This is a genomic window from Bacillus sp. RO2, from assembly GCF_012911845.1.
GTDB lineage: Bacteria > Bacillota > Bacilli > Bacillales > Bacillaceae_I > Sutcliffiella_A.
In genome coordinates, this window is the sequence record NZ_JAAXCU010000038.1 from 1 (window position 1) to 57,671 (window position 57,671).

The window sequence follows — 57,671 nt, forward strand, 5'->3', positions numbered from 1 at the left end:
AGGCAGGTAGGCTTACTACCCCAAAAACAAACAAACACTGTCCTCATGGTCCCCGTATGACGACCTTCTACCCCAAAAACAAACAAACACTATCCTCATAGCCCTCGTATGACGACCTTCTACCCCAAAAAAACACAAACACTGTCCTCATAGCCCTCGTATGCCGCCCTTCTACCACAAACAGACTCCAACACTGTCCTCATATCCCCCGTATGTCGACCTTCTACCCCAAAAACACACAAACACTGTCCTCATAGCCCCCGCATGCCGACCTTCTACCCCAAAAACACACAAACACTGTCCTCATAGCCCTCGTATGCCGACCTTCTACCACAAAAAGACTCAAACACTGTCCTCATAGCCCCCGTATGACGACCTTGTACCCCAAAAACACACAAACACAGTCCTCATAGTCCCCGCATCCCGACCTTCTACCCCAAAAACAAACAAATACTGTCCTCATAGCCCTCGTATGCCGACCTTCTACCCCAAAAACACACAAACACAGTCCTCATACATTCCCCTCATAAAAATACAAAAACACATCATCAAAAAAGCGACCCCACAAAAGGATTGCTTTTTCACATAAATTTATTCTTATACTTAATCCTCTCATTCTTCTTAAGCTATTGCCATTGCAATTTATTCTTTAGGTAAGTCTTAACCTGAATATTTTATGGTATCCTTCCTAATAACTAGCTCCTTCTGTAATGTAGCTGGCTACGCCTTAGGGGTCTCACCTGTTCCTTCCTCCCGCAGGCATCTGCGCGCCTTTTACTTTAAACAACAGCTAAGGGACTCAATAAATCCACAAATCTTGTAACCTATGAAAATAAAATATTGGCAATTTTAATAAATATTTATTGAATTTACTGAAAAAAGAAAGTATTATTTTAAATAGGAGTAATGAAAACGCTACCATTTAACTTTTTTGCTTGTGTTAGAGGGGTTACTTTGTTTTTAAAGGTAGTAACGTAAGTAAGTTAAGGTAGTAACGTTATAATAAAAGGGGGAAATGTTATGAAAAAGTTTAAATTGCTTTCGATCATTTTGGCATTAATGACGTCACTTGTTTTAGCAGGATGTTCTTCAGAAGGATCATCGGGTGAGAAGGATGGAAAAACAACTATAAGTTTTATTCATTGGCGTGGAGAAGATGTTGAGGTGTTCAATGAATTGATAGCTAAGTTTGAAGACGAAAATCCAGATATAAATGTTGATATGACGGCATACCCGTCAGAACAATATCAATCCACTGCACAAACGTTACTTCGTGATGGAACAACGGGAGATGTATTTGTCTCCATGCCCGGATCTCAATTTGAAATCATCCAAAAAGCTGGGTTCTTTGAGGATCTAACCGGAGAAGAATTTGTATCGAATTTTAATGAGAGTCTCTTAGAAGTTGGACAAAGCGAAGGAAAACAATATGCATTACCATATCAGCTTGTGTTCAACCAACCTATCTATAATGCTGGAATTTTTGAAGAGTTAGGATTAGAACCACCGACTGATTGGGAAGGTTTCTTGGCTCTATGTGAAACCCTTAAAGAAAATGGGTACACACCTATTGCATTCCCGGGTGCTGATATCGGTCCTGGTCAATTGATGAACGCTATGATGATGAACAATGCGACGGATGAGGAAGTATTTACCAAACTCGTGAACGGAGAAGTTAAGTTAACGGACGAGTGGTGGGTAAAAACGTTATCTCAATTCAAGGAATTAAATGACAAAGAATATTTCCAAGCGAATGCTTTAGGAACGAAGCATGATGGAGCGATTGCTCTAGTTGGACAGGAAAAAGCTGCGATGCTTGCTACAGGCTCCTATGCGATGGCAAATATTAAGAGCCATAAAGAAGATGTCAAATTGAACTTATTGGCACCAATTACAGTTTCGGAGTCTGAAGCAAAATATGAAGGTATTCATACTACCACTTTCATGTTGGCAGTTAACAGTAAATCAGAGAAACAAGAGCAAGCGAAAGCATTCATTGAATTCTTGAGTAAACCGGAGAATGCTTCTGTATATGCAAATAAGACTGGACAGCATTTAACGGTTAACGATGTAAACTATGAATCTGACGTTTTAAAAAATACCGTACATTGGATGGATAAAAACACTAGATTCCAACCGCGTTATCTTATTCCAAACGCTGATGTAGAAAAAGCGGTTGTTGGTTCTATCCAAGATGTATTAAGCGGAACCGATCCGGCAGAAGCTGCGAAAAAAGCGCAACAAATTGTTGACCAAAACCTAAATTAATTTTTAAGGGGAGGAGGAGCTTGTTCTCCTCTTCCTTTCATATGAAAGGGGGATACGATGAAACAGAGCAAATGGCTTTACTTATTTTTTGTACCAGGGCTTATTTTTTATAGTATTTTCTTTATCCTCCCAACGATTAGTGCAGTTTTTTACTCGTTCACAGATTGGGATGGACTTACTGCAGATTTTAACTTTGTAGGATTCGAGAATTATACAAATCTAGTTACCAATGATTCTATTTTTATTAAATCCATGACAAATAACCTGAAATTCATGCTTTTTGTGGTGGTTTTTCAGACTTTGTTCTCGTTGGTATTTGCGATATTACTTGTTAAGAATACAAAGACGAATATTTTCTTACGAGCATTATATTTCTTTCCGACCATCCTATCCTCTGTATCGGTAGCATTTATTTGGTCTTATATGTATGATCCTAACTTAGGTATCATCAATAACCTATTTTCAAGTGTAGGACTTGAAATGCTTGCAAATAATTGGCTTGGTGATCAAAACATTGCGATATATTCCATCGCCTTTGTACAAGTTTGGTTCCATACTGGGCAAATGCTCATTATTTTTGTTGCTGGTCTGCAAGCAATACCTGAGGATTTATATGAAGTGGCTAAAATTGAAGGGGCAAGCCGCTGGCAAACATTCAGCAAGGTAACATGGCCGCTGATTGCTCCGGCTGCAACCATCGTCGTTGCTTATACAACCATTCAGTCTTTTAAAGCATTTGACCTGATATATGCCATGACAAGGGGGGGCCCGAACTATGCCACAGAGATTTTGGCAACCCACATTTACACAACAGCATTTAGAAGCTTTAAGTTTGGATATGCATCAGCGGAGTCTGTAATCTTTATGTTGGTCATTGCACTTATTACATTCCTGCAATTCCGTGTACTGCGGGCTAATAGAGTAGAAAATTAGAAGGGGGGAACGACGATGAAATGGACAAAAAAACTATTACTGTTTATTTATGCAACGCTTATTCTAGTACCAGTAATCTCCATTGTACTGGCAACTTTTAAAACAACATCTGAAATATATGAGAATATATTAAGTTTGCCGTCTAGCTTTAATTTTAGTAATTACTTTGGAATCTTCCAAGAGCAAGCGATGGGCACATATTTTTTAAACAGCGCATTGGTGACACTAGTATCGGTTGTTTTTACTTTATTTTTTGCAAGTCTTGTGGCATTCGGCATTACACGGCTCGGAGGGTGGATCGGTGGCGGGATATTCGTGTTCTTTACCATTGGTATGATGGTGCCTGCACAAGTAAACATGATCCCTTTGTATCAATTAGTCTATAGTTTAGGTTTAACCAATTCATTAGTGGGTTTAATGATTGTAAATCTATCCGTTACCCTGCCTGTAGCGGTTTTCATTCTTTCTGGTTTCATGAGGTCACTTCCGAAATCACTGTTTGAAGCATGTACCATTGACGGTGGGAACAACTGGCAGATGTACTATCGTATTGCATTGCCTCTATCCTTGCCATCATTGTCTGCAACCGCTATTTTTCTATTTGTGATGCATTGGAACGATTTACTCTATCCACTTTTATTTATAACAAAAGCGGAATACAAAACTCTTCCGCTAGCACTATTAGAGTTTCAGGGAGAGTATATGACGAATTATCCAATGTTATTTACAGGGGTTATTATCGCTTCTGCACCTATGGTTCTTGCTTATCTTTTCCTACAACGTTACTTTGTTGCCGGGATGACAGCGGGTTCTGTTAAGGGCTAAGATGTTTTGCAATAAATGGTAGTGACGATACTATCTTTTAAAGGCTAAACATATTAGAATAGAAGTAGATAGGTAAAAGGAGTGTCGGCAACAGTGAAAATAAATCATAGCAGTCCTATTCCACTTTATCATCAAATTAAGGATATTTTGGTAAAAAGGATTGTGGATAAAGTGTGGGGTCCAGGTGACTTGATTCCTACAGAACAAGAACTGATGAAAGAATTCGATGTAAGCAGAACAACCATAAGACAAGCGATTACATCAATGGTTCATGATGGACTTTTAGAGAAAAAGCAAGGAAAAGGAACAACAGTCAAGTATCAGAAGTTAGTGGGATCTCTTGGCCGCCTCACAGGCTTTGCAGAAGAAGTAATGGAGAAAGGCTTAATGCCCCATTCCAAATTGTTGAGAACCGAATTCAGGGACGACCTTTTTATTGAAAAAGCTAAACTCAATTTAAATGATGAAGACAAGATATTAGTGATCGACCGAATTCGATTCGTAAACGATTTACCGATTGCTCTTGAACGTACGTGTTGGCCGGAGGAAATTGGTGAAATTTTATTAAAACATGATCTCAATAACGCTAAGTTTTATCAGATATTAGAAGAAAACGGCGTGATGTTAAAAAAGGCAAAAGAGAAAATTTCAGCAGTCAATGCCACTCTTCATGACGCGGACCTTCTAGGCATAAGCGGTGGCCAAGCATTACTGGAAATGACTCGTTTGAGCTATGGCATCAATGACAAGCCAATTGAATATGCCAAAACCAAATACCGCTCCGATCAATATCAATATCAAGTAGAACTAACAAGATAACCACTAAACTGCCACAGCGTAAACTAAAGCCTGTGGCATTTTTTTAATAGGATAATATCTAAAACGGTTGATTTCCGTTCCAGGCGCTTCGCTTGCCTGCGGGCGGTCCGTGAGCCTCCTCACTTCGTTGCGGGGTCTCACCTGCCCCTTCCTCCCGCGGGCGTCTGCGCGCCTTTCACTACAATCAACAAGGTAATTCCACTCACTGATATTTGTATAGAAAGCTATCCCAGAGTTAACTGTCTTCAGAGGTGCAAACAAGTAAATATCCATGCAAAACGCACTGTATTTCACATAGAAATTCACAGTGCGTTTTGTAATGTTGTACCAACTATCATATGAGTTTTTACTTCTAAAAACTACAATCAAATCACCTACCATTTCTAAAGATAAAAATAATTATTGGATGGAGTGTAAATTTGAAGGTGTTAAACGAAAGTCAATTATAAATATGTTAAAATATAGTTATTATTCATAATTTTAACTATTCAACAAACGGGCAGTTTTAATGAAGATGAGGTTGAGTTGAATAAAATATATGAGAGATATTATGAATAGGAAATTCTTTTGGTTGTAACTATAATTTATAGGTGTTGATTCATATGCATACTTGGAAATATAAAACCACAAACGATTTTTTTGAATACTTGGATTTTCACGATTGCGTTGTCGAAAAGACAATAGTTGAAAAAGGCACAGTCATTATTGATTTTGAATTTGTTTATGTTTCCCCAGATCATCATCTTAATCCCTATGGTGTAGCAAAATCAACGGATAGATGTAGGCTTACATTCAATGAAGTAACAGATAGTCATTGCATTATTCACTTTGGTGATGGGACGGAAAAGCAAGTTTTAATAACAGACTTAGAAGAAATGGAATTCTTGCAGTTCAATCAAAAACCATTAGATAGTTATATCATTTTTGAAATGTTTGGTACTGATTGGAGAACACATCAATTTTGTAGTATTCAAATTAAAGCAATCAGTTTTACTTTAGAATGGAATGATTTTACTGAAGATGCTTGGTATGTGAAAAAACAAAAATAGGATATCTGTGTGGAAATCCTTATTCCCTTATTCTATTAAATGCGATTGTTGTGAAATAAAACAAAGTAAAAAAGGCTTAGGAAAGAAAATTTCTTTAAGCCTTTTTTATGTCAAAAATGTCGTGATTTTCATTGTGATTTACTGTTTGCCCCCCACAAGTAAACTCGTTAACATAAACATTAAGATTTTTTAATTTTCTAGCTGGTGATTGGAGCACGGGGCGGAGACTCCTGAGGGAGGTAGCGGTAGGTTGAGACCCCGCAACGAAGTGAGGAGGCTCAAGCACCGCCCCTAGGAAAGCGAAGCCCAGTGCGGAAATCACCAGCGGTGTTCAACGTGCTTCTTAATTATTTCGCGCAAAAAGGTTGTAACCTTAATACAAAACGTATTAAAATGTAGGTATAAAAAATGTAAGCGTTATACCTAAACTCGATTACCATATGAATTGAGGTTAATAATATGACATTCCAAAATCAAACCATACTACCAGCTATAAAAAACGGAAAAACACTAGAAAGATTTTTACAGAGCAACTATGAGTATGGTGTAATACTAGACAGTCAACTCTCACAAATACCAAATTATATAAAAGCAGCAAAAAAAGAAAAGAAAAAGCTGTTTGTCCATGTGGACCTTATCCAAGGAATTAAAAATGATGAACATGCGGCAGAATTTCTATGTAAAACCTTAAAACCGGCAGGACTGGTCTCCACGAGAGCGGCAGTGATTGCAAAGGCCAAACAAAGGGGTATCTACGCTATACAGCGACTCTTCTTACTTGATTCCAATGCAGTGGAAAAAAGTTATCAGGTCATTGAAAAGGTCCAGCCCGACTTTATAGAAGTATTACCCGGGGTTGTCCCTCATATGATTAGGGAAGTAAAAGAAAAAACAGGCATTCCTGTATTTGCAGGAGGTTTGATACGTTCCGTGGAAGATGTGGATCGTGCCATTGAAGCAGGAGCGACAGCAGTTACCACTTCCAAACAGGATCTTTGGGAGCATTATTCAAAATAGATGTTAAGGAGAGTGCTAGAAATGGAAACATATATTTTATCATTAGACCAGGGAACAACAAGTTCACGAGCGATTCTTTTTAATAAAAATGGAGAGCCGGTATATACGGCCCAAAAAGAATTTCATCAGTATTTTCCAAAGTCAGGCTGGGTGGAACATAATGCGAACGAAATATGGAGTTCCATCTTGTCTGTAATTGCATCTTGCTTGTCTGAGTCAGGGGTAAAACCAAACCAGATAGCTGGTATTGGTATCACCAATCAACGCGAAACGACTGTTGTGTGGGATAAAGAGACGGGGCAACCGATACATAATGCGATTGTTTGGCAGTCCAGACAGACATCGGCTATTTGTGACACATTAAAAGAAGCGGGCCATGAACAGACCTTTCGAGACAAAACTGGGTTGTTAATCGATGCTTATTTCTCCGGGACAAAAGTGAAGTGGCTGCTCGATCATGTAGACGGAGCACGAGAGCGTGCGGAAAAAGGCGAATTGCTTTTTGGAACCATTGATACGTGGTTGATCTGGAAGCTTTCAGGGGGAAAGGCGCATGTGACGGATTACTCCAATGCTTCTAGGACTCTCCTTTACAATATCCATGAGTTAAAATGGGATCAAGAATTACTGGATATTTTAGACGTTCCTGCAAGTATGCTTCCGGAAGTAAAGCCATCATCGGAAATATACGCACATACTGTGGACTATCATTTCTTTGGTCAGGAAATTCCGATTGCAGGTGCTGCTGGCGATCAGCAAGCGGCGCTATTCGGACAGGCATGTTATGAAGAAGGGATGGCAAAGAACACTTACGGTACAGGATGTTTTATGCTCATGAATACAGGGGAAAATCCGATTAAATCAGAGAGTGGACTTCTTACAACGATCGCGTGGGGCATTGATGGGAAAGTAACTTACGCATTGGAAGGCAGTATTTTTGTAGCAGGTTCCGCTATTCAGTGGCTTCGTGATGGACTCCGCATGTTCAAGGATGCCAGTCAAAGTGAAGAATATGCCACCAAAGTAGACTCTACAGAAGGTGTGTATGTAGTTCCGGCATTTGTCGGACTAGGCACTCCTTATTGGGATAGCGATGTTCGCGGAGCGGCATTCGGTTTGACGCGAGGTACATCTAAAGAGCATTTTATCCGCGCAACGTTGGAATCGTTGGCCTATCAAACAAAAGATGTGTTGACGGCGATGGAACATGATTCAGGTATCTCTTTAAAAACGCTCCGTGTTGATGGAGGAGCAGTGAAAAATAATTTTTTAATGCAATTTCAAAGCGATATGCTTCGAGTTGGAGTGGAACGACCGTCTGTCAATGAAACGACGGCACTTGGAGCGGCTTATTTGGCTGGTCTGGCTGTTGGGTATTGGAATACTAAAGAAGAGATCGCTTCACAGTGGCAGGTTGAATCAACCTTTGACGTAGAAATGGACACGCAAGTACAAGAAGAATTGTACAGTGGTTGGAAAAAAGCTGTAAATGCAACTATTGCTTTCAAGTAAGCGTTGCATATGATATACTAATGATAAGTTAATATTTCGGTTGGAGATTAGGAGAGACCACAGAACGTATTCAGAGCAAAAGCTTTGTCTATGTTTTCTGTGGTCTCTTTTTGTATATATACCTACTAAGAGGATGGAGGCAAATAAAATGAAAAAATTAAATTTTGCGAGCTTTAACAGAAGCCTTATTTTAGAAAAAATGACAGAAGAGACTTATGACGTATTAGTAATTGGCGGAGGTATAACAGGCAGTGGTATCGCCCTGGATGCTGCAACACGTGGACTAAAAACGGCTGTTGTTGAAATGCAGGACTTTGCTGCCGGTACATCCAGCCGCTCCACTAAGCTTGTTCATGGCGGACTTCGATACTTAAAACAATTAGAAGTGAAGATGGTGGCAGAAGTAGGGAAGGAACGTGCCGTCGTTTACGAAAATGGCCCGCATGTAACGACCCCTGAATGGATGTTGTTGCCGATCCAACAAGGAGGAACATTTGGAAAGTTCTCTACTTCCTTAGGCTTAAGGGTGTATGACTTTTTGGCAAATGTAAAAAAATCAGAACGCCGCAAAATGTTGAATGCAAAAGAAACGTTAACTCGTGAGCCCCTTTTAAACAGCAATGGCTTAAAAGGTGGAGGTGTTTATGTGGAATACCGTACTGATGACGCACGCCTTACCATTGAAGTAATGAAAGAAGCGGTTAAAAGAGGTGCTGAAGCAGTTAACTATGCAAAAGTGGAAGAACTCCTTTATGAAAATGGCAAAGTAGTAGGAGCAAAAGTGGTCGATCAATTATCAAACAAGGCTTATACTATTCGCGCTAAAAAAATTGTAAATGCTGCAGGTCCATGGGTAGATACACTGCGTGAGATGGACGGTTCGAAAAAAGGAAAGCATCTGCAACTGACAAAAGGGATTCATTTAGTATTTGACCAAAAGAAGTTCCCGTTAAAACAGGCGATCTATTTCGACACACAAGACAAAAGAATGATTTTTGCCATTCCTCGTGATGGAAAAACATATGTTGGAACAACGGATACGGTTTACAAAGAAGATATGGTCCATCCACGAATGACCAAAGAGGATAAAACGTATGTACTGGAAGCGATTGCTTACATGTTTCCTTCCTTAAAGTTGAAGGAGTCTGACATTGAATCCAGTTGGACTGGATTACGCCCGTTAATTCATGAAGAAGGGAAATCCGCTTCTGAAATTTCCAGAAAAGACGAAGTGTGGATCTCAGACTCCGGATTAATTACCATTGCAGGAGGCAAGCTGACAGGTTATCGAAAAATGGCTGAAATGGTTGTGGATCTAATTAATAAACAGTTTGTAAAAGAAACGGGTAAAAACTACGGCAAATCTAAAACAAAGAATATGCCAATTTCAGGTGGAGATGTCGGAGGTTCTCATAATTTCCCTACCTATATGAAAAATAAAGTGAAAGAAGGAATGAAGTTAGGGTTCACAGAAGAAACAGCAACGAAGCTTTCTTCCATGTATGGTTCTAATGTGGATAAACTTTATGCCATTGCTGCAACAGATGCTGGCCAAGCAAAAAAAGCAGGTTTGCCAATAGATGTGTATGCACAGGTTGTATATGCATTAAAAGAAGAAATGACGGCAACTCCTGCTGACTTTTTCATCCGCAGAACGGGCGCATTGTTTTTCGACATTGCTTGGGTAGAGAATTGGAAAACAAAAGTATTGGATTTAATGGCCAAGGAATTAGTTTGGAGCAAAGAGCAAAAAGAGCAGAATCGAATCTTGTTAGAGCGTCATTTACATGATGCAGTAAGAGCGGTGGACGAAGAACAGGGTTTTGATAAAATGGTTTCCAACAGAATCAGTTAAGATTCTTTTTATTAAGGAATTGCATAGGGCAATTCCTTTTCTTTTTTAGTATAATAATGAGTGAAAACGTTCACGAACGCGTAATTTGTCATAATTCGACGTATTTTTTTTGCAGGAAGCATTAGTAGGTAAGTAGAAGTTATACTATATCCTGATAAACGCAAGGAGGAAAAGACAGATGAAATGGATGGAGAAATTTGACCTTTGGGAGTCACACACGAACCTTGATGAAGAAATGGTTAAGCTGATTCAAGAAATGAAGCAAGATGACAAGGCCAAAGAAGAAAGCTTTTATAAAGAATTAGAATTTGGAACAGGTGGAATGCGCGGGGAAATCGGCGCAGGTACAAACCGAATGAATATATATACTGTTCGTAAAGCGTCTGAAGGATTGGCACGATACATAGAATCATTCGGTGAGGAAGCGAAAAAAGGCGGAGTGGCGATCGCTTATGATTGCCGTCATAAATCTCCAGAGTTTGCAATGGAAGCAGCCAAAACATTGGCAAGCCATGGCATTCAAACGTATGTATTTGAAAGCCTGCGCCCGACGCCGGTACTTTCTTTTGCTGTTCGATACTTAGGAGCTTTCTCCGGAATCGTCGTTACAGCAAGTCATAATCCCCCAGAATATAACGGATATAAAGTGTATGGTCCCGACGGAGGACAATTACCGTTGTTTGAAGCGGATCAAGTTATCTCTAAAGTAAAAGAAGTGGAGAATGAGTTGGAGATACAGGTTGCTTCAGAAGAAGAGCTGAAGAAAAAAGGCCTGATTAAAATCATTGGCGAAGAGTTAGACAAGGAGTACTTAAAGCAGCTTACTACCATTAGTGTACACCCTGAGTTAGGGAAAGAGATGGGCGAGAATGTAAAGGTTGTATTTACACCTTTACATGGGACAGCTAACCTACCAGTTCGCGAAGGTCTAGATGCGCTTGGATATAAAAATGTGAAAGTAGTGGCAGAGCAGGAACAACCAGACCCTAACTTCTCTACTGTATCCTCTCCAAACCCGGAGGAGCATGCTGCATTTGAATTGGCGATTCGTGACGGCAAGGCAATGGATGCCGATATCTTAATAGCAACAGATCCGGATGCCGACCGTCTTGGAGTTGCAGTTAAAGATGCCGACGGAGAGTATATAGTGTTGACTGGTAACCAAACAGGTGCGCTGTTCTTGCACTATTTGTTGTCTGAAAAGAAGGCAACAGGTACGCTTCCTTCTAACGGAGTGATGTTGAAAACGATTGTTACGTCAGAGTTTGGCCGCGTCATCGCCGATAGTTATGGTGTGGAAACTGTAGACACATTAACAGGGTTTAAGTTCATCGGGGAGAAAATCAAGCAGTATGAAGAGAGCGGGGAATACACCTTCTTATTCGGTTACGAAGAGAGCTATGGTTCCTTGATTGCTGATTTCGCCCGCGATAAAGATGCGGTTCAAGCATGCATTATGGCAGTGGAAATCTGCGCCTTCTACAAGAGACTTGGCAAGACGATGTATGAAGGGTTAATGGAGTTGTATAAAGAGTACGGTTACTACTTAGAAGGCATGAAGTCCCTAACTTTAAAAGGAAAAGAAGGAGCAGAGCAGATTGCAAACCTTCTGACGGCTTTCCGGAACACGCCTCCAGTTAAAGTGGGAGGATACGCAATTACAGCAATTGAAGATTACTCCACACAAGAAAGATTGGTTGTAAAAACAAAAGCTGTGGAGAAAATGGAACTTCCAAAATCAAACGTACTCAAGTATTTCCTAGAAGACGGTACATGGGTATGTGTAAGACCATCTGGCACAGAGCCGAAGATTAAGTTTTACTTTGGAACGCAGTCTGAGACAATGGAAGACAGCAAGAAGAAATTAGAAACTATCTCTACTTCCTTGATGGAGAAAGTGGATCAGTTTTTAAATAGCATGAATTCTGTAGGAAAAGCTTAAAGATTGTAGCGGAGATGGGAAGGCGAGGTTGGTCGCCTTTCCATTTTTTTATTGGAGACAATTTTAAGGTGGAATTTTAGGGGAATAAGGTAGTTTGGCACGAACTCGTGTGGTTTTGGCACGAACTCGTCTACTTTTGGCATCAACTCACCTCATTTTGGCACTAACTCTAACTGAGAAGGGAAAATTACATACTAAAAGGTTTCATCATTAGGTGCTTTTGCAAGTAGAAATCTCATGCTTGAAATGGTTTTATGTTGAGATTCAACACATCTACGACCAAAGTCGTAAAAAACTCCAGACTTTATGCGAAAGCCAAAAGGGATTCCCACTGTTACAGTAGAAAGATAAAAGGTGTCGTCAACCATCATATGACAGGGGGACATGAAACATGGTCCAGGAAAATCAAAGAATTCAAGAACTGCGAGCGTTAAAAATCATCGCGGAATCGCTTAATCAAGCGAATGATTTACCGACAATGCTAGACAGTGTGTTAAAAGAACTTCTTCAAGTTACAAGCCTCCAAACAGGCTGGATATATCTAATAGATGAAAAAGGTAATTACGAATTGGCGGCAGAACACGAGCTTCCGGATGCACTAAAAAGCCACAGCAAAAAGCCCATGTGTGAAGGCGGGTGTTGGTGCCTTGATCGCTATCAGGACGGTCGTCTGAAGCGCGCATCTAATATCATTGCCTGTAAAAGGTTAGAGGATGCAATAAAGTTTAAATGGGGGGATACAAATGATATTACCCACCATGCAACAGTCCCATTACGTGCAGGCGAGGAAAAGTTTGGCCTTCTGAATGTAGCGGCTCCTACTAAAACACATTTTTCCGATACGGAACTGGCGCTTCTAGAGTCTGTTGCTTATCAAATTGGAACAGCAATCAAGCGTATTCGACTTTCTGAAAACGAGCAGCATCTTTCCATTTTGGCAGAAAGAAACCGCTTAGCCAGGGATTTGCATGATTCGGTCAACCAACTTCTTTTCTCGCTTATGCTAACGGCAAGAGGGACAAAAGAGCTGACAAAAGACGCGCAAATCCTAGAAATGCTAACGTATATGCAAGAACTTTCCCAGGAGGCTTTAAGTGAAATGAGAGCGCTCATTTGGCAACTGAGGCCAGAAGGATTGGAAAATGGGGTAGTGAGTGCATTGCTCAATTATGGCAAAGTGCTTGGTTTAAGCATTCATTCCGAGTTGAAAGGTGTCATTGATTTGCCAAATCATATGGAAGAATGCTTATGGAGGATAGGACAAGAAGCGCTTAACAATTGCAAAAAGCATGCAGGAAAAAAAGAGGCGTGCTTGTTAATTGAAGTGAATAATAAAAAAGTTTCCATGGAGATAAAAGATACTGGGACAGGCTTTTCTTTTACCAAAAGTGAAGAGATTCCTTCTTTAGGATTAAGAAGTATGAAAGAGAGAACCGAAGCGCTTGGGGGGAAGTTTATTCTTTTTAGTCAATTAGGAAAAGGCACGATGGTACGTGTGGAAATGCCAGTCACAAAGGGGGAGAGAAAATGATCAGGATTGTAATCGCAGATGATCATCATGTGGTTAGAAGAGGCTTGCTTTTTTTCTTGAAAACACAAAAGGATATAGAAATTGTCGGGGAGGCAAAAAACGGGGAAGAAGCAGTGGAGCTTGCTGAGGCCTTGAAACCTGATGTTATTCTAATGGATTTAGTAATGCCGGAAATGGATGGAATTGAAGCAACCAAGCAGATCATGGAAAGAAAGATACCGTCCAAGGTGTTAATATTGACCAGTTTCGCTGACCAAGATCATGTCATTCCTGCTATTCGTGCTGGTGCGACTGGCTATCAACTAAAGGATGTAGAGCCTGACCAATTAATTGAATCCATTCGAGCGGTTCATCGAGGGGAAAGTCAACTGCACCCTAAAGTCACATCACATGTCATGTCCCATTTTGCAAAAGGATTTGAAAGCAGAAACTTACATGAAGAACTGACCAAACGAGAGCTGGAAGTATTAGCTGAGATAGCAAAAGGAAAGAGCAATAAAGAAATTGCTTCATCATTGTTTATTACCGAAAAGACGGTGAAAACCCATGTTTCCAACATATTGGCGAAGCTTGAAGTGGCAGATCGGACGCAGGCAGCATTATATGCAGTGAAACATGGCATTGCTTGATCTACGACTTTAGTTGTAGAAAAGATGATTCGTTTTTCGTAGGGAAAGTTAGCTATTTCTTCCGATTTTCCCATATGGAATATCGAATATACTAAATGTATAAAGACAGCTGGAGGGAGTAATTAATTATGAAAATTTTAGCGATAAACGGTAGTCCAAGAATAATTGGTCGTACTGGAATAGCCGCACGATTTCTTCAAAATAAATATGGTGTAGAGGTGATTGATTTAAGTGATGGAGACATTCCGTTATATAATGGAGAGTCTTATCAGGGGGAACTCGAAAATGTGATTTCGTTAAGAGAAAAAGTTAAAGAGGCAGATGCGGTTCTGCTTTTGTCTCCTGAGTACCATAGCGGAATGAGCGGTGCACTGAAAAACGCGTTGGATTTCCTTGGCAGCGAGCAGTTCCATAGCAAGCCTGTTGGGTTGTTGGCAGTAGCAGGTGGTGGAAAAGGCGGTATCAATGCCTTGAACAATATGCGTGTAGTTGGACGTGGCGTCTATGCGAATGTGATTCCAAGACAATTGGTACTAGACCCGCATTGTTTTGATTATGAAAATGATTCTGTGAATGAAGAGAGTGCAGAATTGGTTGATGCACTTTATAAAGAGTTAGTGATGTATGTGAAAATGCGTGAATATATGAAGCAGAGTAAAGAGGCCTGATAGGTCTTTTTTTTTGTATATTAAAACAGCAACCCAAGGTTTGTTTCACCTCAGATCACTGTTTGTTTAAGAAATGATTTACACCATATATCCGTGACTGATTTCATCCAATTGATCTTCTGTGCTCCTTGTTACAGCGTGATCAATATATCGAAGCAACTGATAGAGATTGTTCTCGATCTCCTTATAATCCTTAGAGAAATTGTAGGAATGAAGGAAGTGCTCGATATTTTTGGAGAGGAAGTCATCTTTAGTCCGCACCATCAGGATAAGCAGGTTATCCCATTCAGATCGGTGCGTGTAATATAAGGCGCGGTCATAATCAACGGTGTTCATCTGGAATCCTCGCCTCCTCTTGTTAAGGAGTACTTTTATTTTGTGTTAAAAAACGTTGTTTCCTCCGTTGAAAATGTTGGTCGTATCTCCATTCGAAAACTGACACAAAATAATTAAAATGTGATTTTGAGGTGTATAAATGAAACAATGGAAACTGATTGTTTTACTGTTTATATTTGTGCAAATTACCCCAGCCATATCAGATGCAGAACAAATCGTGAATGCTCAAGAATGGTATACCTATGACAGAATGCGGGAAGATTTAAGGCTTTTAAATAGAAAGTATAACGAAGAGATGCAAATTAAGCTAATTGGAAAATCAGAGTTTGGTCAAAATATCTGGGCTGCGAAAATAGGAAAAGGCAAAGAAAACATCCTTATTCTAGGTGGGCATCATGGACGAGAATGGCTTACGACAAGTCTTGTCATGACAAAGCTGGAATATTACTTAGGAGCGTATAAGAAAGGTGATGATATATTTGGTTACAATTCGCATATTTTGAATGAGGTTTCCATTTGGTTTGTCCCGATGGTAAATCCGGATGGGATACGAATTCAACAAGAAGGTATAGGTGTTTTGCCTAAACATCATCAAACTCGATTAATTCACATGAATGAGAATAGCATGGACTTTGATCGATGGAAAGCAAATGGGATGGGAGTAGATTTGAACAGGCAGTACCCAGCAGGCTGGAAAAACATTAAAGAAAAAACGTCAGTTCCTTCCTATCAATATTATAAGGGGAAATATCCGCTGCAAGCTAAAGAAGTGCGGGCAGTTGTACAATTTACAAAGGAATTAGAGCCGTTGATGGCGGTTACCTACCACTCCTCTGGGAGAGTTCTGTATTGGTACTTCAAAAATAATCAAGCAGTGGTAAATCGGGATAAGAAAATAGCAGATAACTTATCAAAGTTAACAGGGTATGAACTGGACCAACCGGAGGAGCATGCTGTTGGTGGAGGGTTTTCCGATTGGTTTGTTTCAGAATTCAATAGGCCTTCCTTCACTCCGGAGATCTCTTATTTTGTGGAAGATACAAATCCTCCGATATCGGTTTTTCAGGAAGAATGGAACCGGAATAAAAAGGTGGGTATATACCTTGTGGCACAAGCGAAAAATCTGTTTCTAGACCGTAATGAAAATAAAAATAATGAGGCAGAATAATTGTATTGGTTTTTCAAAAGAGAAAAAGGGGTATTTAGTTTGTTAAGTGTTTTATTTAAGAGTAGCCAAAAAAGGTTGACACCGTCCGTTTTTCCCTTGTAGAGTAGTAAATATGAAAAACAAAATAAACTCTAATAACCTTCGTTAGGCGGGGCTTCATGCACCTTCATTCGTTCCAAAATGACAGGTGCTTTTTTAATGAGTGAAACAGGGAGTTAAACCTAATATACAATATTCAAGGTGGTGGTAACGAAAATGGATAGTAGTCCAAGTCCGAGGACGAATTTTACAAGAAGTACAGGAACATACATATCATTATTCGTTACCACCCCAATGGTAAAATAAAGATTGTGATTCCTGGTACTCCTTAGCATGCAGGGGAGGCAAGGCTTATGGTGAAAAACATGACAGAGGATCAAATCATACTAAACATCATCAACTTCTTAAAAGATGGAAAGCGAAAAGCTTTTCAAGATATCATCGAAGAACTTCAACCTTATGACACAGGAGTCATTTATCAACAACTTCCTGAAAAACATAAAGTGAGATTTTTAACATACCTTTCAATCGAACAACTAACAGCACTAATTCAAGAACTAAATCAGGAATTGCAACTGGAAATATTACAAAAAATCGGTGTGGAAAAATCGGCAAAAGTAATGGACCGAATGGACAATGATGACTTAGCCACATTATTCGATGAAATGGACCCGGATATTAAGAGCCGATTCTTAGCCAAAATGAACAAAGAAGAATCCACCGCCGTTCAGGACTTAATGAAGTATGAAGCGGAAACTGCCGGCCGTTTGATGACAAACCGGTACGTGTGGATACCTCAGGAATACACAGTCCGTGAAGTGGTTGATAAACTTAAATCTTTTGCGGAACTGGCGGAGACCATCAACTACTTGTATGTCATTGATGAAGAAAAAAGGCTTGTAGGCGTTGTCTCTTACCGTGATCTTATATTGGCAGACGCGCATGAAAAGATTCAGGAAATTATGTTTTCAAGGGTAATCTCCGTTCATGTTGATACAGACCAAGAGGAAGTGGCAAATGTCATCGAGCGATATGACTTCTTAGCGGTTCCTGTTGTGGACGATGAAAAAACTTTAATTGGAATTATTACAGTCGATGATGTCATCGACGTCGTCATTCAAGAAGCAAATGAAGATATTGAAAAACTTTCTGCATCTGGTAAAGATATCGACTTTGATACACCTGCTTTAGTGGCTTCTGCAAGACGTTTGCCGTGGTTGATCTTATTATTATTTATTGGACTTATATCAGGTAGCATCATAAGCGGGTTTGAAGATACATTAGGTACAGTTGTGGCGCTAGCATTCTTTATGCCGATGATTGCTGGGATGACAGGTAACACAGGCACACAATCACTTGCTGTTATTGTACGTGGACTTATCTCTCGTGATTTGGATAAAAAGCTGGTTACAAAAGTTGTTCTCCGTGAACTTGGAGTGGGAATAACAATCGGAATTACATGCGCTATTTTAATTGCCATCATTGCTTTTGTATGGCGAGGCGATTTGATTTTGGGAATGGTTGTAGGGGTTTCTTTATTTTTTACTCTTATCATCGGTACACTCGCGGGTACTATAATTCCTTTAATTCTCTATAAACTGAACATTGACCCTGCCATTGCATCCGGTCCACTTATCACAACCGTGAACGATATCCTTTCATTATTAATTTATTTTGGAATTGCGACAGCATTTCTTTCGTACTTGGCTCCATAATTCAAAAGAAAAGACCCTCCTTATCAACAATTTAATGTTAATAAGTGGGGCTTTTCTTTTTTTATCTAGGCTCTGTTAAACACCGCTGTTGATTTACGCACTAGGCTTCGCTTTCCTAGGGGCGTTTGAGGAGCCTCCTCGGAAAAGCGCCTGCGGGGTCTCCCCTAAACGCGATCTCCCTTAGGAGTCTTCGCCTATTGCTCCAATCAACAGCTAGGTTGCTGCAAAAATCAACAGTATGCTTTAACTGAGCCTTTATATATGAGACGGCTGTATTTTCTTCTTTAACAGTCTTGTCAGCAAGAAGATATTAATAAATATGGTGTAACATCCTAAGGCAACCAAGCCAACTGTAGACAGTTCTATCATCTCTAAAATGAGACTAAGCATGGTAACAATATATAGAAAACCCAACAATTTTTGAATACTTCTGCTTTTAAAGAAAGAGGTCGCTTTTGCGCCTAATTGAGAACCAACGATGGCCCCTGCAATTAAAAATAATCCTACCTTAAAATTTATTGGATTGTTTATTGCATATGTAATGAATCCAGCACTCACAATTAAAATGACTCCAGCAAGGCTTGTTGCTACAGCTTGTTTGGAAGAGAAACCGTAGTATGCAATTAATAATGGGACAATGATAAATCCGCCACCCACACCTAGGGTAGTAGAAAGAAATCCTGCAATCACTCCTATGAAAATAAACTTCCAGAAGCTCTGCTTGTTCGAAGTGGCATCATAAGCGACTGGATTTCCCCCGTTTCCATTCTTCAACATTTTATATGCAAAATAGGTAAGTAAGGCAAGATACAGAATTGGTACAACAATGGTGTCATAATCATTTGACTCCAGCCAACTTACTACAGGATAGGCAATTTGTGTGGCAACGACTCCACTTGCTCCAACTATGAGTGCTGCCTTCCATTGGATGTTTTTCATTTTGAAATGGGCATATACACCTGCTACAGATGTCCCGATGGTATAAAGAAGACTTGTAGAAATTGCTTCAATGGGGGGGTAGCCGATAAGAAGCAAGACCGGCGTCAGTACGAGACCGCCTCCTATTCCAAAAAAACCGGAAAGCATACTGATTGAAAATCCTAGTAGTATAAATAATATAAATTCCATCTATGTATTCTCCTTTGCAAACGCGTATCTATAGTATAACATTGAGCAAAAGTTAGGTGGTTGTTAACAGAAAAATGTCGCAATAGAACAATCCCTTCTCATGATATTGTCACCTTGTTCATACATTGTGATAAGAGGAAAAGGGAGGTAGTTTTGATGAGAGCAAATAATGAAAAGGCCTTATTCCACGCCATTGATGAAATTACTGAGATTGCAAAAGGGTTTGGACTGGACTTTTATCCAATGCGTTATGAAATTTGTCCTGCTGATATTATCTATACTTTTGGAGCATATGGAATGCCGACACGCTTTTCCCATTGGAGCTTTGGGAAGCAATTTCACAAGATGAAACTGCACTATGATTTGGGACTCAGTAAGATATATGAATTGGTTATTAACTCGAATCCATGTTATGCCTTTCTTTTGGACACCAACTCGCTTATTCAAAACAAGTTGATTGTCGCGCATGTGCTAGCCCACTGTGACTTCTTTAAGAATAACTGCCGGTTCCAGAATACGAACAGGGACATGGTGGAGAGTATGGCGGCAACTGCCGAGAGAATTAAGCAATATGAACAGGATTATGGAAAAAAAGAAGTAGAGGACTTTTTGAATGCGGTCCTAGCCATACAGGAACATATCGATCCTTCTCTCATTCGATCCAAGCTTGCCTGGAGCATGGAGGATATGGAGGAAGAGGAAGAAGCACCAAAGAAGGCGAGTCAATATGATGACTTGTGGAATTTAGATAATCGCAGTAAACCGAAGGCAGTTCCAAAGAAAAGAAAAAAGAAATTTCCTCCTCAACCGGAAAAAGATATACTTCTTTTTATTGAACAATACAGCAGTGAGCTTGAAGACTGGCAACGCGACATTCTGACGATGATGCGAGAGGAGATGCTATATTTCTGGCCGCAAATGGAAACGAAAATCATGAATGAAGGCTGGGCATCCTATTGGCATCAACGAATTCTCCGCGAAATGGATCTCACAAGTGATGAGGCATTGGAATATGCAAAATTGAATGCAGGGGTCGTGCAACCTTCAAAAACGAGTATCAATCCATACTATCTGGGCATTAAAATTTTTGAGGATATCGAGGAACGTTACAACAACCCGACTGAAGCGATGAAACGGGATGGAGTGATGCCAGGGTCAGGAAGGGAAAAGATGTTTGAGGTGAGGGAAGTAGAATCTGATATTTCCTTCCTGCGCAACTATCTCAATAAAGATCTTGTCATGCGGGAGGATATGTATCTTTTCCAAAAGCAGGGCAAGGACTACAAGATTGTCGATAAGGCATGGGAACAAGTGCGCGATCAACTGGTGAACATGCGTGTTAACGGTGGATTTCCATATATTACGGTAAATGACGGGGATTATTTACGAGCAGGGGAGCTATATTTGAAGCATTGGTTTGAGGGAATTGAACTCGACCTAAAATATTTAGAAAAAGTAATGCCGTACATTTTTCAAATTTGGGGTAGACCAGTCCATATGGAATCGGTGATTGAGACGAAAAATGTATTGTTTACGTATGACGGGAAGAGCGTGCATCGGAAGTATATCTAGAAATCAAGAAAATAGACATGAATATGTAAGAAACAAAAAACCCATTCCTAAAAATGGGTTTTTTTCTAAATAATCAAATGGTTATATATAAATCAATATATTAATGTCCATGTCCATGCCCATCATTTTTAATCTCACTAATATTTTCATGCCTGGTTTCTCCATCAACATACCAGTTAAGTGTGAATGCGAGAGGGGACACTAGAAGTAATAACATTGTAATAACTAAAGTAGTTTGTTTTGTGTTTAACTGAATATTGTTTTTAAAAATAAAACTTAAAACCGACAATACAATCCCACTTGGAATTAAAACCACTGCATATCCGCCTAAATCACCAAAATGCTGAATTCCGCCACTTACCATACCTACTCCTAAAGAAAGTAAAAGTGAAAAAAATAAAAGTTTGATAGCCTGAGGGAAAGTCATCTTCTTTTTTTCTAAATAAAACTCATTAACAAAAGATGCAGAAATAAATAAGGCGGAGCCTAAAATTAGAATTATTGAATATCGAACTGGTTCTATAGGCATGTGGACAATCCCACCTGAGATGAGACCCACTCCTAAAAAGTACATGATGTATATGACATATGGAAACCATATTAGTTTCCATGTTTTTGATAGATGTTCCACTGGTATTTCCCCCTAGTTCGTATAAATATAATGATTTTTTTTGTAATACTATTTAGAATTATTAAGTGAAAACACAACAGATAAGATAGTAAAGTATAGCAAAAGGCCCATGATGGGTTGCTAGAAAAAAATCTTGTTTATCACTCAAGTAACCGATTCCGTAGATATGTTTTTGCTGTCTTCCTTTGCTTCTTTAAAATATTTATCATTGTTATTTTTCCCTTTACTTGAGCAACCAACAGCCAGAATGCTTATTATTTACATCGTAATAAATAAGTTCCCCTTTTTTATATTCCCGACCTCCATAGTGTTTATTTTGTTTCGAATTTCCCACCCGTCTATGAGAGAAACATGACATCAAGAATAATGAGGTCTACCTCATTATCACTCGGAAACCGGATTCCTTCTAAAGCAATAGTCTGTTTGATGCAGGAAAACCCGTGGGAGTTTAAATAGAGAGATAAAAGCTCTAACACTCGTTGTTCGTCACTTTCAGTAGTTATTGTTCATCTATTTTTGGCCTCCTTTAATAGAATTGATATGGTTTGTACCGACACCAATCTCACTGCGTACTTCAGTTCCCCACCAAAGCCCTAAAATGGCTGGGAAATTTAAGGTCAGCACCTACCTGTAATAAATATAGAATATACTGTAAGTATCGAGAAAGTTTGCAGGTTTACAAAATATAACAAAAAACAAATTTAGCCTTGGATTAGATATGTATTATAGGGGGAGTTATTAGAAAATACTAATTAAAAAACACGCTAAAACCGAATGAAAATGTTTTAACATTTATGAAGAAAACCAAGAGGCATTAATTGATGGTTCAAATGAAGCAAGCAAAATTAAGAATTTCAGGAAGAAGCAGAATGATCTTACACTTAAAAAGTCATTGAATCAGTTCTAGACTAAAGAATCCTAACGACCATTTTTTACAGAAAAAATGAATATGATTATCTTTTTTATGTCAAATGTTCAGCTCTTCTCCAGATATGCAAAAGGATAAAAATTTTCTTTAGATTGGTGGGCACTGGCAGTATGACGGCAAGAGCGTACATCGGAAGTATATATAATGAAGAACACCTTGGGGGAAGCCCTCAAGGTTTTTTAAATTGGATAGAAGCAGTGAAGTTGCCATCAGTCATCAAATAAATAAAACTCTTTCGGAATTTTGATTGATTTTGATTGATATTAAATGTTTTTGATTGATTTTGATTGATTTTTGTAAGAGCTTACATTACAATATAGCTACATACAAACGAACAAAGGAAAAGGTGATTTCCATGCTAACTCCAGAGCGACAGCAAATAATACTTGAATTAGTTCAAAAGCATGAAGTAGTGAAACTCCAGGATTTTGTAGACGCAACAGGAGCTTCAGAATCAACAATCCGCCGCGATCTTAGTCAGCTAGAGGAGCAGAATAAATTGAAAAGAGTTCACGGAGGGGCTGCGAGAATCTTAAAAAAGGGGGAGGAACCAAGCATCATTGAGAAGGCATCCATTAACTTGTATGAAAAGAAGAAGGTTGCCAAAGTGGCAGCTGACCTTGTCATGGATGGTGATTGTATTTTTCTCGATGCCGGTACCACAACATTTCAAATGATTCCGTATCTCGAAAACAAACAGATAACGGTAGTTACCAATGGTTTTGTCCATATTCAATCTTTAATGGAAAAAGGGCTGGAAACTTACATTATCGGGGGTTTCATGAAGAATAAAACGGGTGCGATTATCGGAAGCAAGGCTAGTCAATCCTTGCTAGACTACAATTTTGATAAAGCCTTCATAGGGGCAAACGGAGTTCATCCCACTAATGGTTATACAACTCCTGATCCTGAAGAGGCAAGTATAAAGAGTTTGGCAATTAAGCTTGCTAATGAAGCTTTCATTCTCGCCGACTCCTCTAAGATCAATGAAGTTGCATTTGCAAAAATTGCACCACTTCAATCAGGAACGCTCATAATCAATCAAATCGAAGAGGCCCTAGCAGCAACTTTTAAAGATAAAACAACTGTGATAGAGGTGTAAACTCATGATATATACCATTACATTGAATCCATCCATTGATTATGTAGTGGAGGTGAAAGAATTTAAAGAAGGTACGATAAATAGATCTTCCAAAACAAATTATTATCCTGGAGGAAAAGGGATAAATGTTTCCAGAGTGTTAAAGAGACTTGGTGCAGATACGATGGCACTAGGCTTTGCGGCAGGATTCACCGGTAATTTTATAAAAGAAAAGCTAATAGAGGAACAAGTGGCGGTCAGATTTTTAGAAGTAGATGGCCATTCCCGTATAAATGTAAAACTTAAAGCGGAGAAAGAAACCGAAATTAATGGCAACGGACCGTTAGTAGATGATGCTGCGGTTAAGCGCTTGCTTCAACAATTGAACCAGCTTTCAAGTGAAGATATCGTCGTGCTTGCCGGCAGCATCCCTGCCACAGTGCCAACTGACATTTATGAAACGCTTATTCAGAAGTGTCAGCAACATGAAGCAAAAGTAGTTCTGGATACTGGAGGACAAACATTAAAAACACTCCTTTCGTACAAACCATTTTTTATTAAACCAAACCACCATGAACTTGGTGATCTGTTTGGTGTCACTATTCAATCACAGGCTGATGTCATCCATTACGCAAGCAAGATTCATGAACAGGGTGTCGAGAATGTGGTTGTATCCATGGCTGGAGAAGGCGCAATTCTGTATACAAGATCTGGTGTTTATTTTGCTAAAGCGCCACGTGGGGAAGTGAAGAACTCCGTAGGCGCAGGGGACTCGCTTGTCGCCGGCTTTCTTGCGGGATATGTAAATTCAAGGAAAAGTGAAGAAGCGTTGCGCTTAGGAATAGCTTCCGGAAGTGCTACAGCATTTTCTTATGACCTTTGTCAAAAAATAGATGTAAATAAATTGATAAATCTAGTAGAAATAGAAAAGTTATAGAGGGGGAGAGGACCATGAAAATAACAGATTTACTGACGAAAGAAACGGTTACACTTCAATTGCAATCCCGCAACAAATCTGAAGTCATTAAGGAATTGATTGACTCCTTGGATGGTGCCGGAAAGCTAACCGATAAGCGTAAGTTTGAAGAGGCGATCTTTGCCAGGGAGGCACAGAGTACAACCGGAATCGGTGAAGGGATAGCGATTCCGCATGCAAAAACGAATGCGGTGGAGACTCCCGCTATTGCCTTCGGTGTGTCAAAGGATGGAGTAGATTACGAGTCATTGGACGGTCAGCCTAGTCAGCTGTTTTTTATGATTGCGGCAAGTGAAGGAGCCAACAACGAACACTTGGAAACATTATCCCGTTTGTCTTCCATGCTGATGGATATTGAATTCAGAAATGCATTATTAGTAGCACCGTCAAAAGAGGAAGTTATAAGATTAATAGATAACAAGGAAAATGTATTGTTTGAAGAACAAGAAGTCGAAGCAGTCACTTCTCCTGACAAAGGATTGATTCTTGCAGTAACTGCCTGCCCCACTGGAATCGCACATACGTACATGGCGGCAGATGCGTTAAAGCAGAAGGCGAAAGAACTGGGATTAGAAATAAAGGTGGAAACCAATGGATCAAGTGGTGTGAAAAATAAACTGACCCAAGAAGAAATTAACAACGCATCGGGAATTATTGTTGCTGCCGATAAGCAGGTGGAAATGGAACGGTTTAATGGCAAAAAGATTATTCAAGTGCCTGTTGCCCAAGCAATTCGGAAGCCTGAGGAACTTTTATCAAAGGCAGGCAGTGGGGAAGGGGAAACTTATAAGGGATCCGGCAGCTTAGTTTCAGAGGGGAAAAAGGGACGTTCTGGTTTCTATAAGCACTTGATGAGTGGTGTTTCCAATATGCTTCCTTTTGTTGTAGGAGGCGGGATTATCATTGCGATATCCTTTATGTTCGGAATCAATGCTGCAAATCCTGATGACCCAAGTTACCATTGGTTTGCAGAAGCTCTTATGACTATTGGGGGAGGAAATGCCTTCTATTTGATGATACCCGTCCTTGCCGGATTCATTGCAATGAGTATTGCAGACCGTCCTGGATTTGCAGCAGGAATGGTCGGTGGATTAATTGCATATACAGGTGAAGCCGGTTTCTTGGGTGGTCTGATTGCCGGTTTCCTTGCCGGTTATCTCGTTCTAGGTTTAAGAAAAGTTTTCAGTGGGCTGCCTGCATCTCTTGAGGGAATTAAGCCGGTTCTACTATACCCACTATTCGGTATTTTTCTTACAGGAATGATCATGCTGCAACTTGTGACTCCTTTGAAAGCGTTTAATCAAGGGTTAACGTCTTGGCTGGGGGGATTAGGCTCTGGTAATCTAGTTGTTTTGGGTATTATATTAGGGGCGATGATGGCTATTGATATGGGTGGTCCCATCAATAAAGCAGCCTTCACATTCGGTATTGCTATGATTGACGCAGGGAATTATGCGCCACATGCAGCCATCATGGCAGGAGGAATGGTGCCGCCACTGGGATTGGCACTTGCTACAACCATCTTTAAAAATAAATTTAACAAGCAAGAGAGGGAAGCAGGAAAAACATGTTATATCATGGGGGCTTCTTTTATCACAGAAGGTGCCATCCCGTTTGCAGCAGCAGATCCGTTACGCGTCATCCCTTCTGTGGTGGTAGGTTCAGCAGTTGCAGGTGCGTTGACTATGCTGTTCGGTATCGGACTGCCTGCGCCGCATGGTGGATTGTTTGTAATTCCAATTGTGACCGGCGGTATTTTCATGTATGTGTTGGCAATAGTGATTGGAGCTGCTGTGACGGCAGTAATGGTCGGGTTGTTGAAAAAAAGAATTGTGATGTAATATGGTTGAAAAAGTGATGGGGCAACTCATCACTTTTTCTATTGAAAGTTTCAAACACATCCAACATTAGTGACTTTGTACCCTTTGTATATAATAGATACTACCATGTAAGAAAGAAGGGAGCAGCATGCTTAAAGATGCAATCGTTATAGGAACAGGTTTTGGTGGAATTACTGCAGCGGCTCTTCTTGCAAAAGCTGGGTACGACGTTTTGACCCTTGAAGCTGCAAGTGAGCTTGGTGGGTGTGCGAGCAAATTTGACCGAGGTGGATATAGGTTCAGTGCTGGTGCGACAGTTGGCATGGGTTTTGAAGAAGGTGGGATGTTAAAGAGACTCTTTGAAGAGCTAGATGCACCAATTCCTCCGATGAGAAAGCTTAATGAAATAATGAATGTGTATCTTCCTGATCGGACGGTTACATATTTTTCGGAAAAAGAGAGATGGTTTAAAGAAGTCATGGATAAATTTGAGTGCGATCAAGACCGTATCCATGCTTTTTTTGAAGAAGTATTTACGGTAGCCGAGATATTGCAGAAATTTGTAGAGAAACGGGCTATCTTTCCACCAGTCACTGTCTCAGAATTTTTTGTGTTATTAAGCAGTTTGGATGTAAAATTTCTAGGTTTGGCCCCATATTTAACTCAATCAGTTCAAGACCGGCTATCCAAATACGGTTTAACTAAAAACAATCCTTTTATGACGTTTATCAATGGTCAGCTAATGGATAGTGTTCAGACCACTGCAACATCAAGTCCTTCTTTGTTAGGTTATATGGCATTAAGTATTTTTCATAAGGGTGCATTTTACGTGGAGGGCGGCCTTGCTTCTATCATCCATGCCTTAGCGGAAAACTATCGAACTTCTGGTGGGGAACTGCGCCTACGTCACAAAGTTGTCAGTATAGCCAAACAGGGAGAAGTATGGACAGTTATGACAAAACGTGGTCAGGTGTTCAAAACAAAGCAGGTGATTATGAATGCTCCGATCCATAATGCATTTTCGTTGTTGGAGCCAGAATTGCTTAATGATTTACCTATAAAAGAAGAGAAAGAAAAACAAAAAAATGCTTGGGGCGCTTTTACGCTTTATATTGGGGCAGAACCCTCATTTTTGGTACCTGAAACAAGATCCATTCCTTTTCACCAATTCATCTCTTCCTATGAATCCCCTTTATCAGAAGGGAATCAATTTTTGTTTTCGATGTCACAAGAAGGTGATACAAAGTTCGCGCCAATGGGAAAAAGATCCATCACTATCTCTACTCATACAAATGTGGACAAATGGTGGGACAGGGAAAAGTACGAAAGTAGAAAAGAAGAATACATGGAGAAGATTATTGAATCTATTGATAAGAAGTTCTCGAGTTTCTCTTCTAAAATTAATATTAAGATGGCGGGAACTCCTGTTACTTTTAAGCGCTATACCCAACGAGCAGATGGAAAGGTAGGAGGTTATATACCTTCGGGTAAGTATAGTTTATTGAAAAGTTACTCTCCAAACTCTCGCGTGGATGGGCTATGGTTTTGTGGAGATACCGTTTTTCCAGGAGCAGGATCATTAGGAAGCAGCTTGAGCGGCTGGATGGTGGCTGATGCAATAAGAGGAAAGCACCCAAGTAATGGCATGTAATCTCGCCTTTAGGGTGCTTTTCTTTATTATCTATGGGAGAACGGAGGTCATCTTGCTATGACTCCCTACGACAACAATTAATATCAAACATTGTCCTCATAGTAGAGCAATGACGCCCGGAGGAGGTGAAAACCTCTGAACATTGTCCTCATAGAGTTGCAATGACTCCCAGAGGAGGTGAAAATTCGTGAACATTGTCCTCATAGGCTTGCAATGACTCCCAGAGGAGGTGAAAACCAGAGAATATTGTCCTCATAGGCTTGCAATGACTCCCAGAGGAGGTGAAAACCAGAGAATATTGTCCTCATAGAGTTGCAATGACTCCCAGAGGAGGTGAAAATTCGTGAACATTGTCCTCATAGAGTTGCAATGACGCCCGGAGGAGGTGAAAACCAGAGAACATTGTTCTCATAGAGTTGCAATGCCGCCCATAGGAGGTGAAAACCTCTGAACATTGTCCTCATAAGAGAGCAATGACTCCCAGAGGAGGTGAAAACCCGAGAACATTGTCCTCATAGAAGAGCAATGACGCCCGGAGAAAGAGGAAACCAGTAAACATTGTCCTCGTAGGAGAGCAATGACTCCCGATGGAAGTGAAAGCCCCCAAACATTGTCCTCATAGGTAAAACTACATGCATCTAACATTCCATTAATTAAACAAACAACCCCATCAATGTTCCTCCAATGGCACCTGTTAATACAATCACCCAAGGTGGAAGCTTCCAGTAGACAAGCATGCTGAACAAAATAGCTGCAAAAGCAAAATCAATTGGAGCTAAAATTGAGCTAGTCCAAATGGGAAAGTAGAAAGCAGAAATCAAAATTCCAACAACCGCAGCATTCACTCCCATTAATGCTGCTTTCACTTTGGAATTACGACGTAACGAATCCCAAAATGGCAATGTACCAAGAATTAAAAGAAAGGCAGGAAGGAAGATAGCAAATGTTGCTAACAGTCCGCCCTTCCAGCCGTCAATGACAGCACCGATATATGCTGCGAATGTAAATAACGGGCCAGGGACTGCCTGTGCAGCACCATATCCAGCAAGAAATGCTTCTTCACTAATCCAGCCAGTTGGCACGAATTCTCGTTCTAGTAAAGGAAGAACAACATGCCCTCCACCGAATACTAAGGATCCAGAACGATAGAAGCTATCAAACAGAGCAACCCAATTTAATGAAGTTGCTTCTCTTAAAATGGGTAACAAGATAAGTAGTCCGAAGAATAGTGATAAACAAATTACTGCTAAACGTTTGGAAATCGGAAACGCCAAACGAGAGTCGTCCTCAGTGATATTTTGTTTAAATAAAATAAATCCAATGATAGCGGCAATGATGATAACTCCGACTTGGGAGAATGCAGTTTGCCACAATAACGTAACAACTAGTGCAAATAACGCTATAGCTTTTCTTTTCAAATCTGGGGTAAGGTTGTTTGCCATCCCTAATATGGCATGAGCGACAACAGCAACCGCGACAATCTTCAGTCCATGAATCCATCCTGCATTACCTACATCAAACCCCTGAAGGATGATAGCGAATATAATTAATGCTAAGACTGATGGTAACGTAAATCCTAAAAAGGAAACAATGCCACCAAGAACTCCTGCACGCATCACGCCAATTCCTATTCCAACCTGACTGCTCGCAGGTCCTGGCAAGAACTGACATAAGGCTACAAGGTCAGCATAACTTTTTTCATCCAGCCATTTCCTGCGGCGTACATATTCATTATGGAAGTAACCGAGATGGGCTACTGGTCCACCGAAAGAAGTTAGACCTAGTCTTGTTGATACAATTAAGATTTCTATTAATGACAGTAATTTGTTAGGTTTCGTCATGTTGATCACCTTCTTTAATTTCTTTAAAAAGTTCATAAGCTTTGTTTCTTGCTTCTTTTAATAGGAGATTTCCTTTTTCTGTAGTGGTATAGTTTTTTCGGATTTTCCCCTCTACATTTAGGTCCTCCCTATGCAAAAGGCCGTCCTTTTCCATCGTGTGCAAGATAGGATACAATGTTCCAGCACTTATGGAGTATCCATGTTCCCTTAATTCTTCTAGCATCCAGGCGCCATAAACAGGATGTACTTTTGCATGATGAAGAATATGAATCTGAATAAAACCAAGGAACAGTTTTCTAAGTACTCTTTCTTCCAAATTATGTCCTCCTTTGTTGTAGGATAGAAGGAGCTTTCAAGTTCACGAAAACCGATATCGATTTTCGATATTACTATATCACATTTTTTATTATGTCCCAATACGTACTGAAAAACTTTTCACAACCTTTACAAACTCTTAGAAAAGTTGACGTTCTCTACGTGATGGGCTAATATAATAGTAACAAAATTACGTTATCCCAAAGGGGAGTAGCTTTTTCAGCAAAGTCGTCATTACGGGACATGATGTCCTCGGCTTTGTTGGCAACAATGCGTTGTTAGCGAGACCTTTGTCAGCTTCATTAGTCTGGCAAAGGTCTGTTGTATAGAGGGACCTTTCGCCAATATGGTGAAGGGTCTTTTTCATTGGTATAAAATTAGGAGGTCATAACTATGATTAAAAAATTATTTAAAGCTTTTATTTTGAAAGAAGGTGTAAAGATTGCGAAAAAGAAAGTCTTGCCAGTGGTAATGAAAGAAGTAAAAAAACGAATGAAGAAATAGGAGGGATTTTTATGCGTAAAGCTATCCTGACATTTGTGTTATTATCATCTATTCTATTAAGTGGTTGTTCTGTTTTGGATGAAGTCAATAGTTCATTGGAATATGTCAATGAAGCTACAGAGCATATTAATACTTGGAAGGATTTTGGAGAGGCAGCACCTCAAATGATCCAAGATGCAGCTACAGATCCCAATGCTAAGGAAGAATTGGAAACAAGACTAAATGAAATGCTGGTTGAAATAGATGAGTTTAATAATACGGAGGCTCCAGCTATCGCAGAAAGTGTTCATCAGCAGATTGTAGATAAAAATAAAGAACTTCAAGGTGTAATGGAAAACGCAATGGTAGATGGGGAAGTGGCACTTGAGAAGCTGCAAGATTCAGAGCTTTTCACATTAATTGATGAAGTGACAACAATGATGAACCTCTTGGAGGATTTAGGATCTTAATGTATCTAGGAGAGTAGGGGATGCCAGATGAGGGGAACTACAGAAATGGACATAGCTTATCATCAACTTGCAGAGTCTGTTGTTTTTAAGCGAACTCATAAAAACGTTGAAGTTGATTTTTATAACGATCAGCAGCTTACTATAGCCGGGTCTGGTAGAAGTGCATATGTTTTTAAACTTAAGAATACGAATAAAGTGCTAAAAGTGTTCTATCCCCCTTTTGAACATCTAGCGAAAAGAGAAGCGATAATATACGATAAGCTAAAGGGAATCCCTTTCTTTCCTGTGATGCATGACTCTGGGCAGAATTATATTGTCATTGACTTTATAGAAGGATCTACTCTGTTTGAATGCTTGGTAATGGGAAAGCATATTGAGGAGAATGTGTTGGAGGAAGTAGATCATGCAATTTTGCTAGCGAAAAATAGAGGGTTAAATCCATCCGACATCCATCTTCATAATATACTTATTACCACGGATGGACAGGTAAAGCTTATTGATGTGGTGCGTTTTGAACAGGATAAACATTGTACTCAATGGGATGATTTAAAGAGAGGTTATCACAAATTTTATAAAAAGAGGATATTTCCAAAAAAATTACCTTCTAAATTTTTATTGTTGATTGCCTATTTTTATAAAAGAGACCTCTTGAATAGATTTGTCACGTAAGTAGGGCCGCTCCTGGTGAAATAGGAAGGGCTCTTTTTTTTGTTTAAACTGCGATAAAATGAAAAAAGATTCGTCTAAACAAATAGAGACTGCAACAAACGGGGGAAAAGGATGTCCAATAAACAAGTCATTTCGGAATGGTTTTATTTATATAGTGATGATATTTATCAATTCCTATTGTACCGATTGAATTCCAAACATCATGATGTAGAGGATTTAGTACAGGAAGTGTTTATACGTGCACTCAATAGCCTAAATCGTTATAAGGGAGAAGCTTCCCCTAAAACATGGCTTTATAGCATTGCTAGAAACATTGCAATTGATGCCCATCGAAAAAATAAGCGGGATAAATGGAAATGGTTGTTACAGCTTGAAAGCGGTACAGTTCCTGAGAGCACCGAAAAAGATACACCAGAACACTTATACTTTGTCACAGAAGAGCAGAGGGAATTATTAAACGCGATTAGGAGTTTAAAAGAATCCTATCAGGAAGTATTAATTATGAGGAGCATTAAAGAGTTATCTGTGCAAGAAACCGCAGCAGCTATGGGATGGACCGAAAATAAAGTACGGTCCACGCTTCATCGTGCAAAATCGGCCCTGCAAAAAAAGTTGGGAGGGAATGTAGTTGAGTAAAGAATTGGATAAAAAGCTTCAAACATTGCCCAAGCCAAAACTAAAGGAAGTAACAAAAGATGAGATACATCAAGCCATTATGAAACATGAGGAGGATACGACGCATGTAGGTTGGTTGCCAAAAATAAGATCTGCAGCATTATTCACGGTCAGTGTCGTCGCTTTAGCTTTATTTTCATTTATCCTCTTTACGGGTAGCGAGGGTGAAACTCCAAGATCCTCTGCGCCGGAGGAAGAAAAGAGTTATGAGAATTATATTGCTTATCTAAAGTCTATTGAGGTCCATGATCAAATAGATGCTGACAGAGCATATATTGGCAACCCTGGTGCGCTCGGACAATATCACGGTCAAGTTTTGCCCGGAAAATACTATGCGAATGGAATGGAACTTCAAACAAATGAAGAGCAGCCTATGGGAATCCACATGCACTATAAAGTGACAGAAGAGACGTCCGCTAAAGGATTTGATAAAGAAGTATTTCATGTTTCCAACCTTCCTTGGACTATCATATTCAATGCAACGACTTACTTTACATTCTTCCAAAATGGAGAATATGTTACCTTTGATATTGATTATTATGGCGAAGATAGAAAGTATACATTAACTAGACAGCAGATTGAAGACTTATATGAACGTGACGTAAAGGATTATGTAGATGACCAAGAATTATGGAATGAGGAAGTTATGGAAAACACACTCCAAAATGAAAAAAAGGTACAAGAATTTATGGAGAGAATTAGGGTTGCTAATACAGGATCGAGAGAACCTAAAGATATGGTGACGACTTCCAAAAATTATATACAAGTGAATGGGAAAAGTTATCTTGTTCCTTCTGACATGCACAAGGGATCTTTAAAGGCGGAAGGAAAAGAAGAAGTCTACACTTTCGCAGATATGTTATATGAGTTTTACGATAAAGGGTGGGGGAAGCAGGTGCATGTTGCCAGAAGCTTTAATGTGTGGGAAACCATTAAAGTTAGCGGGGAACTCCAAACTATTGCATATGATGAGACAACGAAACAATCGACCCTTAGCTTTGCTCCACAGCAATCGCATAGTATGGTTTTTGACGGTGATCTCACTACTGTATACGAACCTGGGGATGTATTAATATTTGAATTTCAATTTGTTCCACTAATAGATGAGACTTATGAGTTTGTTCAATTAGATTATGATGCCGCACTTGCATCCGGGCAAGAATTAGATATAAATGAATATTTACTAGGTGAATAATGAAGTATCAAAGAGCGACTGTCTAGGGCAGTTGTTCTTTTTTATCAAACAAGATAAAGAAAGTGGAAACTTGTTATCATTATTGGATGATTTTTCTTTTTGTCCCAAAAACATCTATCTAAATAAAGTATAAAATAGTACAATAGTTGTATAAACTAACCATACTATTTTAGGGGGTGTAGTTGATGGAAGGAAAGCCAAACCATTATGATGGCAGTGTCCAGTCCGATTTGAAAGAAAATGTAGCCGATGCTTTGATTGAGTCTTTTGTACTGACTGATGATATGAGAAAACATATCGGCGGTAATCCATATATCCTACATAACGAAGAATAAGAACTTTCTTTAAGACCTTTCATGTGTTGATGATGGGTCTATTTTTTTTGTTAAAAGCAAATTACTTGCAATAAGGATTTATTTTTTATATTATTATCTCGAATTAATAATAATTTAATTCAAGATAGTTGGTAAGTTATGGCTTTTGGTAGCAAACTAAAATAAACTACTTCAAACAAAGAGAGGAACGATACAAAATGGCAAAAGTTTTATACATCACGGCACATCCACATGATGACACACAATCCTACAGCATGGCAGTAGGGAAAGCATTTATTGATTCTTATAAAGAGGCGAACCCAGCGGATGAAATAGTCCCTGTAGATTTATACAAAGAACATATCCCGCATATTGATGCAGATGTATTCAGCGGTTGGGGAAAATTGCAAACAGGTAAAGGATTTGAAGAGCTTTCTGATGAAGAAAAAGGAAAAGTGAGCCGACTGTCCGAGTTAACAGAGCAGTTTATCGGAGCAGATAAATATGTGTATGTAACACCACTTTGGAACTTCTCCTTTCCACCAGTAATGAAGGCATATCTTGATTCCGTTTCTGTTGCAGGTAAAACGTTTAAATACACAGCTGAAGGTCCTGTTGGTTTGTTAACAGATAAGAAAGCAATCCATATCCAGGCTCGTGGAGGTATATACTCAGAAGGCCCAGCGGCTGGAATGGAAATGGGTCACCGTTACTTGACGGTACTTATGCAATTTTTCGGCGTTCCATCTTTTGAAGGTATCTTTGTGGAAGGTCATGCAGCAATGCCTGATAAAGCTGACGAGATTAAAGCGGACGCTATTGCGCGTGCGAAAGATAAAGCACAAACATTTTAAGTAATTGATGAACCGGGCAGCCACTAGGCTGCCCGGTTCATCAACCAACTTTAAGATATCCCCATATTAACTCCCCTAACGTTCCTTTCCTTCCATCAAGTCAAGTGCTATAATGTACCGAAAGAATCTTACATAACATGGAGGCATTATGCTAACTTTTGAACAAAAACTTGAAATAATACAATCTTTTCCCCAATTAACAAGAAAAGACGTATCTCTTAAACGGGTAAACTTCCAATATGAAGAAAGCAAAAGCGATAAGAAAAACGTAGTCTATCACTTACACCCAAATGGCAACGGTTTTGTCTATGCAAAGGGAATCAAAGGTTATAAGACTGACGATAAAGGAATGGTGAATATTCGTGAGTTTGGTGCGGATGAACTGCATGAACTTATCAATAAGACCATTGAGCTCTTGGGAAGAGAGTATGAAGTAGAAGTTAATACAGAGAACTTTGAAGAAGAACGTTGGGCAAACGATGAAGGGCATTCGTTGCATGTTGTATTAGAAGACGATATGTGGAATGTGTATGCAGGAAAAAATTTGGACGGAACTTTCCCTTCTTATAATGAAGCAAAGCAGTACTTGATGGAGGAAGGATTCCGTAAAAGATACTACTAATATTTGATTTGAGAAAGCATTGATTATAGATGTTGTTCAGTCACCGCTGTTGATTTCCGCAAATGGCTACGCTTTCCTAGGGGCGGTGCTTGAGCCTCCTCACTCCGTTGCGGGGTCTCAAGCTACCGCTATCTCCCTCAGGAGTCTTCGCCTTTTGCTCCAATCAACAGCTAGGAATCACTAAGTACATTATAATTCAGTTTTTCAGTGGCTTCTGCGGGGTCTCAAGCTACCGCTATCTCCCTCAGGAGTCTCCGCCCTTTGCTCCAATCAACAGCTAGGGGTATCCTCTACAAAAAATAAAGCTCCCAACGTTTGTTGATGGGAGCTTTTTCCTTTATCCAGTAAGCAAGTCAGCGTTTGGATATCTTACTTTTGAAGTGTTTGGTTTCGCTAGGGAATAGGCCAAGGTTAATGGTCCGAGTTTTCCCAGGAGCATAATGAAAACAATTACGCATTTGCCTATATCCGTTAAATCTCCCGTAATTCCCATCGATAATCCCACAGTACCAAAAGCTGAAATTACTTCAAATAATAATAAAAGGAATTCTGCTTGTTCCGTTATCGTCAGGATGAACAAAGAGAAGAAAATGAATAATATACTGATGGTGGAAATCGCAAGAGCTTTTATTACATAATTTTGATGAATAGATCGTTTGAAAATGACAATTTCATGCTTGCCTTTTATAAAAGTGTTCACAGCTAAAATAATAATAACAAATGTTGTTAGTTTAATTCCTCCACCTGTTGAAGTACTCCCTGCTCCTATAAACATGAGTAGAAGCGTCCACATAATAGAGGCAGTTCCCATAGATCCGATGTCTATTGTGTTAAAGCCGGCGGTTCTGGTTGTAACAGCCTGAAAATAGGAAGCCCATATTTTTTCCATTAAGGTGAAATTTCCTAGAGTACTAGGGTTGAAGTATTCCAATACAAAAAATACAAACATAGCAAGTATATTAATGCCTAATGTTCCGAATAGCATAATCTTTGTATGAAGGGTAAGCTTACGAAACTCCTTTGTGTACCAGAGATCGGTCAGTACAGTGAATCCAATTCCACCAATGATGAAAAGAAATGAAATCACAATGTTCACAACGGGATCTCCAACATATTGCATTAAGCTGTCAGACCAAATGGAAAAACCAGCGTTGTTGAATGCAGAAATAGCATGGAAGACACTGTAATAAAGGCCGTCCCACCACCCGTACTCAGGAATCCATCGATAGGACAACAGTAATACTGCTATTCCTTCAATAAGGAAAGAGAAGATAATAATTCTTCTGACCAGTAAGATAATCCCTCCAACAGATGTTTGGTTCAGAGCCTGTTGCAAAATTAATCTTTCTTGAAAACCGATTTTTTTCCCAAGCATGATAAAAATCAGGACTGCAAACGTCATAATACCAATTCCGCCCACTTGAATCAGGGACAAGATGACAATTTGACCAAATAAGGTGTATGCAGTGCCCGTATCAACGACAGCAAGCCCTGTAACCGTCATTGCAGATGTGGCAGTAAATAAGGCATCAACTAGTGTAATGGATTCCGAGGTGGATATCGGTAACATCAATAGTAATGTGCCTAGAAGCCCAAAAAAGATAAAGACCACAATCAATAGCTGCGGTGGATTGAGATTAATAAATCGATTGCGCCACATGGTTAGATCCCTACTTCTTCAAAACGGTGAATGTCTTCATTCCGTCCAAGGATGATGAGTAAATCCCCTTCTCGGATAATTTCATCTGCGGGAGGAGAGATAATGATATCTCCATCTCTTTGTATACCGATAAGCGTACATCCGAACCTGGCACGCAGATCTAAGTCTGTCAGGCTCTTATTACTTACTTTTATAGTCGCGAAAAGCTCGGCGATGCAATGGTTATCAGACAGTTCGATGTAGTCGAAGATTTTATCTGACACAACATGGTGGGCAACCCTTTTGGCCATGTCCCGTTCAGGCTGGATGATACGGTCCACACCGATCTTCTCTAAAACCTTTTGATGATATTTATTGGTTGCCTTTACCCACACTTGTTTAATGCCCATCTCCTTTAGGAGCAAGCTTGTAAGTATACTTGATTCAATGTCATCCCCCATGGAGACAATGGCATGATCGAAATTTCGGATTCCTAGGGAATTAAGTGTGGCTTCGTCTGTTGCATTTGCCTGAACGGCATGTGTTGCATATTCGCTTATTTTGTTGATGTTGTCTTCGTTTTTGTCAATAGCGAGGACTTCTACTCCAAGTGTGGAGAATTCTTCCACGATGCTGCCTCCGAAACGACCTAATCCAATGACAACAAATTGCTTTTTCATTATTATTCCTTCTCTCTTGAAAAATGGGAGCGGGTTTAAACTCCATGTTTCCTTTCGTTCCGGGTTGTTCGCTTATCCTTTGGGCGGTGCTTGAGCCTCCTCACTACGTTGCGGGGTCTCAAGCTACCGCTATCTCCCTCAGGAGTCTCACACCCTTCACTTCAGTCAACATGGGGTTTACCCAGATCACTAAGTTACATATTCCCGTTCTAGAAACATCAGAAAGAGACCAATCTTTGCAACTCAAAGAATGGTCTCTTTTATAACAATCAGACCCTTCTCTCAATACGCTTACGAGGTTAGCTGTCGGGTTAGAGGATGAGAGTCCTCTTCGTATATTACGATTCACCCCTAGATATACCGAAATTTATCAGGATATCAATATGGTTCCCCCGCTCTGTAAAGATTAAGCAATAGGTTAAAATGTATGAAATGATGATACTTAATTTACTCCCCTTTTTTCGATTCGTCAATAGGGTATTTGTAAAAAATATGTAAAGCGTTTTCAACCTAAAAACTGTGGAGGAAAATGTCCTCAATAAAAAATTAATTAGTAGGGTGAGGGTAAGATGGTACTTTATTACGATAAAATTGCTATAATTATGTAAAGCACTCTAAAAAAGTCGAAACCAATAAAAAATTACTCATTTTGTGTTCATATTCTCATGAAAATTTGTATATGGTAGAAAACAGTAGCTATCTTTGACTAAGATCAGGCAGGGGAGGGAGCATCTATACACACTCATAAAACCTGGAGGATAGTAACCTTCATAGTAGTAGTATGTTCTTTAATATGGGTTGTTCAAACAGAATGGTTTTCCATTTTTAAAAGTGGTGATATGGAACAAGTTCAGTTGATGTTGGAAGAGGAAATATATTTTTTGCTATTACTAACTTTTTCATTAATGCTCATTCAAAACCTCTTTACGCTCATACCAATTGTCGGAATTATTGTCATTAATATCGCTTTGTTTGGACTTGTCTGCGGGTATATATGGAGTCTTGCTACTAGTTTAATTGGGGCGTTGGTCGCGTTCGTTGTCTTTCGTTATTGGTTTCAATCGCTCCTTATTAACAAAGTAAAAAAAACGTATCTAGAAAAGCTGGAACAGAATGGTGTTTTGTTTGTTTTATTATTGCGACTGATTCCATTTGTACCTTCTAGTTTAATTAATATTACAGGTGGAGTGAGTTCCATCAGATTAATGCCCTTTCTGATTGCAACTGTTATAGGTAATGCACTTTATTTATTATTATTAAGTTTCGTAGCCAACGGATTGTTATCAGCAGAAATGGAGGGTTATGTGTTTGTTGCATTAGTTGTTGCAATACTGCCGAGCATCTACCTGTTCCGATATCTGAAACAGAAAAGTGGTATAGTCGAAAATCAGAAAAAAAAGGTAAGAGGCGGTTAAAAAAGAACCGGGCGAATGGAAATATTCGCCCGGTTTTTGTTGTATTCTTTAATTTAATTATTCGTTCCGTCTAACCTTTCGTTGATAGAAAATAAAGATAGGTAGAGGGATGATTATCCAACCAAAACTCTTTATCAAAGTATTCAAGGCCATTTCCTTGCTTCGCTCTTTTTCTTGGGCCACTACGGTGTTATATTCGGCAAGCAGCTCGTCATCATCAATGTTTGGTTCCGAAATCGGTTTGCCTGATTCATCATATTTTGTTTTGTTGGCAATTTTCATCTCCTTATATTCGCTATAAGTTTGATAATAGCTAGACGGGGAAACAATATCTGCAATTGCCATGAATGCTGCGACACTTCCTCCGATGGTCATCATTAAAGTCATGAACAAGATTACATAGTAATAGACTACTCTTATCATACCAAAGCTCCTTTCTTATCCTTGATAGCAGCACTTCTTTTGCGGTTTTTACTCTCAAGCTATTAATAAGATATTTCAAAAATGAAACAAATAGAATTTAAAAAACGTAAGGATAGAAAAGAATGAAAGGTTAGGGAGGAAGAAATATATGTTGATATTTTTTTTTATACAACTCATGTTAGTGCTGATTTTTTTAATAATTGGATGGGCTATTTTACAAAAAGAAGCATATGGACTGATATCAAGTTTTCGTTCACGTTCTAAAGAAGAACAAGAAGAATTGATTCAAAATGGCTTACCGCAGAAAACAGGTAAGCTGCTAATTTTAACTGCATTGGTATTACTAATTTTACTTCCGTTATTATTTACTCCTTTCCCTTATGCTTTGGAAGTTCAAATAGGGGTAATGGTTGTCTTGTTGTTGGGAGGAATCATTTACCTTTCCAAATATGAGATTCCCCAAAAACGTAAACAAAGTTACATCATTAGTGTTTCTGTTGCTGTCATTACGTTTGGTATATTATTTGTTGTTTTCTACTTAGGGTTTCAAGAGGCTGAGTTGACTTTGAATGAAAAATCATTTGAAATTAGTGGTGTTTATGGAGATGAGTGGAACTATGAGGAGATCACCAAGGTCGAGTTATTGGAAGAAATGCCTGAGGTACTAATTCGCACAAACGGATATGGAATGCAATCCATCTCTAAAGGACATTTTAAGGTTAAAGATTTTGGTAGCAGTTTGCTGTTCATTTATAAAAATCATTCTCCTTATTTATTAATTAATACATTTGATGATACTATCTTCATTAACTCAAAAGATGCAGAAAAAACAAAAGATTGGTATCATCAATTAGTAGAACAGTCAGGTAAAGCAGAATAGTATTAATCATTCATTTTCCAAGAAGGGAAAGTTAGATCATGACCTATTTATTATTAGTTGTCGGTTTCGCATTGTTGATTAAAGGAGCGGATTGGTTTGTGGATGGTGCTTCTCAAATCGCTAATATCCTCCGCATATCACCATTATTGATTGGGTTGACTATTGTGGCATTCGGAACAAGTTCCCCGGAAGCGACAGTAAGTATTCTGGCAGCGTTAGATGGGAGTGCTGAAGTTTCACTGGGAAATGTTATTGGTAGTAATATCTTTAATATTACCCTTGTAGTAGGACTAACAGCATTATTAAACCCATTAAAGGTAGAGAGTGAGACAATCAGAAAGGAAATACCTTTTACCTTATTAGGAAGTGCTGTGCTACTTGTATTAATCAGTGATATAGCTCTGCAAGGTTTTTCAAAAAACTTGCTTACTAGAAGTGATGGGTTAATATTTCTATTGATTTTCACTGTGTTTATGTATTATATTTTTGAAGTTGCAAGAAATAATCGTGATAAAATTTCTGTGGAAGAAACGTCTGAGAAACCGACCTGGGGTAAGAATATCTTCCGAACTGTCATTGGCCTTGCTGCCATCATTTTTGGTGGAGAATTAGTTGTAAGAAATAGTACGGAAATTGCTGTATCATTAGGTATGAGTCAAACACTTGTTGGATTGACCATTGTAGCGATTGGAACCTCCTTACCAGAACTTGTTACATCTATTATGGCAGCGATTAAGAAACAAAGTGAAATTGCCCTTGGTAATATCGTAGGGAGTAATATATTCAATATATTATTCGTATTGGGTACTTCGTCACTAATAACTCCGCTTCCTGTTAATAGCAAAATATTTGTTGATATCGGTCTTTTAGTAGTGTTAACAGTGATACTCTTGGTATTTTCAAGAACAAATTTTCGGATTGGGAAAATAGAAGGAACCTTTCTTGCTATAGCGTACGTCTTATATTTGGTATTTATTATTTTAAGAAATTGAGGTTTTACCGGTATGGAAGATATTTTGGTTTTATTAAAGTATATTTTACTTGGAATTTTTCAGGGGATTACAGAACCAATCCCTGTTTCTTCAAGTGGTCATGTGATGATATTACAAAACCTTTTGGGGATGGAACTGGAAGGTTTAACATTTGAGATTGTTGTAAATGCAGCATCCTTGATTGCTATTCTTATTATTTATCGTGAATCAATAGTAAGACTCTTCTTTGGTGCCTTGAGATTTGTGGCAAAAAAAGACAAGGAAGATAAAGCTGATTTTATGTTTGTCATCTACCTGATTATTGGGACTATCCCTGCAGGAGTAATTGGGGTTGTTTACGGAGATGTAATATCAGATGCTTTAGAAAATATTAAAGTCATCGGTATTACGCTGATTGTGACAGGGATTGCACTCTGGCTAATTCGTAACCTCCGAGGCAGAAAGAATGATGCGGAACTTTCCTTCAAGGACGCAACCATTGTTGGCTTTGCGCAGGCAGTTGCTTTGATTCCTGGTATAAGTCGTTCTGGAGCAACAATTGTTGCTGCTATGGCTCGTGGAATGAAACAGGAGACAGCTTTGAGATTTTCTTTCTTGCTTTTTATCCCTGTTAGTGTAGGGAGTATCTTGTTAGCAATAAAAGATATTTTGGCAATGGATAATGTTAATGAAATTCTTTTACCTTACTCCTTGGCATTTATTGCTTCTCTTATAGCTTCTTATTTCTCTTTAAAATGGTTTATGGGGATAATGGCCAGAGGTAATTTAATTTATTTCTCGATTTATTGCTTCATTGTAGGAACGTTAGTAGTACTCTTTTTATAGCATTTTACAAAACACCACTTTTTCAAGTGGTGTTTTTTTCAATAGAAAGTATAAAATCCGGTTGATTACCGTTCCAGCCGTTTTTGCCCGTTTTTACTTATAAGCATATTATTAAAATGTTACATATATATATGATATAATGAAGTTAAGTAACATTAAGGAGGAGAATCTTATGGAATATGTTGAGGCTTTAAAAGATCGTAAATTCATCCATGAAATTAAAGCATATTTAAAAAATTACTCCTTAAGAGATTACTTGTTTTTCGTAATGGGTATCAACATGGGTCTTAGAATAAGTGAACTTCTACATGTTAGAGTAGAAAATGTGACACTAGATGGAAAAGTTAATGACTATTACCTATTGAAAAATGGGTATTCTATTTATTTGAATAAGCATGTCAAACAAGCGATAGCGGACTATCTACACAAAAGAAGCCTTGAACCAGAGGATTATCTATTTAAATCCCAAAAGTGCAGTTCGCCTATTACAAGGCAACAAGCATACCGCATCATTAATAAAGCAGCGAAAGAAGTAGGTGTTCCTGGTAAAGTGGGTACTCATACTTTGCGCAAAACCTTCGGCTACCATGCGTATAGAAGCGGTGTTGCTGTTTCTCTTCTCCAAAAACATTTTAACCACACTTCACCTTCAGAAACACTCCGTTATCTTGGAATAGATAAGCATGAAAGATTATCTGTAAGAATTGATGTCAATTTATAAGGGGGGATTAGATGGTACAAGGTGCATTTAATGTAGATTATTTTATTTTGCTTACTGCATTTCTTCTAATTGTCGGAGTAATAACAACAAAATTCTCTTCAAAACTGGGTGTTCCAGCTCTTGTATTGTTTATCATTGTTGGGATGATGGCTGGGAGTGATGGACTTGGTTTTATCTATTTTGATAATGTAAAGTATGCTCAATTAATAGGTATCTTTGCGCTCGTCATTATCCTATTTGAAGGTGGTTTGCAAACAAAATGGGGGACGGTACGCAAAGTGATCAAGCCTTCTTTATCATTAGCCACACTTGGGGTAATTTTGACTTCTGCACTTGTGGCAGCATCTGCTAAGCTTATCCTAGATGTGTCATGGTTAGAAGCATTCCTATTTGGAGCTATCGTCGGCTCAACAGATGCAGCAGCAGTATTTGCAGTGTTAAAAGGACAGAATATAAAGGCGCGCATGGGAGCAACCCTTGAGGCAGAATCAGGTACGAATGATCCTATGGCAGTGTTCTTGACATTATCCTTTATTGAATTGCTTACTGCTTCAAATCCTAGCTACATAGGGTTCATCGGAAGCTTCTTCTGGCAGATGGGAATTGGTTTATTATTGGGATTAGGACTTGGTAAGCTCGCTTCCTATTCCATTAATAAGATAAATCTCGATTCCTCTGGGTTATATCCTGTCTTTGCTATGGCATTCGCACTTTTAACCTATAGTATCGCAGCGCTGATAGGAGCAAGTGGACTATTAGCGGTGTATGTGGCAGCGTTAATCATAGGGAACAATGAACTTACCTATCGACAGTCGATTTTCCGTTTTAATGAAGGGTTCGCATGGATGATGCAAATTCTGATGTTTATCATATTGGGGTTATTGGTCTTCCCTGGGCAATTGTTCCAGTGGGACATCATGCTTAAAGGTTTGTTATTATCGGTGATTTTAATAGTTGTAGCTAGACCTATAGCAGTATTCCTTTCAACCATAGGAATGGATTTCAGTATAAAAGAAAAAGTGTTTCTATCATGGGCCGGTCTCCGTGGAGCAGTACCAATCGTTCTCGCTACATTTCCAATGATTGCTGGCATTCCAAATGCTCAACTATTCTTTAATGTTGTTTTCTTCGTCGTCTTGACCTCTACTCTAGTTCAAGGATCAACGATTACGATGCTTGCGAAAAAACTAGATTTAACAGGACCTAAGAAGATTGCACCTATTCATTCGTTAGAGTTGGTTTCCATCGGTAAAGCAAATGCGGAGATTATTGAGTTCCAAGTGGAAGAGGATTTAGATATGGTAGGGAAGACACTTGCTGAATTGGAATTTCCGGATAAAACACTTATTAATGCCATTATTAGAGCAGGAATCCTTGTAACTCCATCAGGTGATACGGTTATAAGAGATAAGGATTTCATGTATATTCTTACCGCTAGACAAAGTAAACTTGCTTTAGAAAATTTCCTCAAAAAGAAGAAAGTAGTCGAACAAGATGTAGATGAGGAAGAGTTAAGCGAAAAAGAAGAAGTAAAAGAAACCGTCTAAAAACAAGGATAGCCAAATGGTTATCCTGTTTTTATTTAGTCTATATTTAAAATAGATCTACATATTTTTTCAGTGATTAATTTTAGAATGTAAGCAATTAAGATATATAACGGTATGGAAATATAGAAACTCCAGTGAAAAGGGATGTATAGTCCGAGTTTTTCAGCTACTGGTTCTGCTATCAAAGATGCTCCAACAGCCAAAACGATGTTTGCATATAAAAATCCCTTACCGTCTTGAAAGTATTGATATAGAAGCATATAAGTAATGGGGATGAGACAATAATCAAATATATACGACTTAGGTAATAAGGGACTAAGATTGTATGTGTATCCCCATAGCCCAAGCTCATAACCCAAGCCGTCCAGGTTAGAGGCTACAATAGTCCATAGCAGTCCAAATATGGTGATTCTGGGGAGATGCTTAGATTTTTTTAGTTTCCAAAATAATGTCCATAAAATAATAAAAATAGCAACCATTGTCCACCATCGCCAAGAGAACACTACATGTTCAAGCCAGAAATTCACATGGGCTTGGACGGAGGATTGATTTTTATTAAAGATTTCTATGTACTGTTGCTTGATAGACATATATAAGCCTACTCTCAAACTAAAGGATAAAGATAGTTTTTCTCTTTGAATAAAAATGATACACGAAGTAATAAAATGAATAAGAACCGGGAATAGTTCCCGGTTCTTGATACGCCTTCACTTATGAAGCTACTTTCTGATTAACGGTAATGTTGTTATCAGAATTTGTTACAATACTTGAAGCACGTTGGTACGAACAATAAACAAGAAAAACTGCAATGAACACATAACCTATAGCAAAATCCGGTGCTGCGTTCAAAGCTAGCTTTGGAGCATGCATGAATCCGACGAAAGATAAGAAGGCTCCAATCAAAGCGAAATAGGAGGCACGACGGTAATCCTGGTCGATAATATAAACGGTAATGGCACCAAGTACAATTGCCGTGAACATGGCTCCTTGGCCAAGAGGGACAATTCCTTCTGAAATACTGGAAACAACTTCACCCGCACTGTTATTGAAACGAGTCATTACATAATTAGCGAAATAAGGCAGCATGGCAATAGCAACTGCTGGAAAATATTTTTTGTCATTGGATCCAAAAGCTGATGCCACCATGGAAATTCCGACAAATACTAATATTGGTGCCACTGCAGCAAGCGGAATAATGGCTGCAAGGGCGGCAATAACTCCTGTCATAGCAGCAATGCCGAAGACAATTGCATTCAATATGCTATATCCTCTACCTGCACCCATCCATTTAGAACCTACTGTTGCAATGTAAACAGTAGTAGGGAAGAGTCCGCCAAAAATAGCCCCAAGCATTGTTCCAACTCCATCCACAGCTTGACATCCACGAACATCATAAGAATCACCTTCTGCAGCCATGGCATCCACGTTATTCATCGTTTCAATGGCATTGTATAACGTAATAGGAAGGATGATTGCTAATAGTCCAATAAGTGCTCCAAACAGGTAGGTCATCCCCTCAAAAGCCGCCAAAGATGGCAATATTGGATAAAACCCAATGTTATTCAATCCATCTGCTATTTGAGATGGAGATTGATAACCTAAAGTGAAAGCTAGAACAGTACCGATAATAACGGCAAACAGGGAAGCTGGGATTTTGAAAGGCATGGTCATTTTTCCTACAACCCCAGCAATGATAATTACTAAAGCCACTAAGCCCACAACAGGAATGGAGAAGGTATTAAATAGCATCTCCCCAGCGATAAACGTGAGAGCAACACCTGCAAGTGCACCAAGCATTGCAGCACGAGGCAGCTGATTTCTTACCCAGTTCCCTGTAAAACTTACTAGAGTCTCGATTAAGCCGCTTAAAAACGCGGCAGCTACAGCAATTTTCCACGCAAGTTCCGGGTTACCGGTTAGGGCATTAGCAGGAGCTAACACTCCAAATAGAAAAACAAACATAACCGGGGTACTTATCCCGTAAGAAAGGGCGGTCACATCTGTTCTTCCCTCTTTTTGTGCAAGGCGCTTAGCCATGAATGCATAGTATAGATTCCCGACCATAACAGCAACGGCCGCACCCGGGATGACCTTACCAAATACGATGCTTGCAGGAAAACCCATACCTAGCATCGTTACGGCAATGATGACGAAGTTTGCCAGGTTATTTTGAAAAAGGGCGAAGAATGCATCTGTATCTTCTTTTTTATACCATGGATAATGTACAGTAGTAGCTTTCATAGGATGACCTCCAAATAGGTTAGTTGGTGACGCTGATCGATTCTTCCATAAATGTTATTTGTCCGTCTTGTAACGACGCGACTCTTGCTAATGATTCTACACGATACCCTTTGTCCTCTAGAATCTGCCGTCCTGGTTGGAAAGTTTTTTCAATGACAATACCAATACCTGCTACAGATGCACCTGCTTGTTTCACTACATCGATCAACCCTTGTGCAGCCTGCCCATTTGCCAGGAAGTCATCAATAATTAGTACTCTATCGTTTTCAGCTAAGAATTCCTTTGCCACTGTGATCTCACTTGTTTCTTGTTTGGTAAAAGAGAAAACTTCGCTGGTATATACGTTATCTTTCAAAGTCAGAGATTTCTTTTTTCTTGCAAATACAAGGGGAACACCAAGTGTATGAGCGGCGAAAAAACTTGGTGCAATTCCTGACGACTCAATGGTAATAACTTTATTAATGTTTGAATCTGAAAATCGTTCCGCAAATTCTTTTCCTATCTCAATCATTAAACCAGTGTCGATTTGGTGATTTAAGAAAGTATTCACTTTTAACACGCCGTTTGGTAAAACCGTCCCTTTTTCAAGAATGGTTTGCTGTAGAAGTTTCATGTATGTTCCTCCTCCTGAAAATAAAAAATCCCGAAAGTTTTAAGCGGCACAAGATCTACAAGTGACCACTTTTAACTTTCAGGAATGCAAATAATCGACTCGGGTTTAAACCTAAGCACTGGAAAATTAAAGTATCACTCGTAGTCAAGCCATTTACGGTAGCTTGGTAGAAACTTGTAGGCCATATTCCCACTATTATACGAGTTATTTATTATATTGTTTGGTTTATGAAGTGATTATAAAGGAAAAAGTTCGCTTTGAAAAGGTTTTTGTAGAAAAACACGAATGAAAATATAAAATGTAAGAAGTAAATTCGTTAATAATAAAAATAACCAGGTTTCTATAACCGGTTATTTTAGTGAACTAGCTAAGATTTTTTAATTGTCTCTTTCATCTTTTTCATTTCGGTGTAAATATCTTCTTTATCTACATTTAACTCTTTGGCAATGTCCTTGAAGGATTGCCCATTTTCTTTTTTTGTCAAAATTTCTGTTACATCCACTTTACCTAGTTTAGAAAGGATGGAAGCTTTCACCAAAGTGTGCAACTCTGCTCCGTTCTGAAGAAGCTTTTCAAGTTCCGGCTGTTCTTTGTTTAAATAGTTAGAAAGGTAAGGGATAACTTTTTCCTTGTTTTGTTCCAAGTATTCGTTGTATTTTTTCCAATGACGATAGTGATCATTTCTATATTCATTATGATGTTCGTGCTTTTCCTCAGGAGAAGCGAGTACGCTTGGAACAAGAATTGTGGATGCTGAAAATACCAATAAGGATAAGATAGATAAACTCAGTAGTCTTTGCATCTTTTTTCCTCCTTTATATATGTACATTTTACTTTCTCCCAAAAAAGCAAAAATATCCAAAATATGTATTTATGAAAGTGGTCAATTGAAATTACGAATGATTGTATAAAAAACAAATCTACTTTCCCAATAGTCTTTTATTACCATTTACCTTAAAATGGAATCAGGGCTTTGGAACTATATTTTGTTTGCAGTAATGGAACAGGAGGTAAAGATTTTGAAGAGAATTCTCTTGCTCATTTCATCGGCAAGTATGGTAGTGATCATTGCTTATTCAATCTATGAATATACCACTTTTACAATATTAAATTCTGAAAGAGGTATCACTGATTTTATCCAAGTACATTTAGGGGAACTGGATAAAACGCCATTGCTATTGGAAACGTATCCTATTAAACATACAAAAAAGGTGATTGCAACATTTGAACATAAAGGAAATCAATTAGGAGCTGTTATTTTTCAAAAAGGTTTTTATGGGAAATTGAAATCTGAAAAAATAATGCTCGATCGTCCCTTTTATTCGGAAATTATCAATACGAAGAAAGGAACATTTATCCTGTTCATTGGTGAAAATAAACATACTGCCATACAGACCATTGTAACGGATATTGTTAGCAGTGGGGAAAGAGTGAAGTTAGCTGTGCCACCACAAAAATATTTTTCCCAGATTATGAAAATGGAAGATATCACAAAAATCGATACTGAACCAATCTATATTTATAGAACACTGAAAGAAGCTATTACAGGTGCTGCTGATAATATGGAGGGGATGGAGTTGATGTTTGTGGACGAAGAGCATCAATCTTTTCTGATTTATTCTGAAGAGAATTCTGTATTAAAAACGGTTCTTGGTGTTTATGATAATAATGATCATGGCTTTGAAGTAACTGGGATGGAGAAACCCAACTTCTATACGATGAAAGAAGAAAAAGACTTCTGTTTTGAAGAAAAAAAAGTGAACGGAGACACTATTGAGCATACATATATTCATGGGTTGGTACCAAAACATGAAGATGTACAAAAAGTGGTGCTTGAAGTACAAAGGAAAGAGGAAGTAATTTACCAAATTTCAAGCGATGTCGTTGCAAACCAATTTCTCCTCCATATATCTTCACCAAAGCTTCTAGAAGAGGATGCAAAGGTCATAAAGAAATTTCATTTGTATGATAAAGAAGGAAAGTATATACGAACAGAATTAAAAGCTGGCTGAATCGCTGGCTTTTATTTATCGTTTAATTTATGTAGGAATAGTGTTTGGTGAAATAGAAGGGATTTACATGTAAAGGGGAGCAAATTGCGCTTATTCGAGGCAAGACCGCTTAATGTTTCTCTCGCAGGAAGCGGCCTAACTTTTAATGGGTTCATCACTTGTGGAAATATGTTTGTAAACGGAGATGTTTTGAAGAATACTGACAACCATAAGAACGAACATCATCCAAAAATAACCTATGTCTTGAATGACGAATGCAATAACGGAGGCCACTAGCATAAGAAAGCTAGCCATAATACTGATTACAAAAACTATTTTGCTTAAACCCAAAGCTACATCTCCTCCTTAACTATAGAAGTATAACATAGTGAAAAGTATTCGGTACCTTTATACCCATGATTAGGGAAAGGTATGTTTGTAATTATACAATAAAATTGGTAATTTCATCATTACAGTTATGTAAAAAAATTCGCAAAACGAAGTATTCGATAACATGGACGATAAATAAATGCAAAAGGTTCCTTGAAAATGGTAAAGGAATCTAAAAATGAAAGATAAAATTATTATCCTTCATTTATTTTTATTAACTTATGAACATCCTTTAATACTTCTGCTTCCACTTCATGACGAATCCACCCTACATTTGGTGCAAAAGCTGAATTGCCTTTGCGTAAAGTGTTTCCATCCTTGTCTTTCTCTTCAAAATCTATAATAATACAATCTTTAAAAGTCTTGGCAGGGGTTTTTATTTCCGCATCGACTTCCCGAATGTGATACGTGATCTTAAGATCAAAATCTTCCATTTCCTCAGTCCAGGAATGACTGGCTTCCAATGGATAGGCTATAATTTTTGTTTTGGGGAATTTCTTAATATCTTTGGCATCCCATTCGGAGGGGAATTCCTCAGACAATACGATATATCCATAGATACCATCTTTTGTTTCTTCATAAAAGTTACTTGTCTCCGAAATATCAGAAGAAGATTCGGCAGACTCCAGGTCAATGACTGTTCTTACTTCAACTATTTCGCTATTGGGGACTTGACTATATAGTACTCTATAATCTGTATGTCCTTTTTCCTCTATATAGCGTCGGAAAGAATAATCTCCTGAAGTTGGTAAAATTGGAGCTTGATCTTCTGCCTTTGTTTGGCCGCCTTCGATTTCTGTTCCACACCCAGCTGGAAATATGCTGCAAAGCGCAATAAAAAGAATAATAAGTACATTTCTCAAGTCAACTCCTCCTTAAATGGTTAAAGTTGAAGATAGTGTACCCATTATTCCATTTTTTAGTTAATCTAAACCCAGCATTTCCAAAAACGGTTCGGAATCTTCACTAAAGTAGTAAAACATAGGTTGATCTTTCTCGTTGAAGATTAGCATATAGGGCTTTTCTGCATCCGGAAAAATAAAAATGACTTGATTTACAGGCTGCTTAAATACTTTCGTTTCAATTTCTTCAGCTGGATCAAAAATAACCTTAATCATAAACCCAGTTTTAGGGGTAGGGTTAAGCTTGGGATACAGGGAATCTGCACTTTTTACAAGCTTTAGTGTTTCTTCCTTGTTTTTCTCATTCAGAGGGATTGATTTAATAACTTTTCCTTGAGTAACATCAAAGACTTCTATTGGAAGCGGCTGTGCAGTAAAGGTCATGGGAAAAGCTCCACAAAAGAGAAATAGAAGAAAAAATATCTTCCTCATTAATATCACCTCTCTTGTAGTATGAAGCAAAAGAAGTGAAATCATAAGATACTTTATTCTTCGTGCCCTAGAAATCGATACCCGATGTATAAAATTAGAAGGCAACCCAAGGTAATTAAGATTAAATCATAACCGACACATGAAGATTGTAGACATAGTTCTCCCATAAAAATCCTCCCAATTACAATTTTTTAACTATATGAAAATGCTGGTAAGTTTATGCTATATCACCAGAAGTAAGCGATTACATTGAACGCGCTGTTGATTTCCGCAAATGGCTTCGCTTTCCTAGGGGCGCCGCTGGAGCCTCCTCGGCTACGCCTGCGGGGTCTCCACCTAGCGCTATCTCCCTCAGGAGTCTTAGCCTTTTGCTCCAATCAACAGCTAGAAACCTCATATATTATTGGGGATTTTTTTGACCTATTTAAAAGTCGAACGGAAGCAGATGCATTTGTTCGACTTTTTGTTTATTCCACTTTTTCTTTTTCGTCTTGAATTTTTTCTTTCAATAACGTAACAGCCTCTTCCTTGTCGTAGGTGAATAAAATCATGTCGTCGGTAAGATAACCTGTATACTCAAACACTATATAAGCGGGAGTATGTTCAATATTGTAATCTGGATACTTCTCCGCTGCCTCATCTAAGCCGATGACTATGTCACTGTCTTTTAGAATGATTTCAATATCTTCAATCTCAGACAGTGATTCCTCTTCTTTTTGTTCAACAACTTCAATATAAGAAAAACGATCTGGAATGTGTGTTGGCATACCGCAGGCTGTTAGAAAAAGGAGGAATAGGGATAGAATAAAGATTTTCTTCATTTATCAGCACCTCCATACATGTAAGATTCGACATAATTAGTGAAAACCCTTTTCTTATTTTAGTGCTTTTCGTGGACTTGCTCTCATACATTGTTAGGGACAACTCTCTTACAAATGAGGTGAGGATATGGAGAACTTTTTTTTATCTATTTTTGAATTTTTCACCACATTGGGGGTTTGGGGAATTGCTCTTGGCTTAATGGTGGAGGTCATTCCTAGCGAAATCGTCCTTGGATATGGTGGTTATTTAATCTCCATTGGGGAGATAGGGTTTATGGGAGCAATGTTCGCAGGTGTGGCAGGTGGTACATTGGCTCAGCTTTTTTTATACTGGGCAGGAAGCATTGGCGGAAGGCCATTTCTTGAGAAGTATGGAAAATACATATTGATTCAGCCGAAGCATTTAGACATTTCGGAAAAATGGTTTCAGAATTACGGACCGATTGTCATTTTTACAGCTCGATTTATTCCTGTGGTGAGGCACGCTATTTCCATTCCAGCTGGTATAGCCAAAATGAAGTTTTTGCCTTTTCTTTTATATACAGTTGCAGCAGTTATTCCATGGACCATTTTATTTATATATATTGGTTTTCAACTAGGTGAGAACTGGCGGAATATTAAACACGCCGCACAACCTCTCATCATTCCTTTAATGATATTAATTATCCTTGGAGCCATCACTTATTTTGTTTTTGATAGAAAAAGAACGGAATAGGAGGGGGAGAAGATATGTCCAAAATAGAAGCTTTCATATTGGGGATCATTCAAGGATTAACTGAATTCCTGCCAATTTCCAGTACAGGTCACTTATATCTGGGAAGAAATCTTTTTGGTTTGCAAGAAGCGGGGCTATTGCTAGATACGATGCTTCACTTCGGCACGTTAATAGCAGTTCTTTATTTTTACCGAGAAGAATTTATTAAAATCATTCGTAACCCATTTCATAAATTATCTTTTCTGATGGTTATCGGAACCATTCCGGCAGTAGTTATTGGACTTACTTTCAAAGACTATTTTGAAGAAATTTCCAAAACAGGCGTGACGATTGGCTGGGAGTTTCTAATTACAGGCGCCTTTCTCTGGTTTGCGGACTCCATCAAGAAAGGTGCGAAAAAGATGGAGGATATTACGTGGAAGGATGCATTGTTTATTGGATCTTTCCAAGCTGCTGCTATTTTTCCGGCAATTTCGAGGTCGGGATTAACCATTGTAGCAGGCTTGTTTCGGAAGTTGGATAGGGAAACAGCGGCATATTTTTCATTCTTACTTTCTACACCTGCCATTGCAGGGGCTGTGTTTTTACAAACTGTGGAAGTGGCTCAAGTCGGCAGGGAGGATATCTCTTTATCCTCATTGATTATAGGAATTTTAGCATCTTGTTTCTTTGGGTATATTGCTGTGAAATGGATGATTAACTATTTGAAAAAGCATTCTCTACGTATGTTTGCGATTTATGTATGGATATTGGGGGTAGTAATATTGGTGCTTCAATATATGGGGTTGTTTTAACTAAGGATAGGCAGTGTACGTTAAAGGTACACTGCCTATCTTAATAACATCAAAAATAATATAATACGGTTGATTTCCGTTCCAGGCGCTTCGCTTGCCTGCGGGGTCTCCACCTAGCGCTATCTCCCTCAGGACAAGGAAGGCTTCGGCAGCGAAACATCGCACGAAGAAAATGCGTAGCATTTTCGAGGAGTCTTCGTCTTTTGCTCCAATCCACAGCTCGAAATTACAAAATACTATGTAATATCAGTTTTTCAGTGGCCTTCTCCGTTGCGGGGTCTCACCTGTCCCTTCCTTCCGCGGGCGACTACGCGCCTTCCACTCCAATCTAGTAAGGTATTTCAATCATAGGAAGAAAATCTTTATAATTCATCAAATCCGTTGTCCACTACGTTTACTTTTGTGTATTGTCTGGATTTTTGTTCGAAGAAATCCGATTTTCCTAGGTCGACGTCTTCGTAAGCTTTGATCCATTTTAATGGATTTGTGCGGAAGCCTTCGAAAGGGCGCTTGAAACCAAGTTGATGGGCACGGACGTTGGCATAAAATTTAATATAAGCCTCGACATCCTCCAGTTCAATTCCTGCAAATTGATCTCCGATAATATGTCTCGCCCATTCAATCTCCAGTTGTGCCGCCTGTTGAAAAGTCTCCTCCACAAATAGTTCCAGACTTTCTGTGTTGTGTTCTGGATATTCTTGAAGGACCTCTTTAAATATTTTCACAAACAAATCTACGTGAATTTGCTCATCCCTGTTAATGTAATTGATCATCGTACTGGAAGAGACCATTTTTTGATTTCTCGCCAGGTGATAAAAAAATGCAAAGCCCGAATAGAAGAATAGGCCTTCCAAAATAACATCATATACGATGGATTTTAGCAAATTTTCTACCGAGGGTGTTTCAGAAAATGCTTTGTAACCATCTGTAATAAAGTCATTTCTTTTTCGAAGGATGGGTTCTGTTCTCCAGTATTCAAACACCTCTTCTTGCTTCTTTCTCGGTACAAGGCTTGATAGAACATAGGAGTAGGAATGGTTATGGATCACCTCTTGCTGTGCTAGCATAATCATTAGGGCGTTAAGACTGGAATCGGTCAAATAGTCCGCCACTTTTCCTGCATAGTCGGTCTGAATGCTGTCAAGGAGTGCAAGGAGTCCGATAATTTTCAAGAATGCCTCCTGTTCCTGTGGGGACAGGTGAGGAAACTGCTTGATATCCTGGGACATATTGATTTCAAATGGTGACCAAAAGTTGGCGAGCATTTTTTTATATTTTGGATAAGCCCATGTAAATGCGACATCGTCCCAATTTAGGACATTGGAACTTTTTCCGTTTATGATTTTGGTCGATCTATTTGGTGCGTCCACATCCATTAAGGTACGTGTTTTTAGGTGATCATTCATTATTCATTCTCCTTTTTTAGCTTGTTAGTTTACAAATGATAACGGTCTAACTTGAACATGATTCACATTCCTCTAATTCTGAAGAGGTGGATCGGACGTAGTAGGTTGTTTTCAATTTTTGCTTCCATGCATCCAGGTGAAGTTCAAGGAGAGCTTTTGCTTTCACAGTGTTCGTAACATACAGATTAAAGGATATGGCTTGGTCGATATGTTTTTGCCTTGCTGCATTCTGGGCAATGCTCCAATGCTGATCAATATGATAAGCCGATTTATAAAACCAGGTTGTCTCTGCGTTAAGGTCAGGTGCTGTAACTGGAATCTTGTAATCTTTTTTCTCTTCTGAATACACCTTAAGGAAAATGGGATCAATGCTAGCAGTGCTACCGGCAATGATGGATGTGGTCGCATTGGGGGCAACCGCCATTAGATAACCGTTTCGGACCCCGTAATTGGCTACTTCTTCTTGAAGTTTTTCCCAATCTAAATCTGAGTCTGTTCCATAATTTCGTTTATGGAAGTAGTCACCCGTTTGCCAATCAGAACCCTCAAATGCCGGATATGATCCTTTTTCTTTTGCGAGAAGTGAGCTAGCTTGGATGGTGTAATAAGCAATTTTTTCGTAAAGCTCGTTTGCATAGTGCACTGCCTCAGTGGATTCCCATTTAATCCCTTCAAGGGCCAGCAAATGATGCCAACCGAATGTTCCCAATCCAACGGCACGATATTTTTCATTGGTCATCTTTGCCTGTAGTACAGGTATTATATTCAAATCAATAACATTATCAAGCATCCGAACCTGAATGGGAATTAGACGTTCCAGTTGGCCTTCTTTTACAGTCCGAGCAAGGTTAATGGAAGATAAATTACACACGACAAAATCTCCGGGGGTCTTAACAGTTATGATAGAGCCGTCCTCTATATATTGCGTTTTCGTTGTGGTGGCACTTTGATTTTGTGTAATTTCTGTACATAAATTCGTGCAATAGATCATTCCTTTATGATGGTTTGGATTCATTCTGTTCACTTCATCACGATAAAACATGAATGGACTGCCAGTTTCAAGTTGCCCCTTCATGATTGCTTTCATAATTTCAATAGCCGGCACTTTTTCTTTTGGGAGCGCTGGATGATTGACACATTCCTTATACTTTTTGCGGAAGCTGCCGCTACCTGTTTTCTCATCAAAGTAGTCCTCTAGAGAATAGCCCATTAACTGCCTGACTTCGTGTGGATCAAATAAATACCAGTCTCCTCTGTTTTCCACCTGCTCCATAAAAATGTCAGGAATGCACACCCCAGTGAAGAGGTCATGAGTACGCATACGTTCATCCCCATTGTTGAGCTTACTGTCTAGAAAAGAAAAGATGTCTTTATGCCACACATCGAGATAGACTGAAATGGCTCCTTTTCGCTGACCTAGTTGATCGACACTTACTGCTGTATTGTTCAATTGTTTCATCCATGGTATCACTCCGCTTGAAACGCCTTTGAAACCACGAATATCACTGCCCCGGCTCCGTATCTTTCCAAGATAAACACCAAGGCCACCTCCGGATTTTGAAAGATTAGCAATGTCTGTATTACTGTCGTAAATCCCTTGCAAGCTGTCATCAACAGTATCAATAAAGCAGCTTGAGAGCTGTCCGTAAGTTTTTCCAGCATTGGCGAATGTCGGCGTGGCAACGGTCATATACAAATTGCTTATTGCCCAATATGCTTCTTTGACGTAATGTAATCTATTTTGTTCTTCTTTTTGCATAAGGGTCATGGCAATAATCATGAATCGTTCTTGAGGCAATTCTAGTAAACGTTTGTGATGATCCCTAGTTAAATAGCGATCAGTTAACGTTTTAAGTCCAATATAGGTAAATAGATAGTCTTTTTCAGGTTCAATGACAGCCTCTAATTCATTAATTTCTTTCTGTGTGTATGCGTTTAGTATCTGAGTTTGATAGATTCTTTGTTCTGTTAAACTTTTGATTAATGAATAAAAATCGGTATAGGGTATAGTGATCTTCCTGTTTTGACACACTTCTTGTTGCAGCTTTTGTGATAGTAGCCGTGATGCAACATAGGTCCAGTCTGGTTCAAGTTCGTCCACATGATTGAGAGCTTCTAGAATTAGTTGGTTTGTAAGTTCATGTTGATTGGATTGATGGAGCAGTTTATCCATAATTTTTGTAGCTTTTTGTAAAAAGACATTCGTATCTAACAGTGGAAACTCTGATAAAACAGTTTCTATAAGTCTTTGGTAATCTTGAATGTTAGGTGTATTTTCTTTATGTTCAGTCTTGGTATGTAAGGTCATTTCTACCACGCTCCACTTCATCTAAAATAAAAAAATCCACTCAATAGTTGAGTGGATCAAACGATCATAGATAGAAGGAAAGAATGCAGGGAGGGGGTCCAAAAGAAATAGGTGAAGGGTATCACCAACAATCAAAGGAACCCTGTTCTGCTTTACCATGTTCTATGTATCGTTTCATCTTCTCAACTCCCGAAGAAAAGAAACTAAATCGGTAAAGGCAGGTCTCCTGACTCGTGCTTCTTCCTATTTTGAGCCTTCCCATACAAGAGCCGTTAAGCGTTCATGTACAGTGGTTTCTCAAAATCGTCTGCACTTACAGTTGCGGGAACAGTCCCGGATTCTCACCGGCTTCCCTATTAAGTCTATAAAAAGACACCTTTAACGTAAAATGTCGAAATACTATAT

53 protein-coding genes and 3 riboswitches are annotated in these 57,671 nt (G+C 38.9%); of the genes, 35 read left to right on the plus strand and 18 right to left on the minus strand.

Annotated features, from left to right (window positions below; translation table 11 throughout):
* The first annotated feature begins 1,020 nt into the window (after positions 1 to 1,020).
* The 12 genes from HF078_RS09210 to HF078_RS09265 all read left to right on the plus strand — a co-directional run bounded on the left by HF078_RS09210 (position 1,021) and on the right by HF078_RS09265 (position 15,048).
* Positions 1,021 to 2,268 (plus strand): ABC transporter substrate-binding protein, encoded by a 1,248-nt coding sequence (locus HF078_RS09210; RefSeq protein WP_169290881.1) that lies wholly within the window; start codon positions 1,021 to 1,023, stop codon positions 2,266 to 2,268.
* Positions 2,269 to 2,325: 57 nt separating this feature from the next.
* Positions 2,326 to 3,201 (plus strand): carbohydrate ABC transporter permease, encoded by an 876-nt coding sequence (locus tag HF078_RS09215; protein ID WP_169290882.1) that lies wholly within the window; start codon positions 2,326 to 2,328, stop codon positions 3,199 to 3,201.
* 15 nt (positions 3,202 to 3,216) lie between these two features.
* A complete protein-coding gene (locus HF078_RS09220) occupies positions 3,217 to 4,026 on the plus strand; it encodes a carbohydrate ABC transporter permease (protein WP_169290883.1) in 810 nt (269 codons plus the stop codon).
* Positions 4,027 to 4,119: 93 nt separating this feature from the next.
* Entirely contained in the window at positions 4,120 to 4,845 is a 726-nt protein-coding gene (locus tag HF078_RS21190; RefSeq protein WP_169290884.1) for a UTRA domain-containing protein, read from the plus strand.
* A 602-nt stretch (positions 4,846 to 5,447) separates the two neighbouring features.
* Entirely contained in the window at positions 5,448 to 5,894 is a 447-nt protein-coding gene (locus HF078_RS09230) for a hypothetical protein (RefSeq protein WP_169290885.1), read from the plus strand.
* A gap of 459 nt (positions 5,895 to 6,353) precedes the next feature.
* Complete coding sequence (locus HF078_RS09235; protein WP_169290886.1) at positions 6,354 to 6,911, plus strand: glycerol-3-phosphate responsive antiterminator; 558 nt, start codon at positions 6,354 to 6,356, stop codon at positions 6,909 to 6,911.
* 21 nt (positions 6,912 to 6,932) lie between these two features.
* Entirely contained in the window at positions 6,933 to 8,423 is a 1,491-nt protein-coding gene (glpK, locus tag HF078_RS09240) for a glycerol kinase GlpK (RefSeq protein WP_169290887.1), read from the plus strand.
* A gap of 148 nt (positions 8,424 to 8,571) precedes the next feature.
* Entirely contained in the window at positions 8,572 to 10,278 is a 1,707-nt protein-coding gene (locus HF078_RS09245; RefSeq protein ID WP_169290888.1) for a glycerol-3-phosphate dehydrogenase/oxidase, read from the plus strand.
* 178 nt (positions 10,279 to 10,456) lie between these two features.
* Positions 10,457 to 12,220, plus strand: coding sequence for a phospho-sugar mutase (locus HF078_RS09250; RefSeq protein ID WP_169290889.1), 1,764 nt, complete (start codon positions 10,457 to 10,459; stop codon positions 12,218 to 12,220).
* 391 nt (positions 12,221 to 12,611) lie between these two features.
* Positions 12,612 to 13,751: a GAF domain-containing sensor histidine kinase gene (locus tag HF078_RS09255; protein ID WP_169290890.1), complete on the plus strand. Its 1,140-nt coding sequence runs from the start codon at positions 12,612 to 12,614 to the stop codon at positions 13,749 to 13,751.
* Entirely contained in the window at positions 13,748 to 14,380 is a 633-nt protein-coding gene (locus HF078_RS09260) for a response regulator (protein WP_169290891.1), read from the plus strand. The genes HF078_RS09255 and HF078_RS09260 overlap by 4 nt, the downstream gene beginning before the upstream one ends.
* A 128-nt stretch (positions 14,381 to 14,508) precedes the next feature.
* Positions 14,509 to 15,048: an NADPH-dependent FMN reductase gene (locus HF078_RS09265; protein WP_169290892.1), complete on the plus strand. Its 540-nt coding sequence runs from the start codon at positions 14,509 to 14,511 to the stop codon at positions 15,046 to 15,048.
* A gap of 78 nt (positions 15,049 to 15,126) precedes the next feature.
* Here HF078_RS09265 and HF078_RS09270 read toward each other — a convergent pair whose 3' ends face one another.
* Positions 15,127 to 15,384 (minus strand): YhdB family protein, encoded by a 258-nt coding sequence (locus HF078_RS09270; protein WP_060667079.1) that lies wholly within the window; start codon positions 15,382 to 15,384, stop codon positions 15,127 to 15,129.
* 139 nt (positions 15,385 to 15,523) lie between these two features.
* Between HF078_RS09270 and HF078_RS09275 the strand changes: the two genes are divergently transcribed.
* Positions 15,524 to 16,552 carry a M14 family zinc carboxypeptidase gene (locus tag HF078_RS09275; protein WP_169290893.1) on the plus strand — a complete coding sequence of 343 codons (1,029 nt, stop codon included), beginning with the start codon at positions 15,524 to 15,526 and terminating at the stop codon, positions 16,550 to 16,552.
* 392 nt (positions 16,553 to 16,944) lie between these two features.
* Positions 16,945 to 18,306: a magnesium transporter gene (mgtE, locus tag HF078_RS09280; RefSeq protein WP_169290894.1), complete on the plus strand. Its 1,362-nt coding sequence runs from the start codon at positions 16,945 to 16,947 to the stop codon at positions 18,304 to 18,306.
* Between the two features lie 255 nt (positions 18,307 to 18,561).
* On the opposite strand, the gene HF078_RS09285 is transcribed toward mgtE, so the two are convergent.
* Entirely contained in the window at positions 18,562 to 19,434 is an 873-nt protein-coding gene (locus HF078_RS09285; RefSeq protein ID WP_169290895.1) for a sulfite exporter TauE/SafE family protein, read from the minus strand.
* 156 nt (positions 19,435 to 19,590) lie between these two features.
* Between HF078_RS09285 and HF078_RS09290 the strand changes: the two genes are divergently transcribed.
* Complete coding sequence (locus HF078_RS09290) at positions 19,591 to 21,006, plus strand: SpoVR family protein (RefSeq protein WP_169290896.1); 1,416 nt, start codon at positions 19,591 to 19,593, stop codon at positions 21,004 to 21,006.
* Between the two features lie 100 nt (positions 21,007 to 21,106).
* Here the strand turns inward: HF078_RS09290 and HF078_RS09295 are convergent, their stop codons facing one another.
* On the minus strand, positions 21,107 to 21,535 hold the full coding sequence (locus HF078_RS09295; protein WP_169290897.1) for a hypothetical protein: 429 nt from the start codon (positions 21,533 to 21,535) through the stop codon (positions 21,107 to 21,109).
* Positions 21,536 to 22,920: 1,385 nt separating this feature from the next.
* Between HF078_RS09295 and HF078_RS09300 the strand changes: the two genes are divergently transcribed.
* From HF078_RS09300 to HF078_RS09315, 4 genes are all read left to right on the plus strand, one after another.
* A complete protein-coding gene (locus HF078_RS09300) occupies positions 22,921 to 23,667 on the plus strand; it encodes a DeoR/GlpR family DNA-binding transcription regulator (protein ID WP_169290898.1) in 747 nt (248 codons plus the stop codon).
* A 4-nt stretch (positions 23,668 to 23,671) separates the two neighbouring features.
* The gene (gene pfkB, locus HF078_RS09305) at positions 23,672 to 24,583 is read left to right on the plus strand and encodes a 1-phosphofructokinase (protein ID WP_169290899.1); all 912 of its coding nucleotides are present in this window, start codon (positions 23,672 to 23,674) and stop codon (positions 24,581 to 24,583) included.
* Between the two features lie 14 nt (positions 24,584 to 24,597).
* Positions 24,598 to 26,463, plus strand: a complete 1,866-nt coding sequence (locus tag HF078_RS09310) for a PTS fructose transporter subunit IIABC (RefSeq protein ID WP_169290900.1) — start codon at positions 24,598 to 24,600, stop codon at positions 26,461 to 26,463.
* Positions 26,464 to 26,590: 127 nt separating this feature from the next.
* A complete protein-coding gene (locus HF078_RS09315; RefSeq protein ID WP_169290901.1) occupies positions 26,591 to 28,093 on the plus strand; it encodes a phytoene desaturase family protein in 1,503 nt (500 codons plus the stop codon).
* Between the two features lie 653 nt (positions 28,094 to 28,746).
* Here HF078_RS09315 and HF078_RS09320 read toward each other — a convergent pair.
* Together HF078_RS09320 and HF078_RS09325 are read right to left on the minus strand one after the other, a co-directional pair.
* Entirely contained in the window at positions 28,747 to 29,934 is a 1,188-nt protein-coding gene (locus tag HF078_RS09320; protein ID WP_169290902.1) for a chromate transporter, read from the minus strand.
* Complete coding sequence (locus tag HF078_RS09325) at positions 29,921 to 30,250, minus strand: PadR family transcriptional regulator (protein WP_169290903.1); 330 nt, start codon at positions 30,248 to 30,250, stop codon at positions 29,921 to 29,923. The genes HF078_RS09320 and HF078_RS09325 overlap by 14 nt, the downstream gene beginning before the upstream one ends.
* A gap of 514 nt (positions 30,251 to 30,764) precedes the next feature.
* Here HF078_RS09325 and HF078_RS09330 point away from each other — a divergent pair.
* The 7 genes from HF078_RS09330 to HF078_RS09360 all read left to right on the plus strand — a co-directional run bounded on the left by HF078_RS09330 (position 30,765) and on the right by HF078_RS09360 (position 35,531).
* Entirely contained in the window at positions 30,765 to 31,202 is a 438-nt protein-coding gene (locus HF078_RS09330) for a DUF6376 family protein (RefSeq protein WP_169290904.1), read from the plus strand.
* 27 nt (positions 31,203 to 31,229) lie between these two features.
* The gene (locus HF078_RS09335) at positions 31,230 to 31,871 is read left to right on the plus strand and encodes a protein kinase family protein (RefSeq protein WP_169290905.1); all 642 of its coding nucleotides are present in this window, start codon (positions 31,230 to 31,232) and stop codon (positions 31,869 to 31,871) included.
* Between the two features lie 111 nt (positions 31,872 to 31,982).
* Entirely contained in the window at positions 31,983 to 32,507 is a 525-nt protein-coding gene (locus HF078_RS09340) for an RNA polymerase sigma factor (RefSeq protein WP_169290906.1), read from the plus strand.
* Positions 32,500 to 33,741: a DUF4825 domain-containing protein gene (locus tag HF078_RS09345; RefSeq protein ID WP_169290907.1), complete on the plus strand. Its 1,242-nt coding sequence runs from the start codon at positions 32,500 to 32,502 to the stop codon at positions 33,739 to 33,741. The genes HF078_RS09340 and HF078_RS09345 overlap by 8 nt, the downstream gene beginning before the upstream one ends.
* Before the next feature lie 185 nt (positions 33,742 to 33,926).
* Positions 33,927 to 34,076 (plus strand): hypothetical protein, encoded by a 150-nt coding sequence (locus tag HF078_RS09350; protein WP_169290908.1) that lies wholly within the window; start codon positions 33,927 to 33,929, stop codon positions 34,074 to 34,076.
* Positions 34,077 to 34,273: 197 nt separating this feature from the next.
* Complete coding sequence (locus HF078_RS09355) at positions 34,274 to 34,909, plus strand: FMN-dependent NADH-azoreductase (protein ID WP_169290909.1); 636 nt, start codon at positions 34,274 to 34,276, stop codon at positions 34,907 to 34,909.
* Positions 34,910 to 35,057: 148 nt separating this feature from the next.
* Positions 35,058 to 35,531: a hypothetical protein gene (locus tag HF078_RS09360; RefSeq protein WP_169290910.1), complete on the plus strand. Its 474-nt coding sequence runs from the start codon at positions 35,058 to 35,060 to the stop codon at positions 35,529 to 35,531.
* A gap of 337 nt (positions 35,532 to 35,868) precedes the next feature.
* Here HF078_RS09360 and HF078_RS09365 read toward each other — a convergent pair whose 3' ends face one another.
* Both HF078_RS09365 and HF078_RS09370 read right to left on the minus strand, forming a co-directional pair.
* Positions 35,869 to 37,191, minus strand: a complete 1,323-nt coding sequence (locus HF078_RS09365; RefSeq protein WP_169290911.1) for a TrkH family potassium uptake protein — start codon at positions 37,189 to 37,191, stop codon at positions 35,869 to 35,871.
* Positions 37,192 to 37,193: 2 nt separating this feature from the next.
* The gene (locus tag HF078_RS09370) at positions 37,194 to 37,850 is read right to left on the minus strand and encodes a potassium channel family protein (protein WP_169290912.1); all 657 of its coding nucleotides are present in this window, start codon (positions 37,848 to 37,850) and stop codon (positions 37,194 to 37,196) included.
* A gap of 274 nt (positions 37,851 to 38,124) precedes the next feature.
* Positions 38,125 to 38,273: riboswitch (cyclic di-AMP (ydaO/yuaA leader) on the minus strand.
* Positions 38,274 to 38,689: 416 nt separating this feature from the next.
* On the opposite strand from HF078_RS09370, the gene HF078_RS09375 reads away from it, so the two are divergent.
* Positions 38,690 to 39,265 carry a TVP38/TMEM64 family protein gene (locus HF078_RS09375; RefSeq protein WP_169290913.1) on the plus strand — a complete coding sequence of 192 codons (576 nt, stop codon included), beginning with the start codon at positions 38,690 to 38,692 and terminating at the stop codon, positions 39,263 to 39,265.
* A 57-nt stretch (positions 39,266 to 39,322) separates the two neighbouring features.
* Here HF078_RS09375 and HF078_RS09380 read toward each other — a convergent pair whose 3' ends face one another.
* Positions 39,323 to 39,688, minus strand: coding sequence for a hypothetical protein (locus HF078_RS09380; protein WP_169290914.1), 366 nt, complete (start codon positions 39,686 to 39,688; stop codon positions 39,323 to 39,325).
* A 148-nt stretch (positions 39,689 to 39,836) separates the two neighbouring features.
* On the opposite strand from HF078_RS09380, the gene HF078_RS09385 reads away from it, so the two are divergent.
* The 5 genes from HF078_RS09385 to HF078_RS09405 all read left to right on the plus strand — a co-directional run bounded on the left by HF078_RS09385 (position 39,837) and on the right by HF078_RS09405 (position 44,653).
* A complete protein-coding gene (locus HF078_RS09385; RefSeq protein WP_169290915.1) occupies positions 39,837 to 40,568 on the plus strand; it encodes a DUF3784 domain-containing protein in 732 nt (243 codons plus the stop codon).
* A gap of 38 nt (positions 40,569 to 40,606) precedes the next feature.
* Entirely contained in the window at positions 40,607 to 41,560 is a 954-nt protein-coding gene (locus HF078_RS09390; RefSeq protein WP_169290916.1) for a calcium/sodium antiporter, read from the plus strand.
* A gap of 12 nt (positions 41,561 to 41,572) precedes the next feature.
* The gene (locus HF078_RS09395; RefSeq protein WP_169290917.1) at positions 41,573 to 42,385 is read left to right on the plus strand and encodes an undecaprenyl-diphosphate phosphatase; all 813 of its coding nucleotides are present in this window, start codon (positions 41,573 to 41,575) and stop codon (positions 42,383 to 42,385) included.
* A 172-nt stretch (positions 42,386 to 42,557) separates the two neighbouring features.
* Positions 42,558 to 43,106 (plus strand): tyrosine-type recombinase/integrase, encoded by a 549-nt coding sequence (locus tag HF078_RS09400; RefSeq protein ID WP_169290918.1) that lies wholly within the window; start codon positions 42,558 to 42,560, stop codon positions 43,104 to 43,106.
* Between the two features lie 11 nt (positions 43,107 to 43,117).
* Positions 43,118 to 44,653: a potassium/proton antiporter gene (locus HF078_RS09405; RefSeq protein WP_169290919.1), complete on the plus strand. Its 1,536-nt coding sequence runs from the start codon at positions 43,118 to 43,120 to the stop codon at positions 44,651 to 44,653.
* 35 nt (positions 44,654 to 44,688) lie between these two features.
* On the opposite strand, the gene HF078_RS09410 is transcribed toward HF078_RS09405, so the two are convergent.
* From HF078_RS09410 to HF078_RS09425, 4 genes are all read right to left on the minus strand, one after another.
* Positions 44,689 to 45,243 (minus strand): CBO0543 family protein, encoded by a 555-nt coding sequence (locus HF078_RS09410; protein ID WP_169290920.1) that lies wholly within the window; start codon positions 45,241 to 45,243, stop codon positions 44,689 to 44,691.
* A gap of 121 nt (positions 45,244 to 45,364) precedes the next feature.
* On the minus strand, positions 45,365 to 46,894 hold the full coding sequence (locus tag HF078_RS09415; protein ID WP_169290921.1) for an NCS2 family permease: 1,530 nt from the start codon (positions 46,892 to 46,894) through the stop codon (positions 45,365 to 45,367).
* A 19-nt stretch (positions 46,895 to 46,913) separates the two neighbouring features.
* Positions 46,914 to 47,507: a xanthine phosphoribosyltransferase gene (locus HF078_RS09420; protein ID WP_169290922.1), complete on the minus strand. Its 594-nt coding sequence runs from the start codon at positions 47,505 to 47,507 to the stop codon at positions 46,914 to 46,916.
* A gap of 121 nt (positions 47,508 to 47,628) precedes the next feature.
* Positions 47,629 to 47,730, minus strand: a riboswitch (purine riboswitch).
* 144 nt (positions 47,731 to 47,874) lie between these two features.
* A complete protein-coding gene (locus HF078_RS09425; protein WP_169290923.1) occupies positions 47,875 to 48,309 on the minus strand; it encodes a hypothetical protein in 435 nt (144 codons plus the stop codon).
* Positions 48,310 to 48,526: 217 nt separating this feature from the next.
* Here HF078_RS09425 and HF078_RS09430 point away from each other — a divergent pair, with 217 nt between their 5' ends.
* The gene (locus tag HF078_RS09430) at positions 48,527 to 49,519 is read left to right on the plus strand and encodes a hypothetical protein (protein WP_169290924.1); all 993 of its coding nucleotides are present in this window, start codon (positions 48,527 to 48,529) and stop codon (positions 49,517 to 49,519) included.
* Positions 49,520 to 49,654: 135 nt separating this feature from the next.
* Here the strand turns inward: HF078_RS09430 and HF078_RS09435 are convergent, their stop codons facing one another.
* The 4 genes from HF078_RS09435 to HF078_RS09450 all read right to left on the minus strand — a co-directional run bounded on the left by HF078_RS09435 (position 49,655) and on the right by HF078_RS09450 (position 52,043).
* Entirely contained in the window at positions 49,655 to 49,849 is a 195-nt protein-coding gene (locus tag HF078_RS09435; protein ID WP_148989676.1) for a hypothetical protein, read from the minus strand.
* Positions 49,850 to 50,082: 233 nt separating this feature from the next.
* The gene (locus HF078_RS09440; RefSeq protein ID WP_169290925.1) at positions 50,083 to 50,751 is read right to left on the minus strand and encodes a hypothetical protein; all 669 of its coding nucleotides are present in this window, start codon (positions 50,749 to 50,751) and stop codon (positions 50,083 to 50,085) included.
* Positions 50,752 to 50,811: 60 nt separating this feature from the next.
* A complete protein-coding gene (locus HF078_RS09445) occupies positions 50,812 to 51,174 on the minus strand; it encodes a hypothetical protein (protein ID WP_169290926.1) in 363 nt (120 codons plus the stop codon).
* Positions 51,175 to 51,689: 515 nt separating this feature from the next.
* A complete protein-coding gene (locus HF078_RS09450) occupies positions 51,690 to 52,043 on the minus strand; it encodes a hypothetical protein (RefSeq protein WP_169290927.1) in 354 nt (117 codons plus the stop codon).
* Between the two features lie 127 nt (positions 52,044 to 52,170).
* Between HF078_RS09450 and uptA the strand changes: the two genes are divergently transcribed.
* Together uptA and HF078_RS09460 are read left to right on the plus strand one after the other, a co-directional pair.
* The gene (gene uptA, locus HF078_RS09455) at positions 52,171 to 52,758 is read left to right on the plus strand and encodes an undecaprenyl phosphate transporter UptA (protein ID WP_169290928.1); all 588 of its coding nucleotides are present in this window, start codon (positions 52,171 to 52,173) and stop codon (positions 52,756 to 52,758) included.
* Positions 52,759 to 52,772: 14 nt separating this feature from the next.
* Positions 52,773 to 53,552, plus strand: coding sequence for an undecaprenyl-diphosphate phosphatase (locus HF078_RS09460; RefSeq protein WP_169290929.1), 780 nt, complete (start codon positions 52,773 to 52,775; stop codon positions 53,550 to 53,552).
* 362 nt (positions 53,553 to 53,914) lie between these two features.
* Here HF078_RS09460 and HF078_RS09465 read toward each other — a convergent pair whose 3' ends face one another.
* Together HF078_RS09465 and HF078_RS09470 are read right to left on the minus strand one after the other, a co-directional pair.
* A complete protein-coding gene (locus tag HF078_RS09465) occupies positions 53,915 to 54,958 on the minus strand; it encodes a ribonucleotide-diphosphate reductase subunit beta (RefSeq protein WP_169290930.1) in 1,044 nt (347 codons plus the stop codon).
* Positions 54,959 to 55,004: 46 nt separating this feature from the next.
* Positions 55,005 to 57,266, minus strand: a complete 2,262-nt coding sequence (locus HF078_RS09470) for a ribonucleoside-diphosphate reductase subunit alpha (protein WP_169290931.1) — start codon at positions 57,264 to 57,266, stop codon at positions 55,005 to 55,007.
* 199 nt (positions 57,267 to 57,465) lie between these two features.
* Positions 57,466 to 57,661: riboswitch (cobalamin riboswitch) on the minus strand.
* Between the last annotated feature and the right edge of the window lie 10 nt (positions 57,662 to 57,671).

What these genes read in the sequence shown, in the direction of transcription:
- HF078_RS09420 (WP_169290922.1), bottom strand. Translation starts at nt 47,507, where the DNA reads ATGAAACTTCTACAGCAAACCATTCTTGAAAAAGGGACGGTTTTACCA.
- HF078_RS09210 (WP_169290881.1), top strand. Translation starts at nt 1,021, where the DNA reads ATGAAAAAGTTTAAATTGCTTTCGATCATTTTGGCATTAATGACGTCA.
- HF078_RS09235 (WP_169290886.1), top strand. Translation starts at nt 6,354, where the DNA reads ATGACATTCCAAAATCAAACCATACTACCAGCTATAAAAAACGGAAAA.
- HF078_RS09355 (WP_169290909.1), top strand. Translation starts at nt 34,274, where the DNA reads ATGGCAAAAGTTTTATACATCACGGCACATCCACATGATGACACACAA.
- HF078_RS09470 (WP_169290931.1), bottom strand. Translation starts at nt 57,266, where the DNA reads ATGACCTTACATACCAAGACTGAACATAAAGAAAATACACCTAACATT.
- HF078_RS09390 (WP_169290916.1), top strand. Translation starts at nt 40,607, where the DNA reads ATGACCTATTTATTATTAGTTGTCGGTTTCGCATTGTTGATTAAAGGA.
- HF078_RS09310 (WP_169290900.1), top strand. Translation starts at nt 24,598, where the DNA reads ATGAAAATAACAGATTTACTGACGAAAGAAACGGTTACACTTCAATTG.
- HF078_RS09385 (WP_169290915.1), top strand. Translation starts at nt 39,837, where the DNA reads ATGTTGATATTTTTTTTTATACAACTCATGTTAGTGCTGATTTTTTTA.
- HF078_RS09255 (WP_169290890.1), top strand. Translation starts at nt 12,612, where the DNA reads ATGGTCCAGGAAAATCAAAGAATTCAAGAACTGCGAGCGTTAAAAATC.
- glpK (WP_169290887.1), top strand. Translation starts at nt 6,933, where the DNA reads ATGGAAACATATATTTTATCATTAGACCAGGGAACAACAAGTTCACGA.
- HF078_RS09215 (WP_169290882.1), top strand. Translation starts at nt 2,326, where the DNA reads ATGAAACAGAGCAAATGGCTTTACTTATTTTTTGTACCAGGGCTTATT.
- pfkB (WP_169290899.1), top strand. Translation starts at nt 23,672, where the DNA reads ATGATATATACCATTACATTGAATCCATCCATTGATTATGTAGTGGAG.
- HF078_RS09445 (WP_169290926.1), bottom strand. Translation starts at nt 51,174, where the DNA reads ATGACCTTTACTGCACAGCCGCTTCCAATAGAAGTCTTTGATGTTACT.
- HF078_RS09425 (WP_169290923.1), bottom strand. Translation starts at nt 48,309, where the DNA reads ATGCAAAGACTACTGAGTTTATCTATCTTATCCTTATTGGTATTTTCA.
- HF078_RS09315 (WP_169290901.1), top strand. Translation starts at nt 26,591, where the DNA reads ATGCTTAAAGATGCAATCGTTATAGGAACAGGTTTTGGTGGAATTACT.
- HF078_RS09300 (WP_169290898.1), top strand. Translation starts at nt 22,921, where the DNA reads ATGCTAACTCCAGAGCGACAGCAAATAATACTTGAATTAGTTCAAAAG.
- HF078_RS09340 (WP_169290906.1), top strand. Translation starts at nt 31,983, where the DNA reads ATGTCCAATAAACAAGTCATTTCGGAATGGTTTTATTTATATAGTGAT.
- HF078_RS09360 (WP_169290910.1), top strand. Translation starts at nt 35,058, where the DNA reads ATGCTAACTTTTGAACAAAAACTTGAAATAATACAATCTTTTCCCCAA.
- HF078_RS09260 (WP_169290891.1), top strand. Translation starts at nt 13,748, where the DNA reads ATGATCAGGATTGTAATCGCAGATGATCATCATGTGGTTAGAAGAGGC.
- uptA (WP_169290928.1), top strand. Translation starts at nt 52,171, where the DNA reads ATGGAGAACTTTTTTTTATCTATTTTTGAATTTTTCACCACATTGGGG.
- HF078_RS09410 (WP_169290920.1), bottom strand. Translation starts at nt 45,243, where the DNA reads ATGTCTATCAAGCAACAGTACATAGAAATCTTTAATAAAAATCAATCC.
- HF078_RS09230 (WP_169290885.1), top strand. Translation starts at nt 5,448, where the DNA reads ATGCATACTTGGAAATATAAAACCACAAACGATTTTTTTGAATACTTG.
- HF078_RS09375 (WP_169290913.1), top strand. Translation starts at nt 38,690, where the DNA reads ATGGAACAAGTTCAGTTGATGTTGGAAGAGGAAATATATTTTTTGCTA.
- HF078_RS09245 (WP_169290888.1), top strand. Translation starts at nt 8,572, where the DNA reads ATGAAAAAATTAAATTTTGCGAGCTTTAACAGAAGCCTTATTTTAGAA.
- HF078_RS09395 (WP_169290917.1), top strand. Translation starts at nt 41,573, where the DNA reads ATGGAAGATATTTTGGTTTTATTAAAGTATATTTTACTTGGAATTTTT.
- HF078_RS09290 (WP_169290896.1), top strand. Translation starts at nt 19,591, where the DNA reads ATGAGAGCAAATAATGAAAAGGCCTTATTCCACGCCATTGATGAAATT.
- HF078_RS09460 (WP_169290929.1), top strand. Translation starts at nt 52,773, where the DNA reads ATGTCCAAAATAGAAGCTTTCATATTGGGGATCATTCAAGGATTAACT.
- HF078_RS09295 (WP_169290897.1), bottom strand. Translation starts at nt 21,535, where the DNA reads ATGCCTATAGAACCAGTTCGATATTCAATAATTCTAATTTTAGGCTCC.
- HF078_RS09250 (WP_169290889.1), top strand. Translation starts at nt 10,457, where the DNA reads ATGAAATGGATGGAGAAATTTGACCTTTGGGAGTCACACACGAACCTT.
- HF078_RS09320 (WP_169290902.1), bottom strand. Translation starts at nt 29,934, where the DNA reads ATGACGAAACCTAACAAATTACTGTCATTAATAGAAATCTTAATTGTA.
- HF078_RS09465 (WP_169290930.1), bottom strand. Translation starts at nt 54,958, where the DNA reads ATGAATGATCACCTAAAAACACGTACCTTAATGGATGTGGACGCACCA.
- HF078_RS09350 (WP_169290908.1), top strand. Translation starts at nt 33,927, where the DNA reads ATGGAAGGAAAGCCAAACCATTATGATGGCAGTGTCCAGTCCGATTTG.
- HF078_RS09270 (WP_060667079.1), bottom strand. Translation starts at nt 15,384, where the DNA reads ATGAACACCGTTGATTATGACCGCGCCTTATATTACACGCACCGATCT.
- HF078_RS09450 (WP_169290927.1), bottom strand. Translation starts at nt 52,043, where the DNA reads ATGAAGAAAATCTTTATTCTATCCCTATTCCTCCTTTTTCTAACAGCC.
- HF078_RS09285 (WP_169290895.1), bottom strand. Translation starts at nt 19,434, where the DNA reads ATGGAATTTATATTATTTATACTACTAGGATTTTCAATCAGTATGCTT.
- HF078_RS09405 (WP_169290919.1), top strand. Translation starts at nt 43,118, where the DNA reads ATGGTACAAGGTGCATTTAATGTAGATTATTTTATTTTGCTTACTGCA.
- HF078_RS09365 (WP_169290911.1), bottom strand. Translation starts at nt 37,191, where the DNA reads ATGTGGCGCAATCGATTTATTAATCTCAATCCACCGCAGCTATTGATT.
- HF078_RS09275 (WP_169290893.1), top strand. Translation starts at nt 15,524, where the DNA reads ATGAAACAATGGAAACTGATTGTTTTACTGTTTATATTTGTGCAAATT.
- HF078_RS09400 (WP_169290918.1), top strand. Translation starts at nt 42,558, where the DNA reads ATGGAATATGTTGAGGCTTTAAAAGATCGTAAATTCATCCATGAAATT.
- mgtE (WP_169290894.1), top strand. Translation starts at nt 16,945, where the DNA reads ATGGTGAAAAACATGACAGAGGATCAAATCATACTAAACATCATCAAC.
- HF078_RS09335 (WP_169290905.1), top strand. Translation starts at nt 31,230, where the DNA reads ATGAGGGGAACTACAGAAATGGACATAGCTTATCATCAACTTGCAGAG.
- HF078_RS09265 (WP_169290892.1), top strand. Translation starts at nt 14,509, where the DNA reads ATGAAAATTTTAGCGATAAACGGTAGTCCAAGAATAATTGGTCGTACT.
- HF078_RS09380 (WP_169290914.1), bottom strand. Translation starts at nt 39,688, where the DNA reads ATGATAAGAGTAGTCTATTACTATGTAATCTTGTTCATGACTTTAATG.
- HF078_RS09415 (WP_169290921.1), bottom strand. Translation starts at nt 46,894, where the DNA reads ATGAAAGCTACTACTGTACATTATCCATGGTATAAAAAAGAAGATACA.
- HF078_RS09370 (WP_169290912.1), bottom strand. Translation starts at nt 37,850, where the DNA reads ATGAAAAAGCAATTTGTTGTCATTGGATTAGGTCGTTTCGGAGGCAGC.
- HF078_RS09220 (WP_169290883.1), top strand. Translation starts at nt 3,217, where the DNA reads ATGAAATGGACAAAAAAACTATTACTGTTTATTTATGCAACGCTTATT.
- HF078_RS09330 (WP_169290904.1), top strand. Translation starts at nt 30,765, where the DNA reads ATGCGTAAAGCTATCCTGACATTTGTGTTATTATCATCTATTCTATTA.